This is a genomic window from Blastocatellia bacterium (genome assembly GCA_016713405.1).
Taxonomy (GTDB): domain Bacteria; phylum Acidobacteriota; class Blastocatellia; order Chloracidobacteriales; family JADJPF01; genus JADJPF01.
Genome location: JADJPF010000020.1, coordinates 57672 through 115342 on the forward strand (window position 1 = coordinate 57672; position 57671 = coordinate 115342).

The following is a 57671-nucleotide window of genomic DNA, read 5'->3' on the forward strand; positions in this document are numbered from 1 at the left end:
TGCTTAAAATGGGCTGAAGCCTGCTATTCTGCGCGTCGTAATGGTAAACCCATATCAACTTCTGACGCTTGGGTTGCCGCCACTGCTTTATTATTTGATCTTCCTTTGCTTACTCATAATAAAAATGATTATCTTGGTGTTGATGGACTTACTCTTATATCTGAAACTCTTTAATCAAATGTTATTCCAGCATAAATATCACTTAGTAACAAACTACAGTCAATGCTATTTAATGAAATTGTTGCAGTTAAATCTGCTATGTCATAGCTAAACCACTCTCCATTGTCTTGTTTAACATAATGGGTAATTTGTGGCTGTGATTGGGAAACAAGCAAGTATTCTTGCAAAGTTTCTATTGCTCTATAGGCTTGTAATTTTCGTCCTCTGTCGGCTGCTTCGGTACTTGCAGAAAGCACTTCAAACACTAGAACAGGATTAGTTAGTGTATCTATTCCTGATATTTTCTCAAAGTTTCCCTCACAAGCAACACTTACATCTGGATAGCGATAAGGTGGAAAATTAGGTGTGTTAATTGGGATTTCACTTATAAAAGATTTACATCTTCTGCCTTTAAGTTGAACATATAGTTCGCCGTGAATATTGCCTGCGATTTGCCCATGTTCAGGGCTTCCACCACTCATGCAAACAATATCGCCGTCCCAATATTCATAGCGAGCATGACCGACTTTTTCCAATGCAAAATATTCTTCCAACGTGTAGTAATGTTTAGGATTAGCTGACATTGATTTCACCTTTCTTCTATAAGCTATTTTCCTTAATCAAATCTTATCCCTGCATAAATATCACTTAGTAACAAACTACAGTTAATGCTATTTAATGAAATTGTTGCTGTTAAATCTGCTATGTCATAGCTAAACCACTCTCCATTGTCTTGTTTAACATAATGGGTAATTTGTGGCTGTGATTGGGAAACAAGCACATATTCTTGCAAAGTCTCTATTGCTCTATACGCTTGTAATTTTCGCCCTCTGTCCGCTGATTCGGTACTTGCAGAAAGCACTTCAAAGACTACAACTGGATTAGTTAATGTATCTATACCTAATATTTTCTCAAAGTTTTCCCCACAAGCAACACTTACATCTGGATAGCGATAAGGTGGAAAATTAGGTGTATTAATTGGGATTTCACTATTAAAAGCTTCACAATTTCGCCCTTTAAGTTGCTGGTGTAGTTCAGAAAATATATTTCCCCCAATCCTTGCATGTTCTTTACTTCCGCCACTCATGCAAACAATATCGCCATCCCAATATTCATAACGAGCATGACCGACTTTTTCCAATGCAAAATATTCTTCTAACGTGTAGTAATGTTTAGGGTTAGCTGACATTGGTTTTACCTTTCTTCTATTGGAATATCCAAGTCTGACACATCAATTTCACCTGAAATTAGCTTAGGTAAGAGCATGTCGCGGGTTTGCTTTAATATTTTGTTATGATTTCTTTAAATTTTCAAAAGTAAATATTGGCTAAATTTCATGAATCAAAATAAGCTAATAGTTTTGATTCTGGTACAAGAAAAGGCAATAAATAAACTTATTTGATTTAATCACTACAGCAGCATCATTTTTATAAAGTTATGTGTTTGAACATTAAAAAAAACATATTTTAGTGATATTTTGGTTTTAACATAAAAAGGTAATCTACAGGACCAATTATATCAATCAACAAAAAAGCTTTCAAAATTACCTTTCGACCAACTATAATTCTTAGCTTTTTACATACCAAATATTATTCCAATTCTAACAATCCCCTTGAGCCATAAACAAGATATTTTGATATGTCTCTTTGATCTGCTCCAAATCTTTGCCATAATTCAAGAGAAACAACTTCTCCAAGTTTTTCACCTCCCACCCAGCCGGAATCATCCCAAGCGGCGACTCAACGAACTTTGCTTGCTCGTGTCCAGGAAAGCGAAACTTAACAAACCACTCTTGGTAAATCATCCGCGCCATTTCTTCTAAGATCTTGATGCGGCGCGAGTTGTTTTCTATTAGCTCATCGTAGGCCGAAAGAATCGCGGCAATGCGGCGTTGGGTTGGGAGTGGAGGAACTATAATGTCAGCACGTTTAATTATTTCTGTATCAACAGCAGGATATGAGCACCTTTAGCAGATCAAGTAGTCTCAAGTAAACTTTGATTTTATAACTTAGTACTTAAATAAAAAATATTTATCTATAATGTCTTAAAACAGCAAATCCTGTTGAAACAATAACATTTGGTTTAGGATTTTTGCATAGAAAAGATCTTCTATTTGGTCTTACAGTTCACAAACTGTACTACCATTTCTAACTAATCAGTTTTGGCTTAGCATCCTTAAAAAACATTTTTTGGGTATCAAGTAAAACTCCCTCCCCAACAGAGGAAATATCAATATATTCTATTTCATCAAAAGAAAATTTATTCCCTGTATTTGACTGGTTTAAAACACATATTTCATCTAATTTTACTTTTTCCCAATCTTTGCTCATTTTTATTTTAATCCTTGTTATGCAACAGCAACATCTTTAACTTGTTCATTTTCTTTTACATAATCTGAATAAGACACAAATTTTATATCTTCTTCAGGAATACCTGCTTCAATCATATCTTGAACTATACCTTGTTCTATTCCATCCCACTCTATTAAAACTTTTCCGTCCCTTATTCTTGTGTGAATAGTAACATCATGAACTCTGCCTGGTTTATCCCAACCTACAACTAATAACAAATACTCGTCGCGTGCTGTGTCGCAAACAGGAATAGTTTCTAAATGTCCATGACTAGGTTTATATTGTGCATAGTTTAATATTATATCCTGCAATACTTTACGGTAGTTCTCTAGTTTGTCCATAAAACTATTTTCTTCTTTTTGAGGATTAAAAATTAATATTTTATCTATTATTCCATTTGCTCTAGCAGTTTACCAATGTTGTCCGCTATTTGTGTTTCTAGCTCTCATGTGCTTCTAGGTTAAGGCTTTCTAGCTCTTCGTTTAACTCTGTAAGCCGCGCCTTAAAATCAAAATCTTCCGCACTTTTTTCTGTTACTCCTACATAACGCCCAGGGTTTAAGCTCCAACCTTGCGCTGCGATTTCATCAATGGTTGCTACTCTGCAAAGCCCTGCAATATCTACATAAATATTACTAGGGAATTTTTCTAGCAGCATTTCTTTAGTGTTTTGTTGGTTTTCGATTTCTTCGCCTCGATAAAGTCGGACAATGTTTGCTAGAAATTCTACTTGCTCATCAGTAAATTCCCGATGGGCGCGGTCAATTTGCTTATAAATTGCTCGTGCATCAATAAATAAAACTTTGTCTTTGCGTGCAGTGTCGCGCTTGCCTTTGTCTAAAAACCAAAGCGTACAAGGCAAAGTAACCGTGTAAAAGAAATTAGAGCCAACTGACACCATTACATCAACTACGCCAGCTTCTACTAGTTTTTGCCTAAGCGTAGCTTCAGAACTACGAGCATCAGAGGCAGAATTAGCCATTACAAAACCGGCTCGGCCACGCTCATTTAAGGCACTGTAAAAAATTTGTATCCAAAGATAGTTAGCGTTATCTACGCTAGGCATTCCTAAAGGAAAGCGTTTGCTATCGTCTTTAAGCTTAGTTTTATCTACGGAATTAACATTAAATGGAGGGTTAGCCATTACAAAATCAAATTCGCCTACAGCTTTGTGAGGGTCGTCATAGTAGCTAATAGCTTCTTTAACATCGCCAGAAAGCCCATGAACAGCCAAGTTCATCTTACATAGCCTAACAGTTTCACCAACTTTTTCTTGTCCATAAATAGAAATCTCTGCATTAGGGTCTTTCTTATGGTTTTCAACAAAATTTGCACTTTGGACAAACATGCCGCCTGAACCACAAGCAGGGTCAAGAATCTTGCCATGAAAAGGCTCTATGATTTCTACAATTAGCTTTACTATTGATGTAGGCGTGAAAAATTCCCCGCCTTTTTGACCTTCAGACATAGCAAAACTACCCAGAAAATATTCATAAATTTTACCAAAAGCGTCTCCCTCAATATCTGTAGGAATTGAGTTTATTAGCTTTAATAGCTCTAGGATTGTACTTTTCTCTAAAATCGCATAATTTTGAGGTAAAACACCTTTAAGGTCTTCATTTTCTGCTTCAATGAGCTTCATTGCTTGATTGATGGCTAAAGCAATATCGCGGTCTTCTGGTAGCTCAATTAGCTTAGAAAAACGGGCTTCCGTTGGCAGATACAAAACCCCGCTAGCTTGATAATCAGTCTTGCCTATTTGCCGCCTACCGCTAGTTTTACCAGCTAATTCTTTTTCAACTTTAGAAAATTTATAGTCTGCATACTTAAGAAAAATTAGCCCAAGCACAGGAATAGAATATTCAGCAGATTTTAGATTAGAGTTAGCACGAAGCTGATCGGCAAGGCTCCAAAGCTTTTTCTCCAAGTCAGCTAAATTATTTTTAGCCTTAGGTTCTTGTGGTTTTAATTCAGTAAAACTATCAAATAAAGAAGGTTGGTTTTCCATCGTTCTAGCCTTTGTTATTGAGATTTAGAACCTTAAAACAATAGTCAATATTACACGATTAGTTTTAATAGGGTTAAAGTCGTCTATTTAAGAGGGGTTATTATGTATTTTATTAATGGTTGGTTCAAGCCAAAATGCAAAGCTCATCAACAACCATTTAGGATTTATTTGTATTACTTTTGTATTACTTACATTTTGACTTTTGGGTTAAAGACTTGAACAAGTGTCGCTATAGGTGCTATTGTTGGCAGTTGCACCTATTATTATTATTAGCTTTTTTTTAACTACATTTAACTACAATAATTAAGTAGCGTTGGAGGAATAAATGAGCGCAGAAGTCGCCCTTTCAAAATACGCTGGGTTGGATCGTCAAACCCTAATTGGCATCTATAGAAATATTTATCTTTCCCGTCGTCTTGATGATAAAGAAATACAATTAAAGAGCCAGAACAAAATATTTTTTCAAATTAGCGGTGCAGGCCATGAAGCAATACTTGTAGCCGCTGGTCTAGTCTTAAAACCTGGTTATGATTGGTTTTATGCCTATTATCGAGATCGTGCTTTAGCCTTACAGCTTGGAATGACTGCAACAGAAATGTTGCAATCAGCAGTTGGCGCAGAAGCAGATCCTAACTCTGGTGGTCGTCAAATGCCTTCACATTGGGGACATAAAGACTTAAATATAGTGTCTAAATCTAGCCCTACTGGAACACAGTTTCTTCAAGCTGTTGGTTGTGCTGAAGCAGGCCGTTATTACAACGCTTTTAAGGACAATTTTGCTGACCGTGCAAATCAATTTAAGCAAGATGAAGTTATTTATGTTTCAACTGGCGATGGTACAACTAGCCAAGGAGAATTTTTTGAGTCGCTAAACACAGCTTGTAACTTAAAATTGCCTGTTCTTTATTTGGTAGAAGACAATGGTTATGCTATTTCAGTACCAAAAGAAGTACAAACTGCTGGCGGAAGCATTTCAAAATTGCTAGTTGGCTATCCTAATTTATTTATTAAGGAAGTAGACGGAACAGACCCTATTGCAAGCTATCAAGTTCTAAGAGAAGCAGTAACTTATTGCCGTATGCGACGAGGCCCGGCCCTAGTACACGCTCATGTAATCAGACCTTATTCCCACTCATTATCCGACGAAGAAAAGCTTTATAAACCACCTTCTGAACGTAGCGAAGAAGAAAAACGTGATCCAGTAAAAACATTTGCACAATTTTTGTTAGATGAAAAAATCTTAACAGAAAAAGAACTTACAGAATTAAAGCAAAGTGTAGATGATGAGGTAAACAGGGCCGCAGATGTAGCATTAAGCAGCCCTCAGCCAACTAAAGACACTGCCGCTAATTATGTTTACTCGCCAGATGTTGACCCTACTTCAGAAGCATTTTCTACACCAGCAGAACTAGCAGGAGGAACACCAGGCACAGTAGTAGATTTAATTAATTATTGTCTTCGTGATGAAATGGCTAAAGACCCAAGAATTGTAGTTTTTGGCGAAGATGTTGCAGATTGCTCCAAAGAAGAATATTTAGAACAAGTTAAAGGCAAAGGCGGAGTGTTTAAGGTGACTGCCGGGTTGCAACGTCGCTATGGTGGCATGAGGGTTTTTAATTCTCCGTTAGCCGAAGCTAACATTGTTGGTCGTGCAATAGGAATGGCAACACGTGGGCTAAAGCCTGTTGTTGAAATTCAGTTTTTTGATTATATCTGGCCTGCTATGATGCAAATACGTAATGAGTTGGCTGTATTGCGCTGGCGTTCCAACAACGCTTTTTCTTGTTCTGCTGTGCTTCGCGTCCCGATTGGCGGTTACTTAAAAGGTGGTGCGGTTTATCATAGCCAATGTGGAGAAACGACTTTTACACATATTCCAGGTTTAAGAGTAGTATTTCCTTCTAACGCACTAGACGCTAATGGACTACTTCGCACAGCAATTAGATCAGATGATCCAGTTTTATTCTTAGAGCATAAACATCTTTATCGTCAAACTTATAACAAGTCAGAATACCCTGGCCCTAACTATATGATTCCATTTGGAAAAGCTCGTACAGTTAGAGAAGGGCGAGACTTAACGATTATTACTTATGGTGCAAATGTTCAGCATTCTGTTGTAGCCTCGCGTGAAGCAGCAGAACGAGGTATTGAGGTAGAAATTATTGATCTACGTACACTTAGCCCATATGATTGGCCTGCAATTGAAGCATCAGTAAAGAAAACCAACAAGGTTTTAGTAGTCCATGAAGATTGTTTATCTTGGGGTTATGGGGCTGAAATTGCGGCTAGAATTGGCTCAGAACTCTTTGAATATTTAGATGGGCCAGTAATGAGAGTAGCAGCAATGGACACTTTTGTTGCTTATGCTCCTGAGCTAGAAGAAAGAATATTGCCGCAAATTAGCGACATCGCCAAGGCAATAAACGAGCTTTACAGGTATTAGTAGCATAGGTTAAAGCCCTACGCATATAAAACTACAGAAGCTATAAACTATAATTAAGCCAGTACCTATTAAAGTTAATAGATACTGGCTTTTTTAGAATACAAAGAATTTCTCTACTGTTAAAATAATAACAACTAAAGACTAGGGAAAAACAATGGCAAGAAACCCTAAAAAATTTTATTCAATAGAAGAATATTTTGAAATAGAAAAAAATTCAGATATTAGACATGAATATGTTTATGGTGAAATATTTGCTATGTCTGGTTCTAGTCTTCGCCATAACCGTATAGCAAATGCTATTAACCTCCAATTAGCTCAACAACTTGAAGGAACTAGTTGCGAATCGCTTATCAACGATATGCGAACTAAAACGCTAAATAGAATATATCGTTATCCTGATGTTGTGGTTGCTTGTGAGGCAACTTGTGAAATTATTAGTGGTTTAGAAAGTTTAACTAATCCTGTTTTGATAGTAGAAGTATTGTCCAGATCAACAGCTAGCTTTGACCAAGAAGGAAAATTTAGAGAATACCAACAAATTGACACTCTTAGGTATTATTTGCTAGTAGCACAAAATCAGGTATTTGCTACTTTATTAACTAGACAGCCAGACAACACTTGGACAAGTCAATCATTTAGCAACTTAGATGAGTTTATAGAGCTACCTTTTATCAATTGTAGATTATCTTTGCAACGCACTTACTCAAGAGTGCAATTTAGTTAACAAGAACTAATACTAAGCCTTGGCTTTTGACATAAATAGAGAGCTTATGCTAAATTAAGAGCATCTGACTATAAAAATTAATTTTTCAATTTTTCGGCTTTTCAGGAGGTTTGACAATGCCGATTTACGAATATCAATGCGAAAAATGCGGTGTAATAATCGAGAAAATTCAAAAATTTTCTGATGCTCCATTAACAAGCTGTGAAAGATGCGACGGCAAATTAAATAAATTGCTTTCTCAATCCAGTTTTTCATTAAAAGGTTCTGGCTGGTATTTAACAGACTACTCAAAGAAAAGTAGTAGCAGGTCTGAAACCAAGACTGAAACCAAAACTGAAACCAAAGCTGAAACGCCTTGTGCAACAACTGGTGGCGGATGCGGAGCCGGAGCATGTGCGGCTAGCACCGACAATTAATCAAGCTAAAGCATAGAATTTTGATAATTTTATTTGGAAATTAAAAATAGCCTAGAGATCTCTAGGCTATTTTGCTGGTAAAACTTGTTTAATTAAAATTAAAACCCAATAATAATTATTAGCCTGCCAAAAATAATTATTATTGGGTTTCGTCATTATTTAACCCTAAAAATCTTATACTGAGGTTTTATGAAAAAAAACTTACTATTATTTGCTTTATTTGCAATTTTTGCCTTTATTGCAGTTGCTTGTAATCAAACAGAACCAAACAAAACTGCGGGCAACACCCCAGCACCTGACTCAACACCAAGCCCCACAGCAACAAGCGGCCAACCGCCTGAAGGGGGCTTAACCTATGCTGAAGAAACACATTTAGCTAATATTAAACAACTTACTTTTGGTGGTGAAAATGCTGAAGCTTATTGGAGTGCAGATGGTAAACAGCTAATTTTACAATCTACTCACGGCGATTATAAATGTGACCAAATTTTTACAATCAATGTTGAAGATAGCAAAGAAATGAAGCTTGTTAGCACAGGAAAGGGTAGAACAACTTGTTCTTATTTCTTCCCAGATGGCAAAAAAATCCTTTTTGCTTCAACACACGCTGCAAAGGCTGACTGTCCACCTCCGCCAGACTTCTCCCAGGGTTATGTTTGGCCTATAAATCCTGATTATGATATTTATGTTGCAAATCCTGATGGCTCAGACCTAAAACCTTTAGCTAAATCTTCGGGCTATGATGCAGAGGCGACTATTTCCCCAGATGGCAAAAAAATAGTTTTTACCTCAACTAGAGATGGAGACTTAGATCTTTATATAATGGATGCTGATGGGTCAAATGTTAAAAGACTAACGGACGATCCTGGCTATGATGGTGGCGCGTTCTTTTCTCCAGATGGAAAACAGCTAGTTTATCGTGCCTATCATCCAACCGGTGATGAACTAACACAATATCAAGACTTGCTGAAAAAAAATCTAGTAAAACCTAGCAAAATGGAAATTTTCATTATGAATGCTGATGGAAGCGAAAAACGCCAACTAACCACCATTGGCAAAGCAAACTTCTGTCCATTCTTTACCCCTGATGGACAAAGAGTTATTTTTTCCTCAAACCATGCGGATTTAGACCCTAAAGCGCGTAATTTTGATTTATTTGTTGTAAGTGCTGAAGACGGCAGCAATATGAAACGCATCACTTATTCACCTGGTTTTGATGGTTTTCCAATGTTTAGCCCTGATGGCAAAAAGCTGGTTTGGGCATCAAATCGCAATGCTAAAGCAAGAGGCGAAACAAACGTCTTTGTTGCTGATTGGGTAGAATAATTTATTGATTCTGGACTTTAGGATTTATGTTTCTTGGCAATCACTTGCCTTCTTGGGTTAACATCCCAAGGAGGCAAAAAACATCTCCATAAATATGGCACACCAATTGCCGATATTAAAATTTATCAAAAAATTGCGTTTTTTTAATTGTTTGATGTTAGAGAGAAAATCATTATGCAAAACCAAGCTATAATTATCCAAACAGAGCATTTTCAACAATTAATAGATAATCTTATTTTGCAAGGTTATCAGACGTTTGCTCCAACAATTAAAGATAATACAGTTATTTACGATGAGATAACAAAAGTTGATGAAATGCCTATAGGATGGATAGATGAGCAAGAAGGCGGATTTTATCGCTTAAAAAAGCATTCTGAAAAAACATTTTTTAGTTATACAGTAGCAGCAAATTCTTGGAAAAAATATTTGCATCCGCCTAAAATAAAGCTTTGGCAAATTACTAAAAAAAGTAATCAGGAAATGCAGTTTGTAAGTGAAAATAAATTTAGCGGTAAATTAGCTTTTATTGGTGTGCGCTCTTGTGAATTAAATGCAATTTTGATTCAAGACCGGATCTTTCTTAAAGACAAGTTTGTAGATCCAATTTATGCAGAACGTCGCAAAGACCTTTTCATTCTAGCCGTAAATTGTGCTAGAGCAGTAAACACTTGTTTTTGTGTCTCTATGAATACAGGGCCAAAGGCAGAAAGCAATTTTGACTTAGCTTTAACAGAAATTGCAACAGAAAAAGAGCATAAATTTTTAGTAGAAATAGGTACAGAAAAAGGTAAAGCTATATTAGAAAATATTTCTTATAAAGAAGCAAGTTTAGAAGATCAAGAACTTGCACAAAATATTACAGAACATACAATTAATCAAATGGGACGAAAGCTAGACACCAATAATTTAGCAGAAATAATTTCTCATAGTTATGAAAATGCTAGCTGGGATGAGGTAGCTAGCCGGTGTTTAACCTGTGCTAATTGTACAATGGTTTGTCCAACTTGTTTTTGTACCTCTGTACAAGATACAACAGATTTAACAGGAGAAATTGCAGAGCGTTGGCGCAATTGGGATTCTTGTTTTACCTTAGATTTTTCTTATATTCATGGTGGTAGCGTTAGAAGTTCTACTAAATCACGTTATCGACAGTGGATGACACATAAACTTTCTAGTTGGATGGAGCAGTTTGACACACTTGGTTGTGTTGGTTGTGGACGCTGCATTAGTTGGTGTCCAGTAGGAATAGACATTACAGAACAAGCAAAAATTATTCGTCAAGAAGACCAAAGGAAGAAACTCTAATGATACAAAATCTTGAACCAATTTTAGCCAAACACCCATTATTTGCTGACCTAGAGCCAGAATACCTAGCTCTAATTGTTGGTTGTACTAAAAATGTTAGATTTAAGGAAGGAGAATTTTTACTTAGAGAAGGAAAACAGGCTGACACTTTCTATTTAATTAGGGAAGGAAAAGCAACAGTTGATATTTATGCTTCTAATTTAGGGGCGATCACGGTTCACACAGTAGATGCTGGCGAGGTGTTAGGATGGTCTTGGCTAATTTCGCCTTACCGCTGGCACTTTGACGCACAAGCTTTAACACCTATTAGAGCATTAGCAATAGATGGAAAATGTATTAGGGATAAATGCGAAAATAATAAAGCTTTAGGCTATGAACTGATGAAGCGATTTACCCAAATTATTGTGCAACGCCTACAAGCAACACAATTGCAGCTTTTAGACGTTTACCGAGTCCATTAGAAAAAAAGGAACGCTATGCAAACAGTTGACCCAATGCTACCAGTTCAATACCGAATTAAAAATAAAGTAAATGAAAACCAGGACACTTTTACTTTTGAGTTACTGCCGCTAGATCCTGAAGGAAATTTTCGATTTCTGCCAGGTCAATTTAATATGCTCTATTTATTTGGTATGGGAGAGGTAGCAATTTCTATTAGTGGTGATAGCGAAAGGGCTTTGCCTATTGTGCATACAATTCGCGCTGTTGGAACAGTGACTAAAGCAATGCAAAACTTGCAAGCAGGTGATTTAATAGGCGTGCGGGGCCCGTTTGGTAGCAGTTGGCCTATAGAATCAGCTAAGGGAAAAGATGTTTTAGTAATAGTTGGCGGTATAGGACTGGCTCCACTTCGTCCAGTGCTTTATTACTTAATGGCTCATCGTGAAGATTACGGGCAAGTATCATTGCTTTACGGTGCAAGAACTCCTGAAGACCAAATCTTTATGTCTGAATATCAGGAATGGAGCAAAAAGCTAGACGTTTACACAACTGTTGATCGAGTTGATAGGACAAAGAACAATTGGCAAGGTCAAGTTGGCGTAGTAACAAACTTAATTGCTAAAGCAAAATTTGATGCGAATAATTCTATAGCCATGATTTGTGGCCCGGAAATAATGATGCGTTTTGTTGGGCTAAAGCTTAAAGATCACGGGATGAAATTTGAAGACATTTTTATTTCTATGGAAAGAAATATGAAATGTGCTATAGGGTTTTGTGGACATTGCCAATTAGCTGGAACTTTTATTTGTAAAAATGGCCCGGTTTATACCTACCAAGAAATGCAGAAATATTTAGAACTTAGAGAGGTTTAAGATGTCTAAGCCAAAACTAGCTGTGTGGAAATTTTCTTCTTGTGATGGTTGCCAACTAAGCTTGTTGGATTGTGAAGACGAGCTTTTAACGGTAGCAAGCAAAATAGAAATTGCTAATTTTCCTGAAGCTTCACGCGAAGTTATAGACGGGCCTTATGACCTTTCATTAGTTGAAGGCTCAATCACCACACCACACGACTTAGAACGAATTAAAGAAGTCAGAAAAATCTCTAAATATTTAATCACCATTGGAGCTTGTGCAACAGCAGGTGGGATTCAAGCATTAAAAAATTTTAAGTCTGTAAAAGATTTTATTTCAATTGTTTATGCTACACCTGACTATATTTCTACATTAGATAAATCTACGGCTATTGCTGACCATGTAAAAGTAGATTTTGAGTTGCATGGCTGTCCAATAAACAAAGAGCAGCTTTTAGAAGTAATTAGCGCGTTTCTAAAGGGACGTAAGCCTAATGTTTTTGCTCATAGCGTTTGTTTAGAATGCAAATTAGCAGGAAACGTATGTGTGATGGTTAGTCACGGGACAGCCTGCCTTGGGCCGGTAACGCACGCTGGTTGCGGGGCTTTATGCCCGTCTTACACTCGCGGCTGTTTTGGTTGTTATGGTGCTAAAGAAAACACTAACACTAATTCCTTAAGCAATAAGCTTTATCAATTAGGAGTAAAAAACCAAGATATTATGAAGCTATTTCGTAGTTACAATGCCTATACTCCTGATTTTCTAAAGGAGAGTACCCGCCATGAACAATAAAACAATAAAAGTAGACTATTTAGCACGTGTAGAGGGCGAAGGCGGCCTGTACATCAAGGTTAGAGATGAAAAAGTTGTAGATGTTCAGCTAAAAATCTTTGAGCCACCTAGATTTTTTGAAGCATTTCTAAGAGGTCGTCAATTTACTGACGTTCCAGACATTACGGCTCGAATTTGTGGAATCTGTCCGGTTGCCTATCAAATGAGCGCGGTACATGCAATGGAAGACGGGCTTGGCGTTAAGGTTGAAGGCCAACTACGAGAATTAAGACGCTTGCTTTATTGTGGTGAATGGATTGAAAGCCACACTTTGCATGTTTATATGTTGCACGCACCGGATTTTCTGGGCTATCAAAGCTCTATTCATATGGCAAAGGATTTCCCAGATATTGTTAAAAATGGTCTGCAAATGAAAAAAGCAGGCAATGACATAGTTAAATTAATTGGTGGCCGAGAAATTCATCCAATCAATGTTAAGGTTGGAGGTTTTTATAAAGTCCCTACTAAAAAAGAGTTATTAGCACTTGGGGAAAAACTTAAAACGGCTAGAGATATTGCGGTTGAAACAGTAAAGTGGGTAGCAAAATTTAATTTCTTTGATTTTGACCAAAAATATAACTATGTCTCGCTACATCACGATCAAGAATATCCTTTTAATGAAGGTAGAATAATTTCTAGCGATGGGCTAAATATTGCAATTAATGAATATGACCAGCATTTTACAGAACAGCATGTTAAGCATTCTAACGCGCTACATTCTGTTTTAACAAAAGATGGAAGTAATTATTTTGTTGGGCCGCTGGCGCGTTATAACCTAAATTTTGACCAACTATCTCAAGCAACTAAAGAACTTGCTGTTGAAGTCGGATTGTCAAGAAACTGCAATAATCCTTTTCAAAGCATTGTTATTCGTAGCCTAGAAATATTTTATGCCTTTGATGAAGCATTACGTATTATTCAGCAATATGAAATGCCTGAAAAAGCGGCTGTAAAAATAGAGCCTAAAGCCTCAACCGGCTATGGTTGCACAGAAGCACCTAGAGGACAATTTATCATCGTTATCAGATTGACGATGAAGGTTTAATTTTAGACGCAAAAATAGTTCCTCCAACATCCCAAAATCAAAGGACGATTGAAAAAGATTTGCAAGAATTTGTGCCAAAATATTTGTCAATGACTGAAGAAGAATTGACTTGGCATTGTGAACAAGCTGTTCGCAACTATGACCCTTGTATCTCTTGCGCTACACATTTCCTAAAACTAACGCTAGACAAACAATAACATGTCTCTTTTAGTAATTGGTTTAGGTAATGAGTTTCGAGGTGATGACATAGCAGGTTTACTAGTAGTAAGAAAACTAAAACGGCTAGTTGCTGATCGCCAAGTTGATTTTTATGAGCATAGCGGCGAGGCTAGTTTTTTAATCTCGCTTTGGTCAGAAAATGCAGAGAATTCAATAGTTTTTATTGTAGATGGAGTTTCTAGCCAAGACGCAATTGGAACAATTCACCGTTTTGATTTACAACAACAAACTTTAGCAACTGAGCTTTTTTATTCTACACATGCTTTTAACTTGGCAGAAGCTATTGAGCTAGCGCGAATACTTAATCAGTTGCCTAAAACAATTATTTTTTATGGAGTAACAGGAAAAAACTTTCAAATAGGGTCAGAGCTTTCCTTAGAACTTCCAAAGGCAATAGACAAACTTGTAGAGCAAATGGTTAAGGAGATAGAAAATTTGGATTTTTAGTTTTGCTTTTGCACTTTGGTAAAAAAGCTAGCTAGTTTTGCCTCATCAAGTTGTCCGTTAGTGCGTACACCGCTACAAATATCTAGTCCAAAAGGTGCTACGGTTTCTATAGCTTCAGTAATATTATCTGGATTTAAGCCCCCAGCTAAAAATATTGGGATTGAAAGTTGCTCGCGGATTTGGCGGCTAATTTCCCAATTATGAGTGCGGCCCGTGCCACCTAATTCTTTTACAGCTAAAGCTTGGTTGCCTGAATCAAGCAAAACTGCATCAACATAAGGAGCAACATTTAAGGCTTGAGATAGGGAATTTTCATCTTGGACATGAATAACCTGCACTAAGGAAATACCTGGAAGTGATGAGCGTAGTTGCTCATAGCTACCTGTTACAAGCCAATCACAGATTTGTATTGTGTTAGTGGCGCAGCGGCGTTGTTGATCAACTATTTCTCTAATGTCTTGTTTGCTGGTTAAGAGAAATGTTGCTATTGGTGGAGGGACTTCTTTTGCTATTTCCTGAATTAAATCTTCAGAAATTACGCCTGGGCCGCTAGGCATTTCAGAAACTAGTCCAAGGGCAGACGCTCCATAATTGATGGCTAGGTGAGCCTCCTGGACGCTGCTAATACAACAAATTTTAATTCTAGGTGATAGAGTTGGTTTCATTATTTACCCTTTCTAGCAGAAACTATTGATAGCAAATCGCTAAATAACCCATAAGCTGTTTGGGTGAGTGTTGGATCTTTTTCAATAATAGTTAAAGTTCCCATTAGGTCAGTCTCTAAGGTTAAAACATTAGAAAAAGCATCTATAGTATAAAAAACATCTGATTTGTCAATTTCTGTAGGTAAAACCGATGCTGATATTTTTCCATTGTTATTAATGATGTCCATAATTAAGCGAATTTTTTTTCCTGCCTTTTGAGCAATTGAAATTTCATCCATGCTAATATTAGCAATACCTAAACGATTAACATCTTTTGGCTTAAGTTCGCCATTCATTAAGCAATTAGCTAGCACACAAGCTTTAACTGCTGCATCCCAACCATCAACGTCTAGGCTAGCATCTGCTTCAGCAATACCAACATTTTGAGCTTTAGTTAACGCGCTAGCAAAATCTCTACCTTCTTCCATTTCGCTTAAAATAAAGTTTGTTGTGCTATTAACAATACCTTTTATTCTATGAATTTTTGTTAATGGTAAAGTATGACGTACTAGGTTAAAAACTGGTGTGCCATCCATCATAGTTGATTCATAGTAGAGATGGCGATCTTGAGCTTTTGCTAATTTTAGTAGTTCAGAGGCAGCAAAGGCTAGAGGCCCCTTGTTAGCGGTGACAACATCTTGACGAGCTAGTAAAGCTTGTTTTACATGACTAAGAGCAGGTTCGCCATTTTCTAAGCTTAAAATACTAGTTTCTATCATAATATCGGCAGAACTTTTACTAATAGCTTGAAAAGAATCTGATAGCGGGATAACACCGTCTAATGTAGTCAAAGATTGATTGGATTTTACTTTAGCTAATGCTAAAGTCAGGTTTATTTCTTTATCAGAAATTATTATTCCATGTTTAGCAGTAGCAATGGCAGTGCATATAAACCGTGTTTGGTATTTTTGAGCTATCTCCTGCTCTTTCTCAATTAACAGTTCAGCTAAACGACGGGCAGCATTACCAAAACCTATTAACGAAAATTTAACTATGCCAATATTGTTTTCTAAGTTATTATTAATCACTAGAAGTACCCTTAAGGTGTTTAACTAATACTCATAGTTTTAACCTTATATTTTTAATAAATTAAAAGTTACATTAAAAATATCGAACTGCTAAAATGGCTAGTGACCTATGTTGCTATCAACCAATTAGCATAAAATATTTAGATTACCTAAATTTCTGTTTGTGGAAACAAAAATGCTAGCAGCTAACAAAGAGTGTCCCGTTTGCCAAAACCACCATAACAGCAGTGGTATATCAATTTGTCCTCAAAGTAATCATGATGGTAATGATAAATCCAATTGCATCCCTAACAAAGACCTCCCGGCATTTACAGATTTAGCAACATTAAAAACTAGTCTGAAGTTGGCAGCATTAAATAATGATATAAAAAGTTTACGTCAAACTTATCTAAAACTTGCTCAACATTTCTTACATATAGAAGACTTAAGTGAAGCCTTACTTTATTTTCATAAAGCAGAATTACTTGAACCAAACAATTTAGTTAATACATCACTAAAAGAAATAATTAGTATTCATATAAAATTAGGCCAAATGGATAAAACCATTAGACCAATTCAACAACTTGCCCAGCTTTATGTACAAAGTGAAGAAACACAAGCGGCAAAAGAATATTTTGAAAATTTATTAACTACTTATTCTTTTGATCTAAATTGGTTAAGAGAAGTTTTTTCTATATTAGACGAAAATGCTTTAACAGTAGAGTTATCAACTATTCAACAAGAAAAATCTTCTTTAGGTTACTCATTACAAGTTAGTGTAGCAACAGATGAAACAGATGATGAAATACCTTTTATTACTGACTTAGTTGCTATAGAAGAAGAATCTTCTGCTTATCACACAACGCTAGAAAATAGTAATTTATATAGCGATAATAAGACCGCGCTTAAGCCTCCTGTATTTGATTTATCAGAATCAGAAGAAGAATCCTTTACATCAAAAGAAAGTCCTATACCAATAGGAAACAAATTTGTTACACCTAAAGAAATGCCTAAGCTGCCTAGTCCGGCAAGCAGGTATACAACCGGCCCTTTAAGCTTGCCAACATCTATTAGCTTAGATTCTAGCCAAGAAATTTTGCGTATTGAAACAAAGCCTGGCTTTGCTTCGCGTGCTACAGGAAGTTTTCGACCAATAGAAAGACCTAGTTTTAAGGATCTATCTGTAATGGTAGTTGATGATGATGCAGCAGTTAGGGAGTTGCTAGTAGAGTTACTAAAAGACATGGGTTGCCAAGTTATAGAAGCTATAGATGGGCAAGAAGCTATAGAGAAATTAAGAGAAGTCAAGCCTAATTTTATTATCTCTGATATAGTAATGCCTCGTCGGGATGGCTATGGACTTTTTGAGTACCTGCAAAGTGATGATAATCTTACAGATATTCCTTTTATCTTTTTAACTGGTAGAATAGAAATGGATGAAAAACTTCAGGCTCTGCAAGGTGGGGTAGAAGATTACTGGTTAAAACCTTTTGATATTGAAGAGATAGGAATACGCTTACGTAGAATGTTGCAAAAAGCTCGTATGGCAGGTGATGTAAGAGGAAAACTTTCAGAAATTCCTCTTCCTGACCTGTTACAATCCTTGGCCGCAGGTAATAAGTCTGGAGTATTAAGACTATCTCGTTCAGGCCGTTATGGAATTATTTATATTGACCAAGGCCGCATTATTGATGCTGAATTTGAAGATCTAGCTGGTAAAACAGCTATTTATTGTTTGGTTAATTGGTGTATGGATGGAGGTAATTTTAATTTTCATAGCCAGCTAGTAGAACGAAATACAGCTATCAAACAAAGCATTCAAGGTATTTTAATTTTGTCTACAAGGAGATTTGGAGACTATTCAAACCGTAGTAGCTTTAAATAAAGCTGGATTGCTACGTATAGTTGATTTTGCTATTGAATAAACTGCTAAAGAGTATCCTCAAGTCTTTAATTTTTTATTACTAAATGCAGATTCAGCATAGACATTGCAATCCTAGCTATGATATTTTACCCCTGTTAACTCAGTGTATGTTCTAATTAAGTGCTAAATCATGGCTAAAGACAAAGACCTAAATTTTACACAACCTTTAGATCAAACTATTGAATTGCGACTTGCTGATGTGCGTGGTGCCCATCAAGGTAGCAGTCATTACTATACTTTGACTGTTATTGAAGGTCGTGATTTTGGTTGTGTTTTCCAACTAGACAAGCCAGAAAGCGTCCTTGGACGTAGCGAGGATGTAGAAATTCGTGTTGATGATGGGAAGGCTTCACGTCGCCATGTTTTAATTACAGTTCAAGAAGGCGAAGATATACAAAGTTCCCGCGTTACTTTAGTAGATCTTAACAGTAAAAATGGTACTTATATTAATGGTGAACGTATTGCTGAAGTATTACTAAGAAATGGTGATAAAATCAGCATTGGTGATACCATTCTAAAATTTGAAGTAAAAGATCGTTTAGATCTTTCCTACCACCAACGCCTTTACCAACAAGCAACAAGAGATGCCCTTACAGGTCTTTGGAACCGTAATCATGCTCAAGAAGAACTAGAAAAAATCGTGTCTGTTTCTGGTCGTCATCTGCGTCCATTTTCAATATTACTTTTTGATATAGATTTCTTTAAGGGTATTAATGATAACTTTGGTCATGATGTTGGTGATGCTGTTCTTAGATTAACCTCTCAAACTATCAATGATCATTTACGTTCCCACGATATGGCAGCCCGCTATGGCGGAGAAGAATTTTTGGTATTACTTCCAGAAACTAGTATTGAAGGTGCTGTAATTGCTGGTGAAAGATTGCGTCAAGCTATTGAAGCAATAGACTTTTCTCCTCATGGCTGTTTAAGACGTGTAACAATTAGTGTTGGTGTTGCTCAATACCCTGTTTGTGGACGTACAATAGAAGAACTAACTAAACAAGCCGATGAAGCTCTTTATAGAGCTAAACAAACAGGGCGCAATAGAGTATGTTTAGCTACCATTATTCCTGGGTTTGATGAATAATTCCTTATTTAGAATAAAATCCAACCAAGAAAATAGACTATTAAGATAATGACTGGGCTTAGTATACAAGTGCTTGCAGACTTTTACGAATGTGATCCTAATGTGCTTGACAATGAGGATCTTATCAGAGAGTCAATGCTTGAAGCTGCTCAAAAATGTGGAGCAACAATTATTCTTCATAACTTCCATAAATTTAGCCCTCAAGGTGTTAGTGGGATGATTATTATTGCAGAATCACATTTTGCTATTCATACATGGCCAGAACATTCTTATGCTGCTGTTGATTTATTTACCTGCGGTCAGAGCATCAAACCCGAACCCGGTCTAAATTATTTAGCACAAGTATTAAAAAGTAAACATCAAACAACTAATGTTATTAGTCGTGGATATCAATTTGATAAAACTAAACAATCATAAATAAATTTAGACAGAAGTAACTAATAACTAAATTATTGTACTTCTCAATATTTTTAGTTATCAGACTAGCGTTATATCAAGCTTTTTTCCGTCCTGGTAAATTTTGGTAAGTACCAAATAAATGATCAATAACAGGTGAAGTAACACCATACCAAATAGGGTCATTAGTATGATGATGTAGTAGATGATAAGTTTTTAGATAGCGCATTAACCTAGTTTTTGGTTGGCGGCAATGAGCAGAATAATGAACATACTCATACCATAAATAACTAATCCAAATGCCTGAGAGTACCAACAAGGCTATTTGACCATTACCAATAATCAAGCTTAAAGCTAGCCAAACTAAAATGCTGATAGGAAGGCTAAACCATACAGGAGCAAAAATTAAACTTAGCTCTCTAGGGTGTTTATGATGCGTTCTATGCGCCCAAGGAAGTAGTGACCACCATTGTCCATATTCTGGCTGATGAAATACCCAACGATGCAAAATATATTCAATAAACATCCAAATTACAACCCCAAGTGCAACTGTCCAAATTAAGTGTTGCCAACCTACTGCTATAGTAGCCTTTATCATTAGCCATAATAAAACTGGTGGATAAAATAAATATGCTTGAAAATACCAAAGTTTTTGCCAAATGGTTTTAGGTTCTTTAGATAATATGGCTTCTTTCATAATTAACCTTGTAATAAAATGGTAAGGTGGTTATACCACTTTATTATTAAAAAGCAAAGCAAAATTATTTTTTGTATTTTTTATAGGTGTTATTTTGCATTTTAAAACTGGCGGTTAGAAACTAAATCGTTAAAAAGTGCTTTGTCAAAAGCGATTCCAAGACTTTCGCATTTAAGTCGTACTTTTTCTTCTAGGTCTGCTACTGATATTTTTCCTCCAACTTGAGTATGTACAATATCTCTCATCATTTCCTGCATTTTAGCCCGCTGCAACCGTGGGTTAGCAGCGTTGGCTAGAACTTTATCAACATTTTTCAAGGATTTAGCAAAATAAGCAAAACTGCGAATAGGATCAGCCGCACGGCTAATTATTACTTTCATTGCGGATTCTATTTTCTCAATAGGCAAATCTTTTATTTGGATATATTGTTGGTGATCAAAACTTGTCCAAGTATTTGCAGTTAAATCATGATAGATTTCCTTTGTCCGTCTTTCATGATCTGTCATCCTTTTAAGATCATGATCATGATCTTTATTGGTTGACTTTATGTCAGAGTCTGATCGAAGTGAGGTTGTGACAGAATCTGACATTTTTGCAGAGTCTGACATTGTGTCAGACTCTAGTGAATCATCAATAGAAGGTAAGAAAACTTCAAAAGTTAGCCCTCCAGCTTTACCTAAGAAATGGCGATCAGTTCGTCTAATTAGACCTTGGCCTTCCAAAGAATTTAATGCTCGAAACACTGTTCGATCTGTTAAGTTCACTGATTTAGCTAGTTTACCAGCACTAACATAACAAGTTGTTTTATTAAACCCTATGAGAAAGAAAGTAAAGCCAGAGGTAAACTACGAACTCACTATTACTAAGAATGGGAAGTAATCCTTTAAGGACATAGTTAGGAATTCTTAATTCTCCTCGAGTTAGGGCAACGGTAGTGCGGCCTGTAATTTTGTCAGGGTCTGACTTTATTTCAGAGTCTGTAATTTTGGCTCTCTCTGATCCTGTCAGAGTCTCATCTGATGAAAAGTCAGGGTCTGACTTTATTTCAAGTTCTGATCGTCGATGAGATCGGCTTGTAGCTTGATCTAGAGACGTTTCAGATCGCTGATCGCTGATCTCAAATTGATCTTCTTCAGAATGCTGATCGTGATCAACTACAAACCAATCTACAATATTTCTTTCGTGATCAAATGGAAAAGTATCTGCCAATTTGTCAGATACTACTTTTATGTCAGACTCTGACTTTTTAACAGTATCTGACATAAAGTCAGAGTCTCTAGTATGTGACAATTTAGCAGAGGCTGACTTTATTGCAGAGTCTGACATAAAGTCAGCCTCTGCTTTTTGTGCGGCTTGTTCTTTTAGACCTTCAATAATAGGTTTAATGGGATGAAAAAGTTTTTTAGACCAGGCTTCTACTTCTGGGTCAATAGAGACATCAAATTTTTTACGTGCAGAGCGTTTTGGTTGAGAGCTAGCAGAGCGTTTTTTAGGGTTTTCTGTCATAAGTGTGTCCTATTTTTTACCTTTTGACCCTATGACTTCTAGTTTACGAGTAGGTAAAGAAAGGCGTTTTAATACTTCTTCGGAAAAATCTGCATAATTATGAGCATTTAAGGCTCTAGGTTTATATTGAGATAGAATTGATTTATAGGCAAAAGCTTCTATTAAGCGAGTATTTTCAAAAACAATAGATTCAAAGCAAAGTTCGCCAAATTCACGTCTAATGCTAGCATCTGCTTCGGCACTAACATTTTTGCGGTTATCAAAACGTGTAGTAACTACACCAAGCATTTCTAACTTATTATTTAATCCATTTCTAATGTTAGCAAAGGTTTCTGTAAAGTCTGAAACACCTTCTAAGCTCATATATTCAGCAGCTAAAGGGGTAATAACATGTGTTGCTGTAGTTAAATCTAGCGTTAGCAGTGGCCCAAGACTTGGAGGAGTGTCAATTATAATAAAGTCATAAAAGATACTACGAGATTCCATTTCTGCAAGCCCTGATCTAAGTAGCGTTACTTTATCAGCTTTGGCTTGCTCAAATTTAGCTACAGAAATATGGGATGGGATCATATCTAAGTTTTCGATACCTGTTTCAAAGATACAATCTTCTAAAGGGTAGATTACGGGTTTTTGTTTTAGCATTTGGCGAGCAGAGCCACGTTTTTCAGGAGCTACTTCATAAAGTAAAAAAGTAGCTAAATGTTTGGTAATTTGATCTGTAGCCATTAGATAAGAGGTAGCATTTTTTTGTGGATCAGAATCTATAAGTAGTGTGCTATATCCACGCAGTGACAATTCACCTGCTAAATTTACACTGGTGGTGCTTTTACCAACACCTCCCTTTTGATTAGCTATTGCAATAATAATAGGTGGCATAAAATGAGTAGCTCCAAGTAAAAAACCAAACGCCGTGCTTTTATAATTCTTGCCACAGAACGGACAAAGCACGGCATTTGGCTGGAAAAAATAATGCCAAAAATATAATTATTTTTAATCTGTTCTGTGGCAGTAGACATTATATATAGGCCAATATAATGGAAGCAAGCTATATATAGTAGAGTAGATTGCTGTATTCTTAAGTATAAGATAATAGAACAGTTAGTATATTTTGATAAAATTTGACAAAAATTTTTAGATCTACCTTGATCTATGAAAACACATTAGTTAGATAAATAGATGTTAAAAAAACATAATAATTTCTCAGTACACTATTTATAGTGGATTATTATGCGATAAGACCTAATTAGAGGATCTATAGATTACCTAATTATTTATTAATAAAATAAAATAAGCAGTCCATTTAATGAACTGCTTATTTAGCTTATATTTTTACTAGATAAGTTACTTGCTTGTTAAAGTATCAGTATTTTTAATTGTAGTTTGGTTACGTTTTATAGCTGCTTCGCTAAAGCAAGGGCGACACCAACCATATAAAAAACCATCTATTAAGTGAAAAGCTACAGATTCTTCATCTTTAACGCTATGATGGCAGTGTTTACATTCCCAGATACCAATATTTTGAGAGGAAGCGGACATAAATTACTCCTAAAAATTATTATATTAATTTAGATATTTTAATGGTGGCTTAAACGCAAAAAAGGTTGTAAGGTTGCAAAAGATTTTTAAAAATTTTGCTTATAAAAGCTTATTACTGATCTATAATTTAGTTGGTCTTAAATAATTTTAATTAAGGCAACTTAAAATAAAAAAACATCACAAATTAATGGGTAGCTTTCTTAAATCAATTTAGACGAGGGTACTTTAATGAATACCAAAATTTATACTTTTTTTATTACCTTGTTTTTGGTTTTTGTCCTGCTACCAACAGATATTTTAACTGCAAAACAAAAAAAGAAGTCTCAAAAAAATATTAAAAAAAGTGTTCCTACAGCTAAAGTTCGTTATCGAGCAAAGCAGATGCGTTTAAGGCGTGTTTTTGTGCCTGTGCATGGAGTGCTGGTTCAAACATTAACAGGAGATACTTTACTTGCACAAAACGCCCAAACCTATTTTAATCCTGCTTCAGTAATGAAAATAGCTACTTCTATAACTGCTTTAGAAACATTAGGTTATAACTATAAATTTAATACAGAGATTTATACTAATGGTGACATAGATAAAGATAATACGCTTAATGGAGATTTAATTATTGTTGGTTCAGGGGATCCAAGTTTATTTTATGAAAATGCGTTTTTAATAGGAGAAAATTTATCTTATTTAGGAATTAAAAAAGTAACAGGAAATTTATTAATAACAAATCCTTTTTATCTTAATTTTGACACTTCTGTTCAACGATCAGCCCAGGAGTTAAAACTTATTTTTAGTCCTACTAACTGGACAAAATCTGTGCAAGAGGCCTGGACAGAGTACACTGAAAATAGACCTAATGCAGTATTTCAAGGTTTAGAAATTATAGGTTCAACACAAATTATTAGTGCTGGAGAAATACCTATAAGAAAACAGTTACTTTTAACGCATCAATCTCGTAATTTGTTAGATATATTAAAGATGCAAAATGATTATTCTAATAACTTTATGGCTGAAGTCGTAGGTGAGAAAATAGGCGGGCCAAAGGTAATAGAGAAGTTTTTGATCGAAAAAGTAAAAATTAGCCCTAGTCAACTAGAAGTAGCCTCTGCATCAGGACTTGGGGAAAATAAAATGACTCCTATAGCTACACTAGAGTTATTAAGATATTTTTATAGCTCAATTAATAAAAATGGTAAAAATTTTGATCAGCTTTTACCTGCTGCTGGGGTTGATGCTGGAACTTTAGATGAGCGATTTACTAGTGCAGAACTACAAGGGAGTGTAATTGCAAAAACAGGTACATTAATTAGGCAAAAGGCAAGTGCTTTAGTTGGAATAGCTTATACTAAAGAAAAAGGCCCATTGTTTTTTGCTATCCTTAACAAAGATAATGTTTTACACGCACGACGTTATCAGGATGAAATTATAACAAACTTAATTTATGAAAATGGCGGCCCTGTTGCTGTTCGTACTACTTCAAGTCGCTTTGAAAGCTCTCCAAATATATTGATCAATTTTAATAATAAATAATATGTAATTAAGATCTATTATCTATTATTGCTTGATGCTTAGATGAAGTAGCAGGTGGGTTAGGAGGGTTTTCAAAGGTAATAACTGGGCATTCTTGAACTCTTTCTAATAACAATAAAGGATCAAGTTTAGGTAATTTTCTTTGTATAGGAACACCTACTTCTATAGGAGGTAGTTTAGCAAACTGATACCATTTTTTAGAACCCCGACCAATGGAAAGAAAACCCTTCTCTTAATGAGCCGTTTCCTTGTTTGAGGAGAGTTTCAACCAGAATTTGTAATTGGCTAGCAGGACGAGTTAGAGCAAAACGTTCTAGGTGAAAGATTACTTCTGAGTGTCTAGGCTCGTCAAAAGCATTCTATCCCCAATAAACATAATTTTATGAGCATAATTTTTAGGGTTAATACCAAAATCATTAGCAATACCTATTACATCACCTTTAAGCCTTTGACCTTGGCCTTCTACTTTAGCAAAGAAGTGGCGTAGACCTGTAGCCTTTAATGCAATTTCTGCATAGGTACTAGTAGCCATAGTTAATACGGTATGTATAAATCCTATTTTAGATAGAATTTCTAATGCTGGTGCAATCTCTGGGCGTGCTTCCACAGTAGGCAAATTTTCACGATATTTTTCTAATTTTTCAAAATTACCTATTGTTCCATCTAAATCCCACACTAATAAATAAGGTTCTTTCTATGTTTTTTTAACCTAAGGTTTATTTAAGGTTAGAGAATGTTATTTTCCTCTTTTCTAATTTTAGCTAATTGACGATTAACTCCAATAACAAAACGAGGTAAAAGCAAGGAATAAGGAATCCAAACTAGCCAATTATATGGTTTAGGTAGAAAAAATAACAAAGCCAAAAAAATAATTATTCCTATCCAACACCAAAAAGATGCTTTTATCATATAATCTTTCTCTTTTTTACTTTGTGTATTTTTAATACTAAAGTAAGTACCAATAATTCCGCCTCCTATTCCTAGAACTCCTCCAATAATTCCTCCTATTAATCCTGGATTCATAGTATAACCTCCTGGTTATTTTGAGCTTTTTATTGACTTTTTACTAGCATATTTAGAACGACTTTTAACACACTTTTCTAGTTTATCACTAGCTTCTAAGACCTTTAGTTGTAAGTCTCTATCTATACTATTTTCTCTTAAATATTGTTGGACTATTTCTAGAGCTTGTGGACTAGATTGCCCACTAATAAAGGCTGCTAGCCATTCATTAATAAAAAATATTTTTCTCTGTTTTTTTAATTGTGGCAGTGCTGCTAAAGCAGGTCTTAGATAACCAATCGTTAAATTAGCTTGGTTTGGACTATTAAAAGCTCTTAAGCTAGTTTCAATCCAATTTTCTGCTAATTCGCGGTCTTGTAAATAACGCTCAAAATAATTTTTCTTTAATTCTTTATTTGCCTGTGCTGCTTTAGCAATAAAGCTATAGCGTTGTGCATCAGCACTTAAATCTTGCTTTTCTTCTATAAACAGTAGTTTTTCTGCCATTGGGTCAGATTGTGAAATTAAGCTAGTAATAAGTTCCCAACGATCTTTTGCTTTTAGCTCAATTTTATCAAAACTCATTTTTCCTTCTAGTAAATCTACTAGCTGTTTTCTTCCTTCAGCACTACTTATTAAATTTGGTAGAGAGCGAAAGTAAGTTAAACGTAGTCCTAAGCTTTTATCAGATTTTATTTCTTGAAAAAGCATTGTTTCTAATTTAGGAGCAATTTTGTTTTTTTGTTGAAAAGATAAATAATGGCTAAAAGCTACAGCAGAGTTACTTAAAACTAATTGTACAGTGATAGGATCTTCTTCTTTACTTAAAGCTTGACAAACTAATTCTAGATATTCAACAGGTGCAAAAACGCCTTGTTGAACTGCATTCCAAATGGCTCCCCAAAGAAGCGAGCGTAAAAACTGATCTGAAACATTTGCTAAATTACTTTTTATATAAGCTAAACTTTTACTATCTAAACGAAACTCGCCATATCCAAAATCTTCATAATTAGCAAAAATATAATCTGGTTTAGGCTTTCCTACTACATCTGTAACTACAGTTGTAGTGCTAGTTAGACTAACAGTTAAAACTATAGCTGGTTGGTTAGTGTAGGCTAAGATTAATTTAGTTTTTAGCGGCCAAATAGTATCTTCTCCTAAAATATTATTTTGTTTTAAGCTTAGAGTGTGAATTTTTCCTGCTCTAATAGTTAAAACAGGTTCAACAACGGCCATTGCCCGACGCTTTACCCATGCATCAGCCCAAGTTTTTAAGCTATAACCAGCCGACTTTTCATAACATTTAATTAAGTCCGACCATTCAGCATTAGAAAAAGCATAGCTACTTAAAAATGCTTGGACACCTTTTTGGAAAGCTTCTTTACCTAAATAAAACTCAAGTTGGCGAAGCATTGAAGGTGCTTTAGTGTAAACAATATTACCATAAGCTGATTTTGCATCTTTTAGATTAGGGATTTCTTGAAAAATGGGTGTTGTTCCTTTGGTGCTATCAGTTGAATATGCTCTAGGTTTATTAGCTTGATAGAAGTTTTTCCAAACGTTGCCAGGAAAGACTTTTTCCATAGCCTGATAAGCCATAAAAGTCGCAAACCCTTCTTTTAGCCAAAGATCATCAAACCATCGCATAGTAACTAAATTACCAAACCATTGATGAGCAGCCTCATGTAAAATTAAACTAGCTCGGTTTAATAAGTCATTGGGAGAAGGTTCATTAGGAAAAAGCATACGATCTTCTCTAAAAAATATGGCTCCAGCATGTTCCATTCCACCATAAGCAAATTCAGGTAAAATTACCATATCACATTTGCCAAAAGGATAAGGATAATCAAAATAGCTTGCCAAGGTTTCTAGCCCTTCACGATGAAGACGAGCAATTTCTTTTAGCTCATTTTTAGCTTTACTTTCCTTGGATTTACGGACATATAAATCCATAGGAGTTTTGCTGTTTTCAATTTCTAGTTGTGAAAAAGGCCCGGCAGCAAAAGCAAAAAGATAAGTACTAAGAGCTTTAGTTTCTTCAAAAGTCGCTATTTGAAAGTGTCCAGGACGATTACTTATTCTTTCTTTTAAAGGGGTATTAGTTACAACTGCCCAATGTCCAGGACAAGTTATAGATAAACTAAAACGAACTTTTAAGTCAGGTTGGTCAAAACAAGGAAAAGCCATATGAGCATCACTTGGAACAAATAAACTATAAAGATACTCGTTATTGTCGTCTTTATCTATATATCGAGTAATTGCTGCACCAGATTTACGTACAGGACAAATAAAACTTAGTTCTAAAGAATTATTACCTACTTTTAATGTTTTGCTTGGGATAATAATATGACCATTAACTTGTTGAAAATCTGTAATAATATGACCATTAACAACTAAAAAATTATTTCTTAGTGTTCCATTAAGTTGATTAGGATCGTCTCCAAGGCTCTTAAAATCTAAAATTAATGACTCTGATGGGTTAGAAATTTGAAGTTCTATTTCAATATGACCTATTAAATTTTCATCCATAGGTTTAATTTCATAATTTAATTTATATCTTATATGAGAGTAGATAGAAGCACGTTTATTTGCTAGTTGACGCGAAATACCAATTTCTGGAATAGTCTTTTCAGTATCTTCAATATTTACATTCGCCATAACAGGATAAAAACTTAAAAAAGTTAGAAATAAAATTAATAATATTTTGTAGTAAAACATAAATTAAATCTAATACTCCTATTTATCAATTTGAAGTAGAATAGGAAATTACTTGCTAAAATCTTAGTAATTTTCAATCTTAACATTTTGTTTAGGTGGTTAACCTAGTTAATTTTAATTTTTTGCTGGAGTGTTTAATGAAATCTAAAAAAGTTAGAATCATAGTCATTGTTTTAATAGGGCTAATAGTAATAGGCTGTGTAATTGTACAAGGAATGGATAGGGAAACTTTATTAACGGCTTTAAGTGATGGGAATACAGAAGCAGTAGAAAGATTAGTAAAAAGTAGTGATGTAAACCAAAAAGATGATCGAGGACAAGTACCTTTAATTATTGCAATAATTGGAGATAATACTAAAAGTGCTGACCTACTTATAAAAGCAAAAGCAGACATCAATGTTAAAAATCATTTGGGTTTTACACCAATGCAAGAAGCTATTAGATATCTTAGGCCAAATATAATTAAACTATTAGTAGAAGCTGGTGCAGATGTTAATGCTCGAGATAAATATGACAAAACAGCCTTAATTGTAGCTGCACAAAAAAAAGATGCTTCATTAGCAAAATTATTGATAGAAAAAAAAGCAGATGTTAATTATAGGCTTGAAGGTGGAAAAACAGCTTTAGTTTTTGCAGCAGAAAACGGTGCAGGAGAAGTTGCAGACCTATTGGTTAAAGCAGGTGCAGATCTTGAAGTTAAAGACCCTAGTATAACATTTCCTTTAGAAACACTCGCTAAAGGTGGTGATTTTAAGGTAATAGGTCAAGTTATAGACAGAGGTTTAATAAAACAAGGTTGCAACTGTGGATTAGCAGAAGCTTTAGGATTTGTTGCAAGTAGAGGAGACTTGGAATTGATAGATGCAATATTAAATTTTGGAGTTGACTTAAATAAACTAGCTAGAAATGGAACAACTCCTTTAAATAACGCGGTAGTTGGTGGAAAAGAAATGGCTGTCACTAAACTTATTCAAGCTAAAGCTGATGTTAATATTGCTAATAAATTTGGACGTACCCCTTTAATGACAACGGCTGCTAATGCTAATGCTAACATAGTAAAACTACTCTTGGCCGCAGGAGCAAAAGTTAATGTAAAAGATGAAGAAGGCAGAACAGCTTTAATGTATGCTGCTTCTTATCGTTATGAAGAAGCTATTGAAATGGCTAAAGCACTCATTGCTGCAAAAGAAAATGTTAATGAACAAGATAATGATGGTTGGACAGCTTTAATGTATGCTATACGTGATAATAATACAGAATTTATAGATACTTTGCTTAAGGCTGGTGCTAATATAAAATTAAAAAATAAAGCAGGCCAAACAGCAGAAACCATTGCTCAAGATAGAAAAAGAACAGAAGTTATTGAATTGCTCGCTTCAGATAAAAAATAAATTATTTTATGGTTGTACAATGAAAGTTTGTTTAGGAAATTGAGCGCGTAAAATTTCTAATGCTAGAGCAAATTTGCTACTTACAAACTTTGAAAGTAATAAGCGGGAAGTAGCTTTATCGGGTTCTAAAAACGCAGGTTCACAACTACGATTGCTACCATAAAGATAAACTGTTCCAGATCTAATAGTTAAATAACCACCTGCTAAGGTAAAAATTTGAATAAAAGGATCTTCCATTTGTTGACCAAGTACGGTTATTAAAGACTGTTGTAGCTTGGCACTAGCACGAATTGGATCGTATTCTTCTTGTGACCAAGTATCTAAGTAAAATATTGGATAATCACAAGCTAAAAATAATAAAAAGCAGTATTGCAAAGGCTCATCAGATTCATCTAAAATTTTAGAGTTTAATATTTCTACACTCTCTAAAGGTAGTATTCTTGGGCAGTTAGTAAATCTAGACAAAGTAATAGCGTAGGATTCATTAAGTTGATCAAAATAATCTAATACTTGAGCTTGAATCATATTTAATGCTACATGACTTGTCCGGCCTTCACTTTCCATTTTTGCAAGTAGACGGAAAAAACTACTTGCTTGACTAGATAGGCTATAGAGTAGACGACGATAACCAACATCAATTAAAAGCTGTTCAATTACTGCTTTATAGTAAGCACCTTTATTAATTAGATCATGTGATTTTTCATTTATGTACATTGAAAGTAGTTTTAAGAATAAGCTATTGTCTTTATTAGTAGCTCCAAGTAGTTCAAAACAAACCTTTTGGAAATTTACAGCAGTTTGTTCACTTATTAAATGTAGGCTATGGTCTGATTCTTTATCAATAGGTATAAGGTTAGTTGGTAATTCTTTGGTACTACCAGTTTTATCTTGGGTATTTGCAACAACCATACTTGGATAAAGTTCTTCCAAGTCTTCATAAACACTTTGGAGTAGTTGCCAATGTTCTGTTGTTGCATTCATTTGCTGTAAGTCTTGAATTGAGCGATGTAGAAAAGCTTTATAGCTACTAACAAATGCTAGCCATGAGTCAAATTGGATTTCAGGATCAAAATAATAATCTACAGACTCAGTTAATATAGAAGAAACATTTGTTCCAAATAGAAACCTTTCTAACCCTAACATAATTGCTTGGCTAGCTGATTCTGAGTTAATACGTAAACCACTAGCTACAGTAGAGCCAGAAATCTCTAGCAGTAAAATAAGTCTTGCTGTATCGCAAAACAGTCTTAGTAGTAACCCTAAAGCTGCCATTGTTGGAGCGCGGGAAATCATATCATCCCATGCAGGGTTAGATGCAACTTTGCTCCAAAAATCCCATAGCATTGGCGAAAGGCCACGAATCATTGACCAAACCCAGTTAAGAGAATTAATCCATTTATCATTAAATCGTTTTGCTATTTCATTTCTATAACTATCAACCATACGAGGAAAGCTAGAAACAGCTTCATAAAGTTCTTCACTAGACTTCATATCTCGCAAGGAAAGCATAAAATCATCAGCTAATGCCCAGGTAATATTGATTAAATCAATAATTCGCATTTTGTCGGCTAGCATTAAACCAGGCAAAACATCGCGCTCAGCTTCTGTAGGACTTGGTATTGAATTAAGAAGTTGTTCTCGTCCTCCAGCAAAGGTAGGTACTTTAATAGTTAAAAATGTAGGGTGTTCCGGCCCAGGTTGACCAAGAGCTTGAAGACCTTGACTAACTTTTTGCACATAATCATCCCCAAACATTGCAATAGCTCGTCGTCGTCCTACGGCTCGCCAAAAATTTGCTAAATAATGAAAACGATCCAATGAATTAATTGTATTAGGAGCAAGATTAAAAGCTTTTGGATCAAGTAAAGCAAGGCCAATAATGGTTTCAAACGGGCCTCCTAAGGCACTTGATTTGATATATTGAAATTCGCTTTGCTTACCAACCAATTGATAAATTAATGAAGACATCAATGGAAAAGCAGTATGAAACTTGACTTTTTGCCCTGCTGGATCAAAATCAAATTCAGAGAGTCCACAACTAACAAAGGGCTGTATTTCTTGATCTTCTAGTTGTTGAATGGAGAGCGTTTGATTAGAGGCATATTTTAAGAACTTATCTAAACGATTTAAGTCTGTACATTCTAGTAAAGGTGAGGCTTCTGCAAGCAGCGATGCAACTTCTTGAGCCATACGCTTAAAAGTTGATGAAACCCCAAGTTCACCGTTAATTGTTCGCCATTGACCTGCTTCTTGCTGGTAAATATGCCCAGGATCATCTATATCTACTGCAACATTAAGAAAAAATAGAGACATTTCAAAATTACAAAAATGAAAAAACTCTACAATTGCACGTAGCAATGTAGCCACTGGATACCATTGTGTAATCTCTTGTAATTTTTCAGGTTGTACTAAAATAGGCATTACTTCTGCTACTAAATTATCTATTACTTCTAACACATGAAATAAATATCTAGCCGTATCTTTGCTTATTACAATAGGAGGACTAATAGCACTTAATTTCATCAGATAGCCTTGAATTTCAGGGCTAAAATTATAAAGTTGTAAATGATTTGTTTTATGTACAGAAGCAACTTTAAATTGATCTGACCAAGCTTTTACTCTTAAAAGTCCGCGCCAACTTTGTCCTAAACTTCGCAAAATTTGTTCTGTGCTGCGTGAATTAACTTGTCCTGCTTCACTCTTAACAGTATTTAGCATATTTTCTAAAGCGTGTAGTTGAGAAACCCTTCCACGTAAATAGCTTAGCTCTCTAGTTGCTTGATTAGCCTCTAGTCGTAGCTGTTCTATTGTGCTTTCAGGATAACGCATCTTAGGGTTAGGCTCTGCTTGATTGATTTTCTCTATAGTTTCAATTCGAGTACGAGCCATTGAAATGGTCATATAGCGTTTAGCTACAGCCGTTCGCACTAAAATAATTACTTCCGCTAGTTCAGCTTTTCGCCAATTGACTAGCCCCATGCCTAATTCGCTATCACGGCCCTGAAAATTATTATAAAGCTGTGCTTCTTGTTCATTACTAAGATGGGTAATGTCAAAAAGCCGAATGTCAAAAGATTGCCCAACTAATTTTGGTTCAGCAAAAACACGCTCTGCCCAAGCTAAAAGTTGTTCCCTTGCTCCTAGTGCAGAAGCATTTTCTAGCTCAAAGAAAAAATTAGATTGCTGTGAGTCATTCATAAATGTCTTGCCTAGAATTAAATTAGGTTGGCTAATAAATTATTATAAAAATCGAGATTAACAAATCCTAAGCCTTTTTGTCAGCATGAAAAACTGCTAGGAAAAAAATTATTTATTTATTTAGGAACAATATTTCTTTTTTAGGTGTCAATTCCAAGTAGATTTCCTGATTTAAGAGGCTAACTATGCTAAAAATAAAAAAAGAAAAATTTGCAGAAAAGTGCGAAATTTGCCATAAAAAAGATCTTTTTAATCCTGTTAATAATTCTTGTGGTAGATGTGAGAAACTAATTATTTCTAGGTCTGATAAAGGAAAGTTTATAGTTAATTGGCAAGTGGATTTAGTCCTCTTAGCCAACACTTTAAGAAATTTTGCATGGCAAAACTTAGATATTAGGTCAATAAAAATTGTTCGATTAGTGCTATTTATATCAATGCTTTTCTTAATCTTTGCACCAATTGCAGATCAAGAAATTCAACAATATTATCAAATTGCTTCTTTGCCTATGCCAGATGGAGAATGCCAAACAGAAGATTTTACTATGGTGTGTGGAAGAAATTACATAACCACTGTGGCTGATGTTCAACTAGTTTTGTTGTTTACTTCTGTAATAGGAATTTTTATAGGTCTAGTTGCTTATTATTCTCCAGAAAATGAAAAAGCTAAACTTATTAGTCTAGGGAGGTAAATTTTATGTCTATAACAATAAAAAAGAAAAACTTGCAGAAAGATGTGAAATTTGTCACCAAAAAGACTGCTTTAACCCTATTAATAATCTTTGTAAAAGATGTAATTTATCAAGTTTAACTACATCTGATAACCATAATTTAATTATTGATCAACCAATAATTAATCTTAGACTGCCAAATGTGCTAAGAAATTTTGCTTGGCAAAATCAGGAAGTAAAGCTCTTAAGCTCTATTTGTTGGATCTTTGTTTTTACAACATTTCTTAGTGTGTTTTTAGTTTGGGTAAATGAACAAATTGCCCAAGACATGGATTCTTATTACTATACAGAAGGTTTTGAAATGTGGGCTATCTGCTACCTTAGCCGAACCCCAACACCTTTAGAAATGGTTTTTATATCGGTGATGGGTTTTTGTCTAATTGGAATTTTTTACCTAGAATCAATGCCTTCAAAAATAGAAATAATAGAAAGTATAAAGAGTATTAAGGATGATATAACAAAAAGTATAAAAGAAGTATTAAAAGAAGTTACTAGTATTGTTGAATAAATAATATTTTGCAAGTTATAACCCAATTGATTGGGCATTCATAATATTATCAACAATTTGCTTCTGACTTTCCTTAAAACCTGATGTAGGAATTAAAATCTTTTCATTTTGTTTAGTGCGAATAAAAATATAAGTAGATACAGGTATTATGTAAGCAATAACTAGTCTGTAAGGATACCATTCATGTATATCTTGCCATAATAAATCAACCTGCCGCATTTTAGGTTGAAAAAGCATTATGGGCTTAAACCTATTATCAACCATATTAAAAGAGATTCCTCTCTTTCCTGCACGAAAGTAACATCTTTCTGAGAAAAGAGTAGAAATGCGTTGGACTATTGTTCCTAAACCAAACCAAATTACAAAAAGAGAAAGCGGAGTTACAAAAACAACAAAAAGAAAATCAATTTGTCCCAAATTATAAAAAAGAGAAAGGTTACAAATTGCTAGCAAAAAGGTTACAGTTGCCCAAATCGCAATAGAAAGAATTAGCTTTAAAGATCCTGGGGTAGCTACATCTATCAAAAGACCTATAGAAGATTGTTGAAATTTTGTTTTTTTTATGTCTGTTTCCATAATCAAAAGTAGCCCAATTTCTTATTGAATTTATCAAATTTTCTCCTATTATATTTTTACTTGTAAGCAAAAAACAAAAGATATTTTGCTGGTTATTTTCCTCCAGATATTTTTGCAAGTAATTTTTTTTCTCCTGCGTTCTTAAGACATAAATTTATAAAACAAGCTAATTTTATTTGCTCAGGAGATTTTATGGATTCACAACTTACAATTTCACCTACTTTAGAAACTACAAAATCAACAAAAACTACAGATACTAAACGAGAACAAACAAGTTTTCTTGCTCCATTTGAACAAATTGCTTTGCAATGGTTAGTTAAAAAAATTCCTAACTCGGTAACGCCGGATCACCTGTCAATACTAGGTTTGCTGGCAATGCTTTTTGGTGGTGTAGGCTATTATTTTAGTCGGGAAAATATTTTATTTTTACATCTAGTTAATTTTTGTCTTGCTCTAAATTGGTTTGGAGATAGCCTAGATGGAACTCTTGCCCGCTACCGCAATAAACAACGCCCAAAATATGGTTTTTATGTTGACCATATGATTGATACTTTTGGAACATTGTTTTTAGTCGTTGGTCTGATAACATCAGGTTTTATGTCTGAACGTGTGGCTTTGGGGGTGTTAATTGTTTATTTTATGCTCTCAATAAATTCATATTTAGCAGCCTATTCACTAAATGTTTTCTCTATTTCTTTTTGGAAATTTAGTCCTACAGAACTACGCATTTTATTAGCTATTGGTAATTTATTTTTATTTACACACCCTTACAGCAATATACTTGGGCATAAATTCTTGCTTTATGATGTTGGTGGTGTAGTTGGTATTATAGGAATGTCTGTAATGCTTGTAGTTTCAACAGCTAAAAATACAAAAACCCTTTATGACAGGGAGCGTGTCTAATGCTTTGGCTAACTACAGATAATAAAATTAGTTGGATAATTTCTTGGGGAAAATTTAATTTGGTAGGGCTTTTAGGCGTTGTTTTACAACTAAGTTTATTAAAGCTATTTGTTACTATAGGTGTATGCTACCTTGTAGCTACACTTATAGCAGTAGAGATAACTATAATACATAATTTCTTTTGGCATGAGCATTGGACTTGGCGCGAAAGAACTTCAAAAAATTTTTCTTCCCAACTTATACGCTTAGCAAAGTTTAACACTAGCACAGGGTTAATTTCACTGGTTGGTAATTTATTGTTAATGAAGGTATTTGTTAGCAATTTTCATTTGCCAGTAGTTTTAGCCAATCTCCTAGCAATAGCTAGTTGCTCAATATTTAATTTTTTGGTTAGCAATTTATTTGTTTTTCAAAAGACAGATAGTTCTTTAGTTAGGCTTAAGTAGATTATAGATGGGTATTTAGTCAGGTAGTCCAACCTGTTTCATTAGCTCACTAAATCGAGGATAAGCTCTTAAAGTGTCAATAACTGGGTCAACTCTCATTCTAATTAAATATTCATCTCGGATTTCACAGGCTTTTTCTAACCAATAAAAGCCTTTTTCAATATCTCCAAGACCTGAATAAAGAATTGCAAAAAGTACAGGGGAGATATGGATTTTTTTAGAGTCTTCTAACAAATGATTTAAGACAGTTTTAGCTTCTGTTATTTGATTTGCAACTGCATAAGCATAGCCTAGCATAGAGTATATAATAGCGGGTTTTTCCCCAACTAAAGCTAAAGATTTTTTTATTTCATCAATTGCTTCTTCATATCTCTTTTGCTGTAAATAAACTAGTCCTAGCTCTACATGAGTAAAATAAAAACTCTCATCCATATCAATGACTTTAAGATATTGTTTTACTGCCTTGTCATACTGACGAGAAAGATAATATCCCCAACCAATGGATTGATTGATAATTAGCGAGAGTGGATCTAGCTGTTGAGCGCGTTTAAGTTGTTCTATACCTTCGTCAAATCTACCCATTCTCATTAAGTGATTACCATACCATTGATGAGCCGTTGGATAATCTGGATTAAGTTCTAAGGCTCTTTGAAACTCCTTTTCTGCTCCTATCCAATCCCAATGTTGATAAATACGAACACTTCCTAGTGCTGTATGTGCTTCAGCTACTTCTTCAATTTGCAGTGCTTTAGTTGCAGCTATTTCAGCTTTATTAAAAGCTTCATGCGGGTCTTCTTCACCACCATAAATGCCTATAATTATGTAGCAATCAGCTAGCCCTGCATAAGCTGAAGCATAAAGAGGATCTAGGTCAATAGCTTTTTGGAAAAATTCAATAGCCTTTTTTAAGCTAACACGAGTCCGTTTATTCCAATAATAACGACCTTTTAAGTAAAGCTCATAGGCTTTAGTGTTTTCTGTATGTCGTTTAACTAAACGTTTTTTGTCTTCACCAGAAAGTTTCATTTGTAACTTATCAGATATTTGATGAGCAATTTCTTCTTGAATGGTAAGAATATCTGCAAACTTGCGGTTATATTGCTCTCCCCAAATTTGAGAGCCATCAAATACATCTACTAACTCTGTCTGTATTTTTAGCAATTCTCCATGATGTGTCACCCAGCCTGTCAGTATTGCTTGAACTTTAAGTAGTTGTCCTATTTCTTGAGGATCTATATCTTTTCCTTTATAGCGAAATACTGTACTTCTTGCCATTACTTTTAATTTAGGTAGCTGAGACAAAATATTTATTATATTTTCCGTAATACCATCGCTTAAATATTCTGCTTCTGTATCTTTGCTTGCATTGGTAAATGGCAGAACTGCTATTGAGCTAATAACTTTACGTAGCCGACGAGTAGAGGTTTTTTTTTGAATAGGTTTTTTTAGCTCATTAAGTTTACTATCTGACGAATGAGCCGCAACAGCCTTTAATGTAGCAACCAAGTCCCGTGTTGAAGGAAAACGAGCCTCCCGGTCTTTTTCCAAGCAGCGCATTATTATCCACTCTATTTCTTGAGATATTTGTTTTAGATTACGTGATATTTTTGACGGTTTGTCTTTTAAGATTGCTGCGCTAGTTTCTATTGCTGTTGCTCGATAAAAAGGGTTTGTTCCAGTTAACATTTCATAAAATACACATCCAAAAGAAAATATATCTGTTCTGTTATCAACAAAATTTCCTTTTATTTGTTCAGGTGACATATAAGGAAATGTTCCCATTACAACGCCTGGATCCGTTGCTACTTCTGCAACTGTAGGAAAAGAATTAGATTCAGCCATTGTTGAAATTTCAACACGAGCTAAACCAAAATCCAGGATTTTAATTAGACCATGATGAGTGATAAAAATATTTTCAGGCTTTAAGTCTCGATGAATTACAGCTTTGGAATGTGCTGCTGCTAGTCCTTCTGCAACAGCAATTGCTATTTCTAATGCTTTTGCCAAGTCTAGGGGTCTACGCAGAATCCAAGTTCTTAAGGTTTCTCCTTCTAGGTATTCCATTACAGCAAATGTAATTCCGTTTTCACTACTAAAATCATGTATTGTTATTATGTTAGGGTGTGAAAGTGCCGCAAGTGAACGAGCTTCGCGCTCAAAACGTGCTACTAAATCAGTATCTTTAGCTAAACGATCATAAAGAACCTTAATAGCAACCTCACGACCTAAACGCAGATCCTTAGCTAAAAACACTTCTCCCATCCCTCCACAACCTAGACGAGAGATGATTTTATATTGACTTATTTGGGTTCCTAGTGTCAGCATTGGTTGATTAATTGTTTGATTTTGCTTTCCATTTTATAGAAATATATTTCTTTGCCAAGACATTTAGGATGAAATTTAGGAGAAAATAAAAACTTTTTATGATTAAAATTGCTCTACTTGGTACAGGTCGAGTTGCTCGCGCACGTATTCGAGAAATAAACCTAAGAAAAGATGCTGTAATAATAGGTGTTGCTAGCAGTAATTTAGAACGAGCAAAAGAACTTGCTACACCTATAAATGCTTTTGCAACAATAGATTGGCAAAATCTAGTTGCTCAAGCTGATGCTGTAATGGTTTGCTCGCTTAATAAATATCATGCAGAAATGTGCCATTTTGCTTTAAGCTTAAGTAAACCTGTTAGTGTAGATTATCCGTTAGCCTTATCTTTAGGTGAAACTTTAGAACTAGTAAACTTAGCAGCAGAAAAAAAAGCTATTTTACATGTTGAACACATTGAATTGCTTTCGCCTTGGTTTAACACTCTACAAAAAGCTTTGCCTGAAATAGGAAATGTTTTAAGTATTTTTTGGACAAATTTAAGTAATCGACAGGCAATCGATACAGATTGGACTTTTAACACTTCCTCAGGGTTTTCATTATTCTTACACGCTGCCATAATTAGCCGACTAATTGCTATTGCTGGGAAAGCTAGATGGGTAAATGCTCAAGAAAAATTGCTTGGATTAGAATCAGGACAATTTACTAGTCGATTGACTACCGTTCAAATAGGTTTTGAAAACGGGGTTATTGCTCAACTTATTGATGGACAAGGATTAAATGTTATTCCTATAGCAAACCAACTAGTTGTAATTGGTACAAAAGGACAACTTTTAGCAGAAAATCATCAGCAAGTTAGTTTACAACTTACTGATAAAAAAGAAGATTTACCAATAGTTAAAGGTGAAGGGCTGTTTAGTCAAGATATTGATAATTTTATTAAACAAATTCAACTTGGGACAAAAAGCTATGTTGACCATAACCATATCTGCCAAATTGCTCAACTAGCAACTGCGGCACAACGTTCTTGTCAAAAGCAACAACCAATTGAAATTAAATAAATTTCTTAAAATAAAATATTTATGAAACCAAATTTATATAACAGAATAATTAGAACAATTTTATTTATCGCAGTAATTTTGCTAATAATGAAAATTCCTAAGCAATCACTTTTTTTAGTTCTAAGAATTGCTGTCCCAGGGCTGATTTTGCTTAGTATTTGGATAACCTGGCGTAGATTTACTAGAAAACTACATTCAAAGCCTATTAAAAAAGTAGTCAAAAAATAAATAACCTAACATCCTTATGTTAGGTTATTTATTTCAATTTTTGAATATCTTAATTAAAACTTAAAATATACCAAAACCAAAATCAGGTACATCAGTAATGCTAAATGTGTTAGCAAAAACAGCTTTTTCAGTAATACTTGAACCTTGACCAGTAATTTCATCTCTAAAAGTTATTTTACCAATTCTAAAATAGCTAGTAGGTATATTAGGTTGAATTTCTTGCATTTCTACTGTGATGCTAATAGCTTTAGGTAACTTAACTAGTGGACTACCAGCTTTATCATAGTTAATTCCATATTCTTCATATCTACCAAGGTCTGGTGCAACTAGTCGAAATGTCATTGTTGCTGTACCACTTGCGCTAGCTGTTCTACTTAAGTTAAAGCTATCAATTCCACCACCTGAGCGAGCAACTGAGTTAAAGATAAACCCACCGCTAGGGCTAGTTTCTGTTACAGCCGAACAAGCACCCCAAAAGAAAGGATTTTCTACTTCTTGATAAGGTTTTTCAGGAAATCTTGGGAAGGAGATCAAAGCATAAACAAATTTTTCTTTTTGACCTGTAAAGTTACCATAAATATCATTTGCTTCTCGGACATTTATAGTTAATAAAGCTTTTTGTGGTTGACCTGCTACTTGCCAGGGTAGATTAATGATGGCTTGATGTGTTCCATAAAACATTGCATGCCAAAGAGTTGTTTCAGCATCATTAACTATAACTCTATCTCTAATATTAAACATAGGCGCAAAAGTTGTTCCAGCAGGTGCGCTACTAATAAAAGATATTTTTTCGCTATTGCTTCCACCTGTTCCAGGTAGGCCATTTCCTGCATCAATTACAAAATCTTTAGCTAAACTAGCTTGATTACCAACCATCACCCTAACTTTTACTTTTCCAGTTGCAAATGTTTCTGGAATACGAACGCTAAGTTTATCTGTATTAATACCAAGCACAGGTACTGCAATATCATTGATTGTTACAATATTTTCAGATGTTTGACAGGCTAGATTATCGGCTTTGATTTCTAGCACGCCTCCTGTTTGAGCGCGTTCTGGGCTAAAGCTATAAATAATAGGTGCATTCTTTTGATACTGAAAACTACCAGTATTAGAACTATTTGCGCCAACAATCACCCTAACTTTTACTTTTCCTGTGCATAAATTGCTATTAGGAATTTGCAAAGTAATTTTTTTCTTCTTTACTTGATTTGGTGTAAGCAATACGCCGTTATCATTAGTCAAAACTTTAACTTGATTTGGATCTTTACCAAACGCGCTTCCAGTTATCTCTATTAAGGGGTTATCCCCATTTTGTAGTACATTAATTGTATTAATTTGAGGTGTTTTATTTTGCACAAAGAGTTCTTGGTCTTCTGAAACTGGATTTTGTGCTAAAACACTTATTGCCAGTAGCATAACGCACATTATCACAATAAGCTTGGTAGAGAGTTTTAACATTATTTTCTCCTTAGATAAACTTTAATAGACTGTTAACTTGATTAACTTGATTAGCTTGATTTAGCTTATTTATTGATTAATTAGGGGCTGTTTTCGTTGTGGATCACATTAAATAATTTTTTTACCTATAATGTCTAGTAAATAATTAATTAAAATAAAAATAGTATCTCTTAAATTTTATTGCATAAGAGATACTATTTAGGTAACTACTAAAAATGCTTAATAATTAATTTTGTAGTAATTCGTCAACTTTATTTGCTAAAGCTTGTCCTCTAAGGCTAACACCGGCTACTTCTCCATTTTTATCTAATAAAACTGTAAAAGGAATACCTCGTACACCGTAAAGTTGGGCAACTTTATTTTTCCAACCTAGTCCATCGTAATATTGCGGCCAGGTAATATTGTTGTTTTTTATATAGTTGTCCAAAGGTTCGCGGTCTGTGTCAAGGCTAATGCCAATGATAGTAAAGTTATTATTTTTATGTTTTTCCCAAACTTTTTTTACCGCAGGCATTTCTACACGACAAGGGCCGCACCAAGTAGCCCAAAAGTCTATTAAGACTACCTTTCCTTTTAATTTGCTTAGAGAAATATTTTCACCTTTTAATGAAGTGACAGAAAAATCAGGAACGGTTTTACCACTTGATGTGCTAGCCTTAGTTGAACCAGAAGAATTAAAAACTTTGGCATCCATTTGCCAACGCATAAAGCCCACTAATAAAACAGAGAAGACAACTAACAGTATTAAACCAGATTTATTTTTTCCATAATGCTCCTAAATATAACTAAAAAAAGAATTTAAAAATTAATATTTTATGATGGATTACCACATTCAGAACAAAATTTTGCTCCAGGGTTTAGCGGATGATTACATTTTGAACAAGCTCTTGGTAGTAAAGATGTTCCACACTCAGCACAGAATTTTGCTCCTTGTGCATTAGGTGACTGACATTTTGGACAATTCACGGTTGCTGCTAAAGGGGGTGGCTGTGTTGGGGCTTGTTGCTGATAAGGTGGTGGTGGATAGCCTGGAGGAGGATATTGCCCTTGTGGTGGATAAGGTTGTTGAGGTGGATAAGGGTTTTGCATATTCTGCATATTTTGTGCCATCATTTGCCCCATACCAAATCCCATACCAAGCCCCATACCTTCACCTGCGCCTGTTCCTGGTTGACTAGCAGCATCACGCATCGCTTGTGCAGATTGATATTGCATATAATTACGCATATCACCTATAGCCCGCATCCCTGCACCTTCATCAATTCGCTTTTGAACTTCTTCTGGAAGTGTAATTGAGCCAACTATTAGATCAACTAGCTCTAAACCTTGTTTAGCAAAATCATCTGCTACTTGAGCTTTAGTAGCAATTGCAAGCTCATTATAGTTAGAAGTTAGCTCATCAACAGAACGGAAATTTTCTCCAAGTAAATCCGTTAATCTTTGAACAATTAAGTCTCTTAAGAAGTCTTCTACTTGTACAGTTGTCACCCAACCACGAGTCCCTACAACAGTACCTACAAAAAGTTGAGGATCGGCAACCTTCATTGAAAATTTACCAAAAGCTCTAAGTTGAACTCGTCCAAGCTCAGGATCTTTAACTAAAATAGGCATTTTAGTACCCCATTTTAGATTTTGAAAAACTTGACGGCTAACATATAAAACAGAGCATTGAAAAGGAGATGTACCACCAAAAGGAATGCTTAAAAATCTAGTAAGTATAGGTAAATTATTGGTGGTTAAGGTATGTCTACCTGGGCCAAAAATATCTAAAGCTTTTCCATCACGGAAAAAAACTGCTGACTGATTTTCTTGAACAATTAGTTGCGCTCCCCATTTAATATCTGTCGCGCCTTGTTCTGGGAAACGGTGAATAATAGATTGTCCGCTATTATCAAAATATTGAATGACTTCGATTGCCATGAAAGTTCTCCTTAAAAGACTTAAACTATTGTTTCTATTGCTTTGTGGCGTTGGCTAAAATGAGCATCTAAAGAGTCTAAAGCTTTTTCTAAGCTACTAGCGGCAGTCTTTAAGCTGCTAGCATCGCTGCTTTCAGAAATTGCTACAATTTGTGATTTGATTGCTTCTGTATCTTCTATCAGGCTTAAATCAAATTGATAAAGTTTATCTAATTCTAGTTCTTGCACTTTTACAACATCAAAAAAGCCACTATAACCATAGCTAGCATACCGGATTCGGTTAGCAATTTTATCTAATTTACCATTTAATCGCTCTATAGGCTTAATTTCTGTAATACGGCCTGTTTCGCTTAAATCACGAATTAAATTAGTAAGTGGGGTTTTAAGTTTTTCTAATTCTTGTGCTAGATGTTCTCTATGGAGTTTATCAATATCACGTCGTCGATCTTTATCCAAATAACCGCTATAGCCTGGAATGACGGAGGCTAGTTGTTGTAAGCAACTTTTTCCTTGCATAAATCTCCCTTTCTATAAGAAACAAACAAATTTAAGACTTTAGATGCTGATATTGTCACCAGCGAAACGCTCTAACATTTATAAAAAGTTTGGACATTTTACTAACATAGCGTCCAATGCAAATTATTTTTTACCAAACAATGCTTTCAAACGATTTGAGCCTTTACCAAAAAGGACATCTACCATTGCTGATAACATTTGGTAAGTTTTAGCACTATTAGGAAACCAGTACATTTCCTTCCGCATCCAGCCGCGATCAGCAACAATATGTTTAATTTTACTAAAATTACGTACACCTTCTTTAGAATGTACAGCACCAAAGCCAGATTCTTTTACACCAAACCAAGGAGCTTCACAAAAACCAAAAGCATTTGCGCCACAATCATTAATTGCAACTGTTCCAGCTTCAACTTGTTTAGCAACACGTTCAGCGCGGCTTACATCTTGTGACCAAACACCAGCAGTTAGACCATAAACGCTATCATTTGCTAGCTTGATGGCTTCAGCTTCGCTTTTTACTTTCATAATTGGAATAACTGGGCCAAAGGTTTCTTCAGTCATAACCTTCATTGAGTGATCAACATTTGTTAAAACTGTAGGGCGGTAATAATAACCTGGTGCTAAGTCTTGATTACGTTCACCACCTACTAATAACTTAGCCCCTTTTGCTACAGCATCTTTAATATGATCATCAATTACATCCATTTGACGAGGAAAGATGATTGCACCAATTTCAACATCTGGGCCATCTTGGGGGCCTTGGCGGAGTTTTTTAACTCGTTCAACTACCATTTCAGTAAATTTCTCTACAATAGGTTCCATCACATAAACGCGCTCTACACTAGCGCACATTTGACCAGAATTTACGAGTCCGCCCCACACAGTAGCATCTGCTGCACGTTCTAAATCAGCATCTTCTAGTATGATAAAAGGATCTTTACCGCCTAGCTCTAAAGCTACAGGGGTAAATTTATCTTTTTGGGCTAATTCTTTATAAATAGCTCGTCCGGTTCTAACCGAGCCTGTAAAGACTATTTTATCTACATCTGAGCGGACTAAAGCCGCACCTGTTAAACCATCACCTTGTAAAACTTGAAAAACACTGTCTGATATTCCAGCATCAGCAAAAATTTTTCCGGTCATTTCTCCAATTAATGGAGTTACTTCAGAAGGTTTAAGTAATACAGTATTTCCTGCTAGTAAGGCTAAAACCACATCACTTAAAAATGCTGTAGGAAAGTTCCATGGAGTAATTACACCAACAACGCCTAATGGCTCATAAACAAAATAGCTTCTTTTATTCTTAAATAAATGTAGTGGATTAGCACGAGGAGCTAGCATTTTTTGTGCTTGTTTACAAAAATAAGTGGTGCCATCAATTACAGTAAAAACATCTGCTAGTAAGGCATCTGCACGTGTTTTACCAGTGTCTTTACGAATAGTGTCTAAAATTTCATCTCGGCGGTCTACAAAAATATCTCTAACTTTAAGTAAGTAGGGGATTCGCTCTGCTACAGATAATGCACCCCAAGCAGCTTGGGCGCGTCGAGCCTTAGCAACAGCCTCAAATACCTCTGTTTCTGTACAAATAGGAATTTTACCAATAACTTCTCCAGTCATTGGACAAGTATTTTCAATATAACGTCTCTCTGTTTGTGGTTTTGGCTCGTTTGTTTCTATTGTTTTAGATATAGCTGTAGCAGACATAATTTTACTCCTTACTAGAATTTGCTAGTTTTGATAATGAGACTTTAGCACTCTTTGCTTAGACACTTCAACTACTTCTATGATATACTCCCAATGCTTGTCCTCAAACTAGCAAATTATGCTAACAACCACTAAAATATATAAAATAAAAAGTATGCTCCTTAGGAGGATTTACGTAATGTTTTTTAGATTTTTCTCTTTTGTATAGTAATGGCACTAGCTTCAACTTTAACATACGGCCAACAAGCTAATAGTGACACAAAAAAGACTTTTGATAACTATGATGTTATCCCAAATAAAGCTATCCAACTTGAATCAACCATAGAGAAATCTAAAGAAAAACCTAAAGAGAAACCTAAAGAAAAAGCTACAGAGAAGGCAGAAATAAAACAACCAGAAAAGCTATCCAATAATAACACTATTAATAACTCTGTGAACAATGAAGAAAACCTTACAGACAAGAATTATAAAAATAAATCTGCTCGTAGCAAATCTGCTTTACTAAAAACTCCTACAAAAAGAAATGGTGAAGGCTATTGGCAAGATGAAACGCCAGTTGTACCTGAATTAGACACCCCACCACCACCACCAAAAATATACTCTGAAGTTCGTACTTCCATTACAGAAAAAGGAAGTTTAATGCTAACTAGTGATACTGTAGTTGTAAAACCTGCAATTGCTACTAAAGCTATTCCTGTTACTTTGACAGAAAGTACAGGGGATATAGATCTAGATGATATCATCCAGAAGGCAGCAAAAAGAATGAAGTTGACCCACGTTTAATTTTAGAAGTAATTCGCCAAGAATCAGGGTTTCGCCTTAGAGCCGTTTCACATAAAGGTGCTAGCGGACTAATGCAATTAATTCCTTCTACAGCTAGGCGTTTTGGGGTGACAGATATTTTTGATAGAGAGCAAAATATTAATGCTGGTACACGTTACTTAAAGCTTTTGTTAGATATGTTTGGAGGTAATTTAGAATTAGCTTTAGCTGGTTATAATGCTGGTGAACACGCTGTTGTGCGCTATAACTATGCTATTCCTCCTTATAGAGAGACACAAGATTATGTACGCCGTATTACTACTAGGTATCGTAGCCGTTACCACCAAGTTACAACAGCAATTAAGATAGAGCCAGTAGTAGTGCATCAAGTTCCACTAGCTACATTTGCAGCAGAAAACGGAAGAGTTGTTTTATCTAATAATTATTAGAAACATATTTAGGAGCATATATAAAAATAAATTTTTATGGCTAAGAATAAATTAAAGTTTCAGCATGCCAAAATGGTTAGTGCCGTTGCTAAAGCAAAATCACAAAAAGATCTTCCTAGTTTGTTAAATGAATCACTAAAACTACTTCAAGCAGGAAACCTTAATTTAGCGTTAAACTTAGCTCTAGAAGCTTTTGCATTTGCAGAAAAAGATACTCAAGAGAAAGTAGAAGAACTATTAGCAGAAATTTATTTTCGTCTAGCTGTTGCTAGTGCTACAGACTTTAGCTTACGAATAACACACTTAAAAGAAGCTATTTCACTTAGTCCCACCCAAACAAGACTGCACTTTTTTCTAGCTGTTACTTTATGTCAAATAGGAAATTTTGCTGAAGCAGTTTTAGAGTTTGATAAAGTGGCTACAAAAGAGCCTAACTACTCAAATTTACAATACTTACACACTTTAGCTAAATTAGTATGTAATCAAAAAGTAGATTTTAGCAACCTGACATCAGAAGAAGCTAGCACACTAAAAATAGTGGAAAATATTATTTCTGATAAAACTAATAATATTTTGATTGATATTCAACCGACAAAACATGAATTTTGGCAAGCACTAGCGCAAATGCAGCAAGATATGATGGCATCACCTGTTTTAGCTTTACAAAAAAGCCTTGATAAAGGCGGTAATAAAAAAAGTGTTATAGGTATTTTAGAATACTACAAAGGTGTTGCTGCTATGCGTCAAGGTGAAAAAGGCGCGGCACAATCAGCTTGGCAAAAAGCAAAGAGTTTTGGATTTGCTCAAAATCACTTAAGTACTAACCTGGATTATTTGTTAACTGAACAAATAGTTGATGCTGCGAAAGAGGAAAAATGGCAACAAGAAATACTTGCTATTGGAAATTTACCAAGAAAGTTAAAGACTTTAGACATAGTTAAAGAACTAACAGCATTTGCAGAATATTACATTGGACATAGTGCCGCAAGCGAAGGTAATTGGAAGCGGGCGGCTGAAGCCTGGCGACGTTCTAACGAACAAGATAAAAGTTGTCGTTTATCACAAAATTTAGCTTTGGCTGAGGAAGCTATAGAAAATTGGGAAAATGCTGCCGAAGCTTGGAGAGAAATGCTTAAACGACGCTCCAGAAAAGAGACTAGTGATAATTACTTGAATGATAGCCAAGTAGCAGCTATTTGGAAACGTGCGGCAGAATGTTATGAAAAGGAAGAAGATACAGAAGAAGCTCTTACTTGCTTAAAAAATGCACTTAAATATGCTGAAAATGACATAGATCTACGCTTAGAAATAGTAGAGACTTTAATGGCAAATGATCAAGAAAAGGCTGCACAAAATGAACTTAACCGTATTTTGGCAATTGACCCCAAAAATGTTACTGCTTTAGAGAGTCTAGCAGGTCTTTTAACTGTTTCTGAAAAAACAGATGAGGCTATAGAAATCTGGAGAAAAGTTCTTGCTCTAGATCCTGATAACAAAATTGCTAGGGAATCTTTATCTTCAATTTATGTTGAGAAGTCAGAAGAGATTACAGATAAGAAAAAGAGATTTAGTTTTCTTGAAAAAGCCTTAAAAGATCTTCCAAATGATGTTGGATTGCTCTTAAAACTAGCTATAACTGCTGATACATTAAAAAAAGGTAATCCACTTGGGTTACTAAAACAAGCCTATCAGTCTGCTGGCAAAGATTTTAAGATGGTAAGCTTAGTTTTAGATGAATCTTTGATAAAAGATACAAATGAATTTGTAGAAGAAATAATGTTAGTAATAACCCAACAAGCCAATTTACCAGCAGAGTTTTGGATTGTTCAAGCTAAAATGGTTGTATTGTGTGAGTTAAATGTTTCTTGGACAAGAAAATTTTTTGATCAGGCTATTGATCAAGCAGAAAAAAACAAAAAAGAATCTAAAGCAAAAGTATTACTGAATATATTTTTAACTCTACATTCTAGAGAATTTCAGGATGTTAAAGAAGAAGTAATAGAAAAGATAGAGGAAGGATATATAGATCGTATAAAGAAAGAATGTCCTCAGAGTGGAGTTTTAGAGTTTATAGAAGCTCATAGAGTTTTTCATAATAGAAAAGATATTAAATCAGCAAAAACTTTAATAAAAGAAGCTCGGCGTAAGGCTCAACTTGCTAATGAAAAAGAGGTTGTAGAAGAAACTCATGAGTTTGAAAATTTTATTTCTCGTCCTAAACGTCGGGGACTGTTTGATATGGATGATATACCACTTTCAGTAATAAGGATAATGGAAAAATACCCTAATGGCCCGCCAAAAGATCCTAGAAAATTATCTGCGCAAGATAGAGAAGATATAGAAAAATTAATGGAATTTTTCCAGGAGAATTTTTAATGAAAAAAGGTTCTAAAAATAAACCTATAGTTAACAAACCAAAAGATCCATATAAAACTTTAGAGTTAGATAGAAAAGCTTCTCAGGAACAAATAAAACGTGCTTATTTTCAGCTAGTAAGGCAATATCCACCAGAAACAGAGGCTGAAAAATTCCAAGAAATACGTGCTGCTTATGAACAACTTCGCACACCTGAAAAACGGGCCTAGCTGATTTATTTTTACTACAACCCCCACCAGAAAAACCTGATTTACCATCAATAAACTATGATTTAAGCATTCATAAAGAAGACATTATTAAATTAGCATTAGAAGTAAAATTAGCAGAAATTTCTTTCCAAAAAGATTTTCAGAATATAAAAATATAACAAGTGATTAAAGATGGAAGCTAAAGAAACACTATCAATTGAATTTGAGGAATTAACCAATCTACTATCAAACCTACCAGATAAACTTAGTCTTGTGCTAGTGAAAATACTGAATGAACATTTAACGGAGTTTTCTACAAAGTTAGAAAAATCAAGTGAACAGCTAGCAGAACTTGAACGCAACATTACAAAGCTAAATCGGGTTCAGTATAAAGCAAATACTTTAAGCGAAGCTCAAGAACAAAAAACTACTACTCTTTTAACAACTTTACAAGAAACCATAAAACAACAAGAAAAACAAATAGAAGAAAATATAATTGTTAAAGAAGAACTATTAGCTAAAGAAAAAAAACAAGCTCTTAGTGCTTTTGCTTTAAATATTTTACCTGTTTTAGATGGTATAGAATCAGCTATAAATAATGGATATACGCTCTTAAAACGTAAAGATAAAGAGAATATAACTAGTAATATTAAAAAACAAACTGTAAAAGAAACTATAATAAAATCAAAAAAACTTACCTTAATGGAAAGGTTAAAAGTAGCTTTTACAGGTGAAATATCAATAGAAATTGAACAAGAAAGACTTGTGTCTGATAATTTAGCAAAAGATGATGAGATTTTAGAAATGTTAGAAGCATTAAATGCAACAAAGGAATCAATAAAGGCTTGGCTAGAAGGTTTAGAGCTAGTTAAAGAGCGTTTTACAGTTTTATTAGCTAATGAAGGGATTCATCAAATAGAAACAGAAGGTAAGCTTTTTGATCCGCGATTACATGTAGCCCTAGAAGCTATTACAGACTCAAATTTATCTCCTGGTACAATTGCTAGTGTTTTACGAAAAGGTTATCAACAAGAAAATAAAATACTTCGCTATGCAGAAGTTGTAGTAGTAAAAGAATCTAAATAAAAAAGGTTAATATAATGTCAGATAAAATTATTGGGATTGATCTTGGAACAACTAATTCTGTAGTGGCTGTAATAAAAAATGGTATTCCTATTTTAATACCTGTAGATGATAAAAATATTTTGCCTTCTGTAGTTGGAGTATCGCCAACAAAAGAAATTTTAGTTGGTTATCCAGCGCGTAATCAGTGGGTAGTATCGCCAGAAAATACAGTTCGATCAGTAAAACGCAAAATGGGTAAGACTGAAAAAGTTTCTATGGCAGCTAAAGAATATACGCCGCAAGAAATATCAGCATTTATCTTAAAAAAATTAAAAGAATCAGCAGAGGAATTTTTACAAGAAAGCGTTACACGTGCAGTAATTACTGTTCCAGCTTATTTTAATGAACTTCAACGCCAGGCCACGATAGAAGCAGGAGAAATTGCAGGGCTAAAGGTAGAACGTATTATTAATGAGCCTACAGCCTCGGCTTTAGCTTATGGATTAAATCGAGAGGAAGAATTAAGAGTCTTGGTTTATGACTTAGGAGGAGGTACTTTTGATGTTTCTGTTATTGAATTAAATAATGAGATAGTAGATGTTTTAGCTACAGCAGGAGACAATCATTTAGGTGGAGATGATTTTGACGAAATGCTTGCAGGGTTAATTGCAGATGAATTTTTAAAGGAACATAAAGTAGATTTACGTGAAAATCATTATGCATGGGCAAGACTTTTAAGAGCAGCCGAAGAAGCTAAAATAGAGCTTTCTAGCTCGCCATATTCTTTAATTAGTTTGGAATATATTGCTGAGACAAAAAAGGGTAAAGCTTTACATATTCGGCGAGAAGTCAAAAGAGATGAGTTTGAATCATTAATTGCTGAAAAGCTAGAATCTACAATGAATTTAGTTGATAAAGCTTTGGCAGATGCAGAACTAACGGTTGAAGATATAGATCGGGTATTACTTGTAGGAGGATCAACTAGATCGCCTATTGTTTGGGACTTAATTTCTGAACACATGGGACAAGAACCACATATTGAAATTGACCCTGATGCAGCGGTCGCGCTAGGTGCGGCAGTTCAAGCAGGAATAATTATAGGTGAAGAAATTGACGCTATTTTAGTTGATGTGACACCTTTATCTTTAGGCATAGAATGTGCGGAAATTAGTTTTAGTGGGCATTTAGTATCAGATAGGTTTGAGCCTCTTATTAGACATAATACTACTATTCCTGTACAACAAAGTAAGGTGTTTACTACAGTTTTTCCAGGTCAAGATAAAATTCATATCAAGGTTTATCAAGGTGAAGAAACAATTGCTTCAAAAAATGTTTTGTTAGGAGATTTTTTTGTTGAGGACTTAAAACCTAACTTATCTTCAGGTCAAACAGAAGTTACAGTAAATTTTAGTTTGGATGTTAATGCAATTTTAGATGTTACCGTAGTTGAGCGTAAAACGGGAAATAAGGTAAGTAAAAAACTTAAGGCTAGCCGTCAAAAATTAAGTGCTGAAGATATTGCTGAAAGCCAAGCAAAATTAGCTGCTCTTTATAACCTAAATCAAGAAGAAGATTATGAAGATTATGATGAAGGTGATGAAGACGAAGATTTTATTGATATAGGAAAAGAAGATGAAGAAATGGATCCTGGAACAAAAGCTTTACTTGAAAGAGCTAAAAAGGCTTTAGCTAACCCAGAAATATCTGCTTCTTTATCCAAGAAAATTTCTGATGTTGTAAAAAAAATAAGTGATTCTATTAATCAGGGAGATAGCGAGCAAGCCGAAAGTGATTGTGATGAATTAATAGATTTGCTTATGGATGTAGAAGAATAATTTATGCAAGAAGAATTAGAAAAAGAAAATTATGTAGAAGAAAAAGCCAATGAGCAAGAACATTATCAAGATAAATTAAAGGATGGTTACAGGGGTATTTTTGGGGCCATCCTAGGCACTTTAGTAGCAGAGCTAGTTTTATGGATTGGAAAAGTAGATGGCAATCCTCCTTTAATTTTTGCTGTTATAGGGTTTTTTCTTGCTGCACGTTGTTATATTCAAGCTCAACAAGCAAAACAACAGCTTAAAGAACTTATAGATAAAGCACAAAATAACCCTTTATAGAAAATAAGTTGGTAAAAACTAAGCTAGTCTTTCTCGACAATTACACTATAACTTAACTAAAATCACAAAAATCTAGCAAATCTAGCAAAAAACTAATTTAATCTTAAATTAGTAATTAAGGTAAATTTTTTAATGAACAAAAACATAGTTGTATTAATAGTTAGTTTTATCGTAGGGTTTATTATTAGCTTTCTTTATTTTAATGCTCAGTATCAAGCTAGAGCAACAGATCCTGTTGCTAATAACACAGTTTCAGAAGCTCCAGAAAAAACAACTAATAATACTTCTAGCACTAGTAACGCTCCTAGCAAAGTAGGGGCATTGATGGCTTTTGGAGCAAAAGCATCTAGTGAAGTAGATAAAGATATACCTCCAGCAGAAACTACTTATAAAAATATTCAAGTCTTAAAAGGTGTTCCTGCAAGTGAAATTTTAACAGTAATGAAAGCTTTTACCGAAGGATTAGGGGTAAATTGTACTTATTGTCATGTTTCTACAGAGGAGTTAGATAAAGATGATAAAGCAATGAAAGCTACTGCACGGAAAATGCTAGAAATGGTGCGGGAAACGAACAAAAAATACCCAACTAATGGTGTAGTAACTTGTTATACTTGTCATCGAGGTGCGGCTAAGCCAGTTTCTTAATCTATTGATTTTACAGTCTTTATTAATTTTCTAGGAAGTAGCTTAAGCAGTTTGATTAGTAGCTTTAGTTACTTCTTGTCCCATTTGACCACGCCACATAAGCGCATACATCTTAAAATCAGCTAAAAAAGAATAGAATGGGTACTTAAAGGTTGCAGGGCGATTCTTTTCAATAAAAAAATGTGAAGTCCAAGCAAAAGCATAAGAGACAACTAGACCAACTAAGAGAAACCATAAATTACCAGTAAAAATAGTTGCTGCTAAAAAGAATAAGCCAAAAGAAGTACCAATAAAATGGAAGGCTCGTGTAGCAAATTGACTATGTTCACGAACATAAAAAGGCCAAAAATCTTCAAAAGATTTAAAATTTTGTGTAGACATATTTTCTCCAAAATTTAAAATTTTGTTTTAGATAATTTAATGATTTTTTAATAACTTAAAGTGAATCTTTAGCTTTTCACTCTTTTCAACAAAGCCTATAAAAGCTATTATGTGCAAGTTAAAAGCAAGCCGTATCCTATCATAAATACTGAATAGTTAAAATAATGACAGACAATTTGCTAGGGGGAAGATATATCATTACAGAACTACTTGGAGAAGGTGGTATAGGAGTAGTTTATAAGGCAGAAGATTTGTTAGAAAGACGAGAAGTAGCTATTAAATTTATGATTCAGGAACCTACAGCAGAATCAGTTACACGAATAACTCGCCAACGCTACTTTGCCCGCGAAATTGCTATTTTATCTCAAATTCGCCATCCAAGCATTGTCTCACTTTATGATAGTGGTTTTACAGATATGGGACTCCCTTTTTTTGTTATGGAATATGTAGTAGGGCAAACCCTTTTAGATATCCTAAAAGATGGTGCAATACTTTTGGGGCGTGCCTTTCGTATCCTTCAACAAGTTTGTTCTGCATTAGATTGTATTCATCAACAAGGGGCTATACATCGAGACTTAAAGCCAGAAAATATCATGATTATTGAGAATGATGGGAGGGAACTAGTAAAATTACTAGATTTTGGCATTGCTAAAATGCTGGAAGAATCTCAAGAAGGCCCTTTTATGCCTATTACCCAAGCAGGTAATATTCTTGGTACTGTTGATTATTTATCTCCAGAACAATGGCAAGATAAACCTTTAGATCAGCGTGCTGATATATATGCTTTAGGATTAATCACTTATGAAATGCTAACAGGGCAACATCCCTTTAGAGGAGGGCTTTCTATAGGTGATACAATGATGAGACATTTGGAAGAAGAACCTGTTCCCCCCTCAAGCCTTGATAAAGATATTCCTATTTTGCTAGACCAAGTAATTTTACGTTGTTTAGCTAAAGATAGAAATCAACGTTACAATAGTGCAATAGATTTTCTTACGGATTTTGAAGAAGTATTAGCAGAAATCTACAGACGAAGTATGAGCTATTTATCTAATCCAGCAACAGAAACTTTAACATTTGAGATAGTAGATATTGAAGATGACGAATAGTTAATAAAGAACCTCATAAATATTTGGCATATTAGTCACACCTTTTAAGTTTAGACCTACAATAGACCTAACAGAAAAAGCATTACTTGTTTGTGATAAAACATTATCGCTAATTAAAATTTGTCTAGCTTTAGATTGTTGCATCAATCGGGCAGCTAAATTAACAGAATTACCAATAGCAGTATAATCCATACGCATTTCTGACCCAATATAACCAACTACTACTTCACCCATATTAATACCAATTCCAAGCTCAATTGGGTCAATATTATAGCTTTGAAGTTCTTCATTAAGCATATAAAGTCGTCTTTGCATAGCAATGGCAGCATTAACGGCATTAAAACTATCTTGGTTGCTTTGATAAGGTGCGCCAAAAAGAGCCATTAGCCCATCTCCAAGAAATTTATCTAAAGTTCCTTGATAAGCAAAAACTAGCTCAGTCATTGCAGAAAGAAAACGATTTAGAGTATAAATAACTATTTCTGGATCGCCTCTTTCTATAAATAAATTAAAATCTTTAATGGTTGCAAATAAAATAGTTACAGGTTGAGTTATTCCATCTCCAATACCAAGTTGATCTGGAGATTGTAAAATTATATCTACTACTTGATTAGGTAAAAAACGTTGGTAATTAGCTCTTAGAATGGCTTCTTGCGCTAATTGGTCGTAGGCAAAAACATTATCCATTGCAATTGCTGCCTGAGCAGCAACAGCGGTTAATAAATCTAAGTCATCTAAAGTAAAAGGGTTAGCTAGTCCTAGTTTATCTGCATAAATCACGCCTAGCATCCTTTGTTTTCCAATCAGAGGAACACACATTAAAGAATGTATATTTTGATAGGCAATGGATTCAGCAGAATTAAAGCGATCATCTAATTGGATATCTTCAGAAATTAAAGCTACTTTTTCTTGGATAACAGTTTGGGTTATTGTTCTGCTTAAATTTAAGGTAAATTCGGCTAAAGATTGGCTTAAATCAGGATGAAAGCTAATAAGACGAGGCTCTAAAAACTGGTTTTCTTCATCCCAAAGCAAAATAGCACAGCGTTCAGCTTGGGTTAGCTTAAAACATAAATTTACTATTTCGCTAAAAACTTTATCTAAATCAAAAACAGAGCTAAGAGTTTTTCCAAAAGCATAGAGCATTTCTATGGTTTGAACTTTTTCTTGAAGTTTTAATTCTAGCTCAAAGCGTTTATCAACTTCTTGAGGGGCATCCTGTAGTGCTTCTAAAAGATTATTAAATACAGATGTCCCTCTAACCTGAGAACGTTGACTAAGAGGTTTTTCACTATATGTAAAACTAGCTTCTCCTACTGTAGCTATTAACTGTAATACATAATTAGCAATAGAAAATCTATCACCGCTTGTAAGCCAATGTTCATCAATTCGTTGCTTATTAATAAAAGTACCATTTGTACTTTCTAAATCTTTAAGTAAAAAACCACCATTCTTTTGTATTAGTGAAGCATGTCGCACAGAAACTTGCTTAGAAGGTAAGACAAGATCATTTTTGGCAGGATTACGACCAATATATATTTCTGTTTTGTTTATTGGAAATTCAAAACTATTTCCTTGAGTGTCATTGACTAGCAATTTAAACATATTATTAAGATTTGAAAACTATTGTCTTAAAATGTCAAGCGTCTTTTAGACTATATAATTAGTCGTTTTAGAAAAAAATAACTTTACATCTTTGCTTAAATCAAAGCAAAATAATTTTAACTAGTAGTTTGAGTAAGTGTATAGTACTACATAAATTAGCATAATTATAAAATATGAGCTATCAAATTAATAATGACAATAAGTTATTAAAATTAGAGAAATTAAGTAAAATTATTGCTAAAAAAATGGGCATGTCTTTTTCTAACAAACAATTAATAGACTTAAATCGAGTTATGGATTTAGTTGCTAAAGAAGCAGGTTTTTTAGATGTAGAAACTTATATAGACTTTTTACTTTCAACTGAGCTAACACACAAAGATATATTAGATTTAGCAGAAAAAGTTACAGTAGGAGAAACATATTTTTTTCGAGAAAAAAAAGCTTTAGAGATTTTAGAAAAAGAAATTTTACCAAAAATTATTAAGCAGCAATGCTACACAAAAAAACAGCTTAAAATTTGGAGTGTCGGTTGTTCTACAGGTGAAGAGCCTTATACCCTTGCAATGATACTAAAAAAAGTGCTAGGGAATTTTGATAATTGGGATATAACTATTTTTGCTAGTGATATTAGTTTATCAAGCTTAAAGAAAGCTATAGCAGGGTTTTATAGCCCTTGGTCATTTCGTGCTATTGAAGTTACTGATAAAAAAACTTTTTTTAATGAGCTAAATGAAAATCAATTTGAAATAATTTCAGAGTTAAAAAAATTTGTAAAATTTGAATACCTTAATTTAGCCCAGGCAATTTATCCTACACATTTTAATATTGCTAATAGTTTTGACATAATTTTTTGTCGTAATGTAATGATTTATTTAACCTTAGAGTGTCAAACAAAAATTATTCAGCATTTTTATAAAGTGTTAAAATCTAGCGGATGGTTAATTGTTAGTTCTACAGAGGCTAGATTGTTAAATAAAAGCCAATTTATAGCAGTCCATTTTCCAGAAACTATTTTGCATCAAAAAACAGTAAAAAATCTTGAAGTAAGTGATTTAGATAAACTTGAAAAAGAAACTTTCTTTGAACTTGATATAGAAAAAAGTGATCAAGTAGGGTTAGAGGAAGAAATAAATGAAAAATCAGATCAAACTTATTTTAAGTTAGCTCAAAAGCAAGCTGATCAAGGTTTTTTAGGGCAAGCTCAAGAGTATTGCGAAAAAGCTATTATAATCAATAAGTTAGAGCCTAATTATCATTACTTGTTAGCTACCATTTTAATTGAAAAAGGAGACGATTCATTAGCAATAGAGTCACTAAAAAAGGTTCTTTACCTAGAACCGGAT

53 protein-coding genes and 3 pseudogenes (2 of these 56 cut by a window edge) are annotated in these 57671 nt (G+C 34.5%); 30 read left to right on the forward strand and 26 right to left on the reverse strand.

Annotated features, from left to right (window positions below):
* A protein-coding gene (locus tag IPK14_18520) for a type II toxin-antitoxin system VapC family toxin (protein ID MBK7995293.1) crosses the window boundary here: on the forward strand, positions 1–174 show its 3' portion. It extends 228 nt beyond the left edge of the window; the window shows 174 of its 402 coding nt (coding positions 229–402); its start codon lies off the left edge, out of view; the stop codon is at positions 172–174.
* On the opposite strand, the gene IPK14_18525 is transcribed toward IPK14_18520, so the two are convergent.
* The 6 genes and pseudogenes from IPK14_18525 to IPK14_18550 form a co-directional block, all read right to left on the reverse strand.
* A complete protein-coding gene (locus tag IPK14_18525) occupies positions 171–743 on the reverse strand; it encodes a Uma2 family endonuclease (protein ID MBK7995294.1) in 573 nt (190 codons plus the stop codon). The genes IPK14_18520 and IPK14_18525 overlap by 4 nt on opposite strands.
* Before the next feature lie 32 nt (positions 744–775).
* Positions 776–1348, reverse strand: coding sequence for a Uma2 family endonuclease (locus tag IPK14_18530; GenBank protein MBK7995295.1), 573 nt, complete (start codon positions 1346–1348; stop codon positions 776–778).
* A gap of 411 nt (positions 1349–1759) precedes the next feature.
* Entirely contained in the window at positions 1760–2095 is a 336-nt protein-coding gene (locus IPK14_18535) for a restriction endonuclease subunit S (GenBank protein MBK7995296.1), read from the reverse strand.
* 211 nt (positions 2096–2306) lie between these two features.
* Positions 2307–2489, reverse strand: coding sequence for a hypothetical protein (locus IPK14_18540; GenBank protein MBK7995297.1), 183 nt, complete (start codon positions 2487–2489; stop codon positions 2307–2309).
* 17 nt (positions 2490–2506) lie between these two features.
* Complete coding sequence (locus IPK14_18545) at positions 2507–2851, reverse strand: XisI protein (protein MBK7995298.1); 345 nt, start codon at positions 2849–2851, stop codon at positions 2507–2509.
* A gap of 47 nt (positions 2852–2898) precedes the next feature.
* Positions 2899–4517 (reverse strand): annotated as a pseudogene (locus IPK14_18550) (SAM-dependent DNA methyltransferase).
* A 325-nt stretch (positions 4518–4842) separates the two neighbouring features.
* Between IPK14_18550 and IPK14_18555 the strand changes: the two are divergent.
* The 10 genes and pseudogenes from IPK14_18555 (at position 4843) to IPK14_18600 (ending at position 14566) form a co-directional block, all read left to right on the forward strand.
* Positions 4843–6960: a dehydrogenase E1 component subunit alpha/beta gene (locus IPK14_18555; GenBank protein MBK7995299.1), complete on the forward strand. Its 2118-nt coding sequence runs from the start codon at positions 4843–4845 to the stop codon at positions 6958–6960.
* Between the two features lie 154 nt (positions 6961–7114).
* Complete coding sequence (locus IPK14_18560) at positions 7115–7684, forward strand: Uma2 family endonuclease (GenBank protein ID MBK7995300.1); 570 nt, start codon at positions 7115–7117, stop codon at positions 7682–7684.
* A gap of 116 nt (positions 7685–7800) precedes the next feature.
* The gene (locus IPK14_18565; GenBank protein ID MBK7995301.1) at positions 7801–8100 is read left to right on the forward strand and encodes a zinc ribbon domain-containing protein; all 300 of its coding nucleotides are present in this window, start codon (positions 7801–7803) and stop codon (positions 8098–8100) included.
* 189 nt (positions 8101–8289) lie between these two features.
* Complete coding sequence (locus tag IPK14_18570; GenBank protein ID MBK7995302.1) at positions 8290–9426, forward strand: PD40 domain-containing protein; 1137 nt, start codon at positions 8290–8292, stop codon at positions 9424–9426.
* Between the two features lie 174 nt (positions 9427–9600).
* Positions 9601–10731 (forward strand): 4Fe-4S dicluster domain-containing protein, encoded by a 1131-nt coding sequence (locus IPK14_18575; GenBank protein MBK7995303.1) that lies wholly within the window; start codon positions 9601–9603, stop codon positions 10729–10731.
* The gene (locus IPK14_18580) at positions 10731–11192 is read left to right on the forward strand and encodes a cyclic nucleotide-binding domain-containing protein (GenBank protein ID MBK7995304.1); all 462 of its coding nucleotides are present in this window, start codon (positions 10731–10733) and stop codon (positions 11190–11192) included. Before IPK14_18575 ends, IPK14_18580 begins: the two co-directional genes overlap by 1 nt.
* Before the next feature lie 15 nt (positions 11193–11207).
* Complete coding sequence (locus IPK14_18585) at positions 11208–12044, forward strand: FAD/NAD(P)-binding protein (GenBank protein ID MBK7995305.1); 837 nt, start codon at positions 11208–11210, stop codon at positions 12042–12044.
* A 1-nt stretch (position 12045) separates the two neighbouring features.
* Positions 12046–12816, forward strand: a complete 771-nt coding sequence (locus IPK14_18590) for an oxidoreductase (GenBank protein MBK7995306.1) — start codon at positions 12046–12048, stop codon at positions 12814–12816.
* Positions 12806–14097: pseudogene (locus tag IPK14_18595) on the forward strand (Ni/Fe hydrogenase subunit alpha). The gene IPK14_18590 and the pseudogene IPK14_18595 overlap by 11 nt, the downstream one beginning before the upstream one ends.
* Before the next feature lies 1 nt (position 14098).
* The gene (locus IPK14_18600; protein ID MBK7995307.1) at positions 14099–14566 is read left to right on the forward strand and encodes a hydrogenase maturation protease; all 468 of its coding nucleotides are present in this window, start codon (positions 14099–14101) and stop codon (positions 14564–14566) included.
* Here the strand turns inward: IPK14_18600 and IPK14_18605 are convergent.
* Both IPK14_18605 and IPK14_18610 read right to left on the reverse strand, forming a co-directional pair.
* Entirely contained in the window at positions 14563–15231 is a 669-nt protein-coding gene (locus IPK14_18605; protein ID MBK7995308.1) for a phosphoribosylanthranilate isomerase, read from the reverse strand. The genes IPK14_18600 and IPK14_18605 overlap by 4 nt on opposite strands.
* Positions 15231–16298: a homoserine dehydrogenase gene (locus IPK14_18610; protein ID MBK7995309.1), complete on the reverse strand. Its 1068-nt coding sequence runs from the start codon at positions 16296–16298 to the stop codon at positions 15231–15233. Before IPK14_18610 ends, IPK14_18605 begins: the two co-directional genes overlap by 1 nt.
* A 175-nt stretch (positions 16299–16473) precedes the next feature.
* On the opposite strand from IPK14_18610, the gene IPK14_18615 reads away from it, so the two are divergent.
* The 3 genes from IPK14_18615 (at position 16474) to speD (ending at position 19705) form a co-directional block, all read left to right on the forward strand.
* Positions 16474–18162, forward strand: a complete 1689-nt coding sequence (locus tag IPK14_18615) for a response regulator (GenBank protein MBK7995310.1) — start codon at positions 16474–16476, stop codon at positions 18160–18162.
* A 169-nt stretch (positions 18163–18331) separates the two neighbouring features.
* Positions 18332–19288, forward strand: a complete 957-nt coding sequence (locus IPK14_18620) for a GGDEF domain-containing protein (protein ID MBK7995311.1) — start codon at positions 18332–18334, stop codon at positions 19286–19288.
* 48 nt (positions 19289–19336) lie between these two features.
* Positions 19337–19705 carry an adenosylmethionine decarboxylase gene (speD, locus tag IPK14_18625; protein ID MBK7995312.1) on the forward strand — a complete coding sequence of 123 codons (369 nt, stop codon included), beginning with the start codon at positions 19337–19339 and terminating at the stop codon, positions 19703–19705.
* A 76-nt stretch (positions 19706–19781) separates the two neighbouring features.
* On the opposite strand, the gene IPK14_18630 is transcribed toward speD, so the two are convergent.
* The 5 genes from IPK14_18630 to IPK14_18650 all read right to left on the reverse strand — a co-directional run bounded on the left by IPK14_18630 (position 19782) and on the right by IPK14_18650 (position 23423).
* Positions 19782–20381 carry a sterol desaturase family protein gene (locus IPK14_18630; protein ID MBK7995313.1) on the reverse strand — a complete coding sequence of 200 codons (600 nt, stop codon included), beginning with the start codon at positions 20379–20381 and terminating at the stop codon, positions 19782–19784.
* A gap of 101 nt (positions 20382–20482) precedes the next feature.
* Positions 20483–21145 carry a hypothetical protein gene (locus IPK14_18635; protein MBK7995314.1) on the reverse strand — a complete coding sequence of 221 codons (663 nt, stop codon included), beginning with the start codon at positions 21143–21145 and terminating at the stop codon, positions 20483–20485.
* 43 nt (positions 21146–21188) lie between these two features.
* Complete coding sequence (locus IPK14_18640; GenBank protein MBK7995315.1) at positions 21189–21887, reverse strand: hypothetical protein; 699 nt, start codon at positions 21885–21887, stop codon at positions 21189–21191.
* A gap of 9 nt (positions 21888–21896) precedes the next feature.
* Positions 21897–22763, reverse strand: coding sequence for a ParA family protein (locus tag IPK14_18645; GenBank protein MBK7995316.1), 867 nt, complete (start codon positions 22761–22763; stop codon positions 21897–21899).
* A 465-nt stretch (positions 22764–23228) separates the two neighbouring features.
* The gene (locus IPK14_18650) at positions 23229–23423 is read right to left on the reverse strand and encodes a hypothetical protein (GenBank protein ID MBK7995317.1); all 195 of its coding nucleotides are present in this window, start codon (positions 23421–23423) and stop codon (positions 23229–23231) included.
* Positions 23424–23651: 228 nt separating this feature from the next.
* On the opposite strand from IPK14_18650, the gene IPK14_18655 reads away from it, so the two are divergent.
* Positions 23652–24947: a D-alanyl-D-alanine carboxypeptidase gene (locus IPK14_18655; GenBank protein MBK7995318.1), complete on the forward strand. Its 1296-nt coding sequence runs from the start codon at positions 23652–23654 to the stop codon at positions 24945–24947.
* A 325-nt stretch (positions 24948–25272) separates the two neighbouring features.
* On the opposite strand, the gene IPK14_18660 is transcribed toward IPK14_18655, so the two are convergent.
* From IPK14_18660 to IPK14_18670, 3 genes are read right to left on the reverse strand one after another with little or no spacing between them, the layout of a single operon-like run.
* The gene (locus tag IPK14_18660) at positions 25273–25623 is read right to left on the reverse strand and encodes an HAD family hydrolase (GenBank protein MBK7995319.1); all 351 of its coding nucleotides are present in this window, start codon (positions 25621–25623) and stop codon (positions 25273–25275) included.
* Positions 25624–25673: 50 nt separating this feature from the next.
* Positions 25674–25970, reverse strand: coding sequence for a hypothetical protein (locus tag IPK14_18665; GenBank protein MBK7995320.1), 297 nt, complete (start codon positions 25968–25970; stop codon positions 25674–25676).
* A 15-nt stretch (positions 25971–25985) separates the two neighbouring features.
* Positions 25986–28667 carry an ERAP1-like C-terminal domain-containing protein gene (locus IPK14_18670; protein ID MBK7995321.1) on the reverse strand — a complete coding sequence of 894 codons (2682 nt, stop codon included), beginning with the start codon at positions 28665–28667 and terminating at the stop codon, positions 25986–25988.
* Between the two features lie 137 nt (positions 28668–28804).
* On the opposite strand from IPK14_18670, the gene IPK14_18675 reads away from it, so the two are divergent.
* Complete coding sequence (locus IPK14_18675; GenBank protein ID MBK7995322.1) at positions 28805–30058, forward strand: ankyrin repeat domain-containing protein; 1254 nt, start codon at positions 28805–28807, stop codon at positions 30056–30058.
* A 6-nt stretch (positions 30059–30064) separates the two neighbouring features.
* Here IPK14_18675 and IPK14_18680 read toward each other — a convergent pair whose 3' ends face one another.
* The gene (locus tag IPK14_18680) at positions 30065–33256 is read right to left on the reverse strand and encodes a hypothetical protein (protein MBK7995323.1); all 3192 of its coding nucleotides are present in this window, start codon (positions 33254–33256) and stop codon (positions 30065–30067) included.
* 185 nt (positions 33257–33441) lie between these two features.
* Between IPK14_18680 and IPK14_18685 the strand changes: the two genes are divergently transcribed.
* On the forward strand, positions 33442–33945 hold the full coding sequence (locus IPK14_18685; GenBank protein MBK7995324.1) for a hypothetical protein: 504 nt from the start codon (positions 33442–33444) through the stop codon (positions 33943–33945).
* A 181-nt stretch (positions 33946–34126) separates the two neighbouring features.
* The gene (locus IPK14_18690) at positions 34127–34492 is read left to right on the forward strand and encodes a hypothetical protein (protein MBK7995325.1); all 366 of its coding nucleotides are present in this window, start codon (positions 34127–34129) and stop codon (positions 34490–34492) included.
* 15 nt (positions 34493–34507) lie between these two features.
* Here IPK14_18690 and IPK14_18695 read toward each other — a convergent pair whose 3' ends face one another.
* Entirely contained in the window at positions 34508–35068 is a 561-nt protein-coding gene (locus IPK14_18695; protein ID MBK7995326.1) for a hypothetical protein, read from the reverse strand.
* A gap of 192 nt (positions 35069–35260) precedes the next feature.
* Here IPK14_18695 and IPK14_18700 point away from each other — a divergent pair, with 192 nt between their 5' ends.
* Together IPK14_18700 and IPK14_18705 are read left to right on the forward strand one after the other, a co-directional pair.
* The gene (locus IPK14_18700; GenBank protein MBK7995327.1) at positions 35261–35971 is read left to right on the forward strand and encodes a CDP-alcohol phosphatidyltransferase family protein; all 711 of its coding nucleotides are present in this window, start codon (positions 35261–35263) and stop codon (positions 35969–35971) included.
* Positions 35971–36417 (forward strand): GtrA family protein, encoded by a 447-nt coding sequence (locus IPK14_18705; protein MBK7995328.1) that lies wholly within the window; start codon positions 35971–35973, stop codon positions 36415–36417. Before IPK14_18700 ends, IPK14_18705 begins: the two co-directional genes overlap by 1 nt.
* Before the next feature lie 15 nt (positions 36418–36432).
* Here IPK14_18705 and IPK14_18710 read toward each other — a convergent pair whose 3' ends face one another.
* Positions 36433–38742 (reverse strand): protein kinase, encoded by a 2310-nt coding sequence (locus IPK14_18710; GenBank protein ID MBK7995329.1) that lies wholly within the window; start codon positions 38740–38742, stop codon positions 36433–36435.
* A 98-nt stretch (positions 38743–38840) separates the two neighbouring features.
* Here IPK14_18710 and IPK14_18715 point away from each other — a divergent pair, with 98 nt between their 5' ends.
* Positions 38841–39800, forward strand: coding sequence for a Gfo/Idh/MocA family oxidoreductase (locus IPK14_18715; protein ID MBK7995330.1), 960 nt, complete (start codon positions 38841–38843; stop codon positions 39798–39800).
* Between the two features lie 288 nt (positions 39801–40088).
* Here the strand turns inward: IPK14_18715 and IPK14_18720 are convergent, their stop codons facing one another.
* The 5 genes from IPK14_18720 to IPK14_18740 form a co-directional block, all read right to left on the reverse strand.
* Positions 40089–41486: an IPT/TIG domain-containing protein gene (locus IPK14_18720; GenBank protein MBK7995331.1), complete on the reverse strand. Its 1398-nt coding sequence runs from the start codon at positions 41484–41486 to the stop codon at positions 40089–40091.
* A 226-nt stretch (positions 41487–41712) separates the two neighbouring features.
* The gene (locus IPK14_18725) at positions 41713–42192 is read right to left on the reverse strand and encodes a TlpA family protein disulfide reductase (protein ID MBK7995332.1); all 480 of its coding nucleotides are present in this window, start codon (positions 42190–42192) and stop codon (positions 41713–41715) included.
* A gap of 107 nt (positions 42193–42299) precedes the next feature.
* Positions 42300–43406, reverse strand: coding sequence for an SPFH domain-containing protein (locus IPK14_18730; protein ID MBK7995333.1), 1107 nt, complete (start codon positions 43404–43406; stop codon positions 42300–42302).
* Positions 43407–43426: 20 nt separating this feature from the next.
* Positions 43427–43921: a hypothetical protein gene (locus IPK14_18735; protein MBK7995334.1), complete on the reverse strand. Its 495-nt coding sequence runs from the start codon at positions 43919–43921 to the stop codon at positions 43427–43429.
* A 123-nt stretch (positions 43922–44044) separates the two neighbouring features.
* Positions 44045–45628, reverse strand: coding sequence for an aldehyde dehydrogenase family protein (locus tag IPK14_18740; GenBank protein ID MBK7995335.1), 1584 nt, complete (start codon positions 45626–45628; stop codon positions 44045–44047).
* Positions 45629–46267: 639 nt separating this feature from the next.
* On the opposite strand from IPK14_18740, the pseudogene IPK14_18745 reads away from it, so the two are divergent.
* The 7 genes and pseudogenes from IPK14_18745 (at position 46268) to IPK14_18775 (ending at position 53233) form a co-directional block, all read left to right on the forward strand.
* Positions 46268–46839: pseudogene (locus tag IPK14_18745) on the forward strand (lytic transglycosylase domain-containing protein).
* A gap of 72 nt (positions 46840–46911) precedes the next feature.
* Complete coding sequence (locus IPK14_18750) at positions 46912–49215, forward strand: tetratricopeptide repeat protein (GenBank protein ID MBK7995336.1); 2304 nt, start codon at positions 46912–46914, stop codon at positions 49213–49215.
* A complete protein-coding gene (locus IPK14_18755; protein MBK7995337.1) occupies positions 49215–49424 on the forward strand; it encodes a DnaJ domain-containing protein in 210 nt (69 codons plus the stop codon). The genes IPK14_18750 and IPK14_18755 overlap by 1 nt, the downstream gene beginning before the upstream one ends.
* Positions 49425–49595: 171 nt before the next feature.
* Positions 49596–50489 carry a nucleotide exchange factor GrpE gene (gene grpE, locus IPK14_18760; GenBank protein ID MBK7995338.1) on the forward strand — a complete coding sequence of 298 codons (894 nt, stop codon included), beginning with the start codon at positions 49596–49598 and terminating at the stop codon, positions 50487–50489.
* Between the two features lie 14 nt (positions 50490–50503).
* Entirely contained in the window at positions 50504–52303 is a 1800-nt protein-coding gene (locus IPK14_18765; protein MBK7995339.1) for an Hsp70 family protein, read from the forward strand.
* Positions 52304–52306: 3 nt separating this feature from the next.
* Complete coding sequence (locus tag IPK14_18770; protein ID MBK7995340.1) at positions 52307–52588, forward strand: hypothetical protein; 282 nt, start codon at positions 52307–52309, stop codon at positions 52586–52588.
* 132 nt (positions 52589–52720) lie between these two features.
* Positions 52721–53233: a c-type cytochrome gene (locus IPK14_18775; protein ID MBK7995341.1), complete on the forward strand. Its 513-nt coding sequence runs from the start codon at positions 52721–52723 to the stop codon at positions 53231–53233.
* A 42-nt stretch (positions 53234–53275) separates the two neighbouring features.
* Here the strand turns inward: IPK14_18775 and IPK14_18780 are convergent, their stop codons facing one another.
* Complete coding sequence (locus IPK14_18780; GenBank protein MBK7995342.1) at positions 53276–53614, reverse strand: DUF962 domain-containing protein; 339 nt, start codon at positions 53612–53614, stop codon at positions 53276–53278.
* A gap of 164 nt (positions 53615–53778) precedes the next feature.
* Here IPK14_18780 and IPK14_18785 point away from each other — a divergent pair, with 164 nt between their 5' ends.
* Positions 53779–54723 carry a serine/threonine protein kinase gene (locus IPK14_18785; GenBank protein ID MBK7995343.1) on the forward strand — a complete coding sequence of 315 codons (945 nt, stop codon included), beginning with the start codon at positions 53779–53781 and terminating at the stop codon, positions 54721–54723.
* Here IPK14_18785 and IPK14_18790 read toward each other — a convergent pair whose 3' ends face one another.
* The gene (locus IPK14_18790) at positions 54724–56328 is read right to left on the reverse strand and encodes a GAF domain-containing protein (GenBank protein ID MBK7995344.1); all 1605 of its coding nucleotides are present in this window, start codon (positions 56326–56328) and stop codon (positions 54724–54726) included.
* A 173-nt stretch (positions 56329–56501) separates the two neighbouring features.
* Between IPK14_18790 and IPK14_18795 the strand changes: the two genes are divergently transcribed.
* Positions 56502–57671, forward strand: the 5' portion of a protein-coding gene (locus IPK14_18795) for a hypothetical protein (protein ID MBK7995345.1). It continues 198 nt past the right edge of the window; 1170 of the gene's 1368 nt are visible here — the first part of the coding sequence; its start codon is at positions 56502–56504; its stop codon lies beyond the right edge, outside the window.

Coding starts and splice junctions, on each gene's coding strand:
- IPK14_18525 (MBK7995294.1), bottom strand. CDS start 743: ATGTCAGCTAATCCTAAACATTACTACACGTTGGAAGAATATTTTGCA.
- IPK14_18530 (MBK7995295.1), bottom strand. CDS start 1,348: ATGTCAGCTAACCCTAAACATTACTACACGTTAGAAGAATATTTTGCA.
- IPK14_18540 (MBK7995297.1), bottom strand. CDS start 2,489: ATGAGCAAAGATTGGGAAAAAGTAAAATTAGATGAAATATGTGTTTTA.
- IPK14_18545 (MBK7995298.1), bottom strand. CDS start 2,851: ATGGACAAACTAGAGAACTACCGTAAAGTATTGCAGGATATAATATTA.
- IPK14_18555 (MBK7995299.1), top strand. CDS start 4,843: ATGAGCGCAGAAGTCGCCCTTTCAAAATACGCTGGGTTGGATCGTCAA.
- IPK14_18560 (MBK7995300.1), top strand. CDS start 7,115: ATGGCAAGAAACCCTAAAAAATTTTATTCAATAGAAGAATATTTTGAA.
- IPK14_18565 (MBK7995301.1), top strand. CDS start 7,801: ATGCCGATTTACGAATATCAATGCGAAAAATGCGGTGTAATAATCGAG.
- IPK14_18570 (MBK7995302.1), top strand. CDS start 8,290: ATGAAAAAAAACTTACTATTATTTGCTTTATTTGCAATTTTTGCCTTT.
- IPK14_18575 (MBK7995303.1), top strand. CDS start 9,601: ATGCAAAACCAAGCTATAATTATCCAAACAGAGCATTTTCAACAATTA.
- IPK14_18580 (MBK7995304.1), top strand. CDS start 10,731: ATGATACAAAATCTTGAACCAATTTTAGCCAAACACCCATTATTTGCT.
- IPK14_18585 (MBK7995305.1), top strand. CDS start 11,208: ATGCAAACAGTTGACCCAATGCTACCAGTTCAATACCGAATTAAAAAT.
- IPK14_18590 (MBK7995306.1), top strand. CDS start 12,046: ATGTCTAAGCCAAAACTAGCTGTGTGGAAATTTTCTTCTTGTGATGGT.
- IPK14_18600 (MBK7995307.1), top strand. CDS start 14,099: ATGTCTCTTTTAGTAATTGGTTTAGGTAATGAGTTTCGAGGTGATGAC.
- IPK14_18605 (MBK7995308.1), bottom strand. CDS start 15,231: ATGAAACCAACTCTATCACCTAGAATTAAAATTTGTTGTATTAGCAGC.
- IPK14_18615 (MBK7995310.1), top strand. CDS start 16,474: ATGCTAGCAGCTAACAAAGAGTGTCCCGTTTGCCAAAACCACCATAAC.
- IPK14_18620 (MBK7995311.1), top strand. CDS start 18,332: ATGGCTAAAGACAAAGACCTAAATTTTACACAACCTTTAGATCAAACT.
- speD (MBK7995312.1), top strand. CDS start 19,337: ATGACTGGGCTTAGTATACAAGTGCTTGCAGACTTTTACGAATGTGAT.
- IPK14_18630 (MBK7995313.1), bottom strand. CDS start 20,381: ATGAAAGAAGCCATATTATCTAAAGAACCTAAAACCATTTGGCAAAAA.
- IPK14_18640 (MBK7995315.1), bottom strand. CDS start 21,887: ATGACAGAAAACCCTAAAAAACGCTCTGCTAGCTCTCAACCAAAACGC.
- IPK14_18645 (MBK7995316.1), bottom strand. CDS start 22,763: ATGCCACCTATTATTATTGCAATAGCTAATCAAAAGGGAGGTGTTGGT.
- IPK14_18650 (MBK7995317.1), bottom strand. CDS start 23,423: ATGTCCGCTTCCTCTCAAAATATTGGTATCTGGGAATGTAAACACTGC.
- IPK14_18655 (MBK7995318.1), top strand. CDS start 23,652: ATGAATACCAAAATTTATACTTTTTTTATTACCTTGTTTTTGGTTTTT.
- IPK14_18665 (MBK7995320.1), bottom strand. CDS start 25,970: ATGAATCCAGGATTAATAGGAGGAATTATTGGAGGAGTTCTAGGAATA.
- IPK14_18670 (MBK7995321.1), bottom strand. CDS start 28,667: ATGTTTTACTACAAAATATTATTAATTTTATTTCTAACTTTTTTAAGT.
- IPK14_18675 (MBK7995322.1), top strand. CDS start 28,805: ATGAAATCTAAAAAAGTTAGAATCATAGTCATTGTTTTAATAGGGCTA.
- IPK14_18680 (MBK7995323.1), bottom strand. CDS start 33,256: ATGAATGACTCACAGCAATCTAATTTTTTCTTTGAGCTAGAAAATGCT.
- IPK14_18685 (MBK7995324.1), top strand. CDS start 33,442: ATGCTAAAAATAAAAAAAGAAAAATTTGCAGAAAAGTGCGAAATTTGC.
- IPK14_18695 (MBK7995326.1), bottom strand. CDS start 35,068: ATGGAAACAGACATAAAAAAAACAAAATTTCAACAATCTTCTATAGGT.
- IPK14_18700 (MBK7995327.1), top strand. CDS start 35,261: ATGGATTCACAACTTACAATTTCACCTACTTTAGAAACTACAAAATCA.
- IPK14_18705 (MBK7995328.1), top strand. CDS start 35,971: ATGCTTTGGCTAACTACAGATAATAAAATTAGTTGGATAATTTCTTGG.
- IPK14_18710 (MBK7995329.1), bottom strand. CDS start 38,742: ATGCTGACACTAGGAACCCAAATAAGTCAATATAAAATCATCTCTCGT.
- IPK14_18715 (MBK7995330.1), top strand. CDS start 38,841: ATGATTAAAATTGCTCTACTTGGTACAGGTCGAGTTGCTCGCGCACGT.
- IPK14_18720 (MBK7995331.1), bottom strand. CDS start 41,486: ATGTTAAAACTCTCTACCAAGCTTATTGTGATAATGTGCGTTATGCTA.
- IPK14_18725 (MBK7995332.1), bottom strand. CDS start 42,192: ATGCGTTGGCAAATGGATGCCAAAGTTTTTAATTCTTCTGGTTCAACT.
- IPK14_18730 (MBK7995333.1), bottom strand. CDS start 43,406: ATGGCAATCGAAGTCATTCAATATTTTGATAATAGCGGACAATCTATT.
- IPK14_18735 (MBK7995334.1), bottom strand. CDS start 43,921: ATGCAAGGAAAAAGTTGCTTACAACAACTAGCCTCCGTCATTCCAGGC.
- IPK14_18740 (MBK7995335.1), bottom strand. CDS start 45,628: ATGTCTGCTACAGCTATATCTAAAACAATAGAAACAAACGAGCCAAAA.
- IPK14_18750 (MBK7995336.1), top strand. CDS start 46,912: ATGGTTAGTGCCGTTGCTAAAGCAAAATCACAAAAAGATCTTCCTAGT.
- IPK14_18755 (MBK7995337.1), top strand. CDS start 49,215: ATGAAAAAAGGTTCTAAAAATAAACCTATAGTTAACAAACCAAAAGAT.
- grpE (MBK7995338.1), top strand. CDS start 49,596: ATGGAAGCTAAAGAAACACTATCAATTGAATTTGAGGAATTAACCAAT.
- IPK14_18765 (MBK7995339.1), top strand. CDS start 50,504: ATGTCAGATAAAATTATTGGGATTGATCTTGGAACAACTAATTCTGTA.
- IPK14_18770 (MBK7995340.1), top strand. CDS start 52,307: ATGCAAGAAGAATTAGAAAAAGAAAATTATGTAGAAGAAAAAGCCAAT.
- IPK14_18775 (MBK7995341.1), top strand. CDS start 52,721: ATGAACAAAAACATAGTTGTATTAATAGTTAGTTTTATCGTAGGGTTT.
- IPK14_18780 (MBK7995342.1), bottom strand. CDS start 53,614: ATGTCTACACAAAATTTTAAATCTTTTGAAGATTTTTGGCCTTTTTAT.
- IPK14_18785 (MBK7995343.1), top strand. CDS start 53,779: ATGACAGACAATTTGCTAGGGGGAAGATATATCATTACAGAACTACTT.
- IPK14_18790 (MBK7995344.1), bottom strand. CDS start 56,328: ATGTTTAAATTGCTAGTCAATGACACTCAAGGAAATAGTTTTGAATTT.